This is a genomic window from Coleofasciculus sp. G2-EDA-02, from assembly GCF_040226375.1.
Lineage (GTDB): Bacteria > Cyanobacteriota > Cyanobacteriia > Cyanobacteriales > Coleofasciculaceae > Coleofasciculus.
In genome coordinates this window covers 1-45,436 of the sequence record NZ_JAVKEW010000247.1, presented here as the reverse complement: position 1 = coordinate 45,436, position 45,436 = coordinate 1, and the positions used below count along the sequence as shown (strand labels likewise).

At 45.3% G+C, this 45,436-nt stretch carries 36 protein-coding genes and 2 pseudogenes; 19 read left to right on the top strand and 19 right to left on the bottom strand.

Annotated elements, in window-relative coordinates; all coding sequences use genetic code 11:
* Positions 1 to 128: 128 nt before the first annotated feature.
* On the bottom strand, positions 129 to 1,217 hold the full coding sequence (locus RLO19_RS28725) for a pentapeptide repeat-containing protein (protein WP_446360862.1): 1,089 nt from the start codon (positions 1,215 to 1,217) through the stop codon (positions 129 to 131).
* 92 nt (positions 1,218 to 1,309) lie between these two features.
* Between RLO19_RS28725 and RLO19_RS28720 the strand changes: the two genes are divergently transcribed.
* Positions 1,310 to 4,786: an NACHT domain-containing protein gene (locus tag RLO19_RS28720; protein ID WP_446360860.1), complete on the top strand. Its 3,477-nt coding sequence runs from the start codon at positions 1,310 to 1,312 to the stop codon at positions 4,784 to 4,786.
* A gap of 31 nt (positions 4,787 to 4,817) precedes the next feature.
* Here the strand turns inward: RLO19_RS28720 and RLO19_RS28715 are convergent, their stop codons facing one another.
* The 5 genes and pseudogenes from RLO19_RS28715 to RLO19_RS28695 all read right to left on the bottom strand — a co-directional run.
* A complete protein-coding gene (locus RLO19_RS28715) occupies positions 4,818 to 5,378 on the bottom strand; it encodes a phycobiliprotein lyase (protein ID WP_446360858.1) in 561 nt (186 codons plus the stop codon).
* 112 nt (positions 5,379 to 5,490) lie between these two features.
* Complete coding sequence (locus RLO19_RS28710; protein WP_446360866.1) at positions 5,491 to 6,171, bottom strand: HEAT repeat domain-containing protein; 681 nt, start codon at positions 6,169 to 6,171, stop codon at positions 5,491 to 5,493.
* A 222-nt stretch (positions 6,172 to 6,393) separates the two neighbouring features.
* On the bottom strand, positions 6,394 to 6,819 hold the full coding sequence (locus RLO19_RS28705) for a universal stress protein (protein ID WP_446336751.1): 426 nt from the start codon (positions 6,817 to 6,819) through the stop codon (positions 6,394 to 6,396).
* A gap of 170 nt (positions 6,820 to 6,989) precedes the next feature.
* Positions 6,990 to 8,585 carry an alanine/glycine:cation symporter family protein gene (locus tag RLO19_RS28700; protein WP_446360856.1) on the bottom strand — a complete coding sequence of 532 codons (1,596 nt, stop codon included), beginning with the start codon at positions 8,583 to 8,585 and terminating at the stop codon, positions 6,990 to 6,992.
* Between the two features lie 341 nt (positions 8,586 to 8,926).
* Positions 8,927 to 9,307, bottom strand: a pseudogene (locus tag RLO19_RS28695) (endonuclease domain-containing protein); the annotation flags it as partial.
* Between RLO19_RS28695 and RLO19_RS28690 the strand changes: the two are divergent.
* The gene (locus tag RLO19_RS28690; RefSeq protein WP_446360854.1) at positions 9,306 to 9,617 is read left to right on the top strand and encodes a hypothetical protein; all 312 of its coding nucleotides are present in this window, start codon (positions 9,306 to 9,308) and stop codon (positions 9,615 to 9,617) included. The pseudogene RLO19_RS28695 and the gene RLO19_RS28690 overlap by 2 nt on opposite strands.
* A 51-nt stretch (positions 9,618 to 9,668) precedes the next feature.
* Here the strand turns inward: RLO19_RS28690 and RLO19_RS28685 are convergent, their stop codons facing one another.
* From RLO19_RS28685 to RLO19_RS28665, 5 genes are all read right to left on the bottom strand, one after another.
* Positions 9,669 to 11,141: an MFS transporter gene (locus RLO19_RS28685; protein WP_446360852.1), complete on the bottom strand. Its 1,473-nt coding sequence runs from the start codon at positions 11,139 to 11,141 to the stop codon at positions 9,669 to 9,671.
* A gap of 120 nt (positions 11,142 to 11,261) precedes the next feature.
* Complete coding sequence (locus tag RLO19_RS28680) at positions 11,262 to 11,504, bottom strand: NAD(P)H-binding protein (protein WP_446360850.1); 243 nt, start codon at positions 11,502 to 11,504, stop codon at positions 11,262 to 11,264.
* Positions 11,505 to 11,844: 340 nt separating this feature from the next.
* Positions 11,845 to 13,161 (bottom strand): glycoside hydrolase family 3 N-terminal domain-containing protein, encoded by a 1,317-nt coding sequence (locus RLO19_RS28675; protein WP_446360848.1) that lies wholly within the window; start codon positions 13,159 to 13,161, stop codon positions 11,845 to 11,847.
* A gap of 148 nt (positions 13,162 to 13,309) precedes the next feature.
* Complete coding sequence (locus RLO19_RS28670) at positions 13,310 to 14,827, bottom strand: DEAD/DEAH box helicase family protein (RefSeq protein ID WP_446360846.1); 1,518 nt, start codon at positions 14,825 to 14,827, stop codon at positions 13,310 to 13,312.
* Positions 14,828 to 14,868: 41 nt separating this feature from the next.
* Positions 14,869 to 16,152 (bottom strand): glycosyltransferase, encoded by a 1,284-nt coding sequence (locus tag RLO19_RS28665; RefSeq protein ID WP_446360844.1) that lies wholly within the window; start codon positions 16,150 to 16,152, stop codon positions 14,869 to 14,871.
* A 57-nt stretch (positions 16,153 to 16,209) separates the two neighbouring features.
* On the opposite strand from RLO19_RS28665, the gene RLO19_RS28660 reads away from it, so the two are divergent.
* Together RLO19_RS28660 and RLO19_RS28655 are read left to right on the top strand one after the other, a co-directional pair.
* Positions 16,210 to 16,506, top strand: a complete 297-nt coding sequence (locus RLO19_RS28660) for an interleukin-like EMT inducer domain-containing protein (RefSeq protein WP_446360842.1) — start codon at positions 16,210 to 16,212, stop codon at positions 16,504 to 16,506.
* Between the two features lie 222 nt (positions 16,507 to 16,728).
* Positions 16,729 to 18,087 carry a polyprenyl synthetase family protein gene (locus RLO19_RS28655; protein WP_446360840.1) on the top strand — a complete coding sequence of 453 codons (1,359 nt, stop codon included), beginning with the start codon at positions 16,729 to 16,731 and terminating at the stop codon, positions 18,085 to 18,087.
* A gap of 211 nt (positions 18,088 to 18,298) precedes the next feature.
* Here the strand turns inward: RLO19_RS28655 and RLO19_RS28650 are convergent.
* A pseudogene (locus RLO19_RS28650) lies at positions 18,299 to 18,419 on the bottom strand (phospholipase effector Tle1 domain-containing protein); the annotation flags it as partial.
* 222 nt (positions 18,420 to 18,641) lie between these two features.
* On the opposite strand from RLO19_RS28650, the gene RLO19_RS28645 reads away from it, so the two are divergent.
* The 10 genes from RLO19_RS28645 (at position 18,642) to RLO19_RS28600 (ending at position 31,309) form a co-directional block, all read left to right on the top strand.
* On the top strand, positions 18,642 to 19,622 hold the full coding sequence (locus tag RLO19_RS28645; protein ID WP_446360838.1) for a hypothetical protein: 981 nt from the start codon (positions 18,642 to 18,644) through the stop codon (positions 19,620 to 19,622).
* Between the two features lie 210 nt (positions 19,623 to 19,832).
* Complete coding sequence (locus RLO19_RS28640; protein WP_446360836.1) at positions 19,833 to 21,467, top strand: hypothetical protein; 1,635 nt, start codon at positions 19,833 to 19,835, stop codon at positions 21,465 to 21,467.
* On the top strand, positions 21,464 to 22,534 hold the full coding sequence (locus RLO19_RS28635; protein ID WP_446360834.1) for a hypothetical protein: 1,071 nt from the start codon (positions 21,464 to 21,466) through the stop codon (positions 22,532 to 22,534). Before RLO19_RS28640 ends, RLO19_RS28635 begins: the two co-directional genes overlap by 4 nt.
* Positions 22,535 to 22,906: 372 nt before the next feature.
* A complete protein-coding gene (locus tag RLO19_RS28630) occupies positions 22,907 to 24,991 on the top strand; it encodes an interleukin-like EMT inducer domain-containing protein (RefSeq protein WP_446360832.1) in 2,085 nt (694 codons plus the stop codon).
* 347 nt (positions 24,992 to 25,338) lie between these two features.
* The gene (locus RLO19_RS28625) at positions 25,339 to 25,872 is read left to right on the top strand and encodes a hypothetical protein (protein ID WP_446360830.1); all 534 of its coding nucleotides are present in this window, start codon (positions 25,339 to 25,341) and stop codon (positions 25,870 to 25,872) included.
* 70 nt (positions 25,873 to 25,942) lie between these two features.
* On the top strand, positions 25,943 to 27,025 hold the full coding sequence (locus tag RLO19_RS28620) for a DUF2235 domain-containing protein (RefSeq protein ID WP_446360828.1): 1,083 nt from the start codon (positions 25,943 to 25,945) through the stop codon (positions 27,023 to 27,025).
* A gap of 242 nt (positions 27,026 to 27,267) precedes the next feature.
* Positions 27,268 to 28,431, top strand: coding sequence for an alpha/beta hydrolase (locus tag RLO19_RS28615; RefSeq protein WP_446360826.1), 1,164 nt, complete (start codon positions 27,268 to 27,270; stop codon positions 28,429 to 28,431).
* A 170-nt stretch (positions 28,432 to 28,601) separates the two neighbouring features.
* Positions 28,602 to 29,141 carry an SCP2 sterol-binding domain-containing protein gene (locus RLO19_RS28610; RefSeq protein ID WP_446360824.1) on the top strand — a complete coding sequence of 180 codons (540 nt, stop codon included), beginning with the start codon at positions 28,602 to 28,604 and terminating at the stop codon, positions 29,139 to 29,141.
* A gap of 207 nt (positions 29,142 to 29,348) precedes the next feature.
* Positions 29,349 to 29,642 (top strand): hypothetical protein, encoded by a 294-nt coding sequence (locus RLO19_RS28605; RefSeq protein WP_446360822.1) that lies wholly within the window; start codon positions 29,349 to 29,351, stop codon positions 29,640 to 29,642.
* A 368-nt stretch (positions 29,643 to 30,010) separates the two neighbouring features.
* Entirely contained in the window at positions 30,011 to 31,309 is a 1,299-nt protein-coding gene (locus RLO19_RS28600) for a PEP-CTERM sorting domain-containing protein (protein WP_446360821.1), read from the top strand.
* A 286-nt stretch (positions 31,310 to 31,595) separates the two neighbouring features.
* On the opposite strand, the gene glgB is transcribed toward RLO19_RS28600, so the two are convergent.
* From glgB to RLO19_RS28585, 3 genes are all read right to left on the bottom strand, one after another.
* Positions 31,596 to 33,884, bottom strand: a complete 2,289-nt coding sequence (gene glgB / locus RLO19_RS28595) for a 1,4-alpha-glucan branching enzyme (protein ID WP_446360819.1) — start codon at positions 33,882 to 33,884, stop codon at positions 31,596 to 31,598.
* A 196-nt stretch (positions 33,885 to 34,080) separates the two neighbouring features.
* Complete coding sequence (locus RLO19_RS28590) at positions 34,081 to 34,371, bottom strand: hypothetical protein (RefSeq protein ID WP_446360817.1); 291 nt, start codon at positions 34,369 to 34,371, stop codon at positions 34,081 to 34,083.
* A gap of 288 nt (positions 34,372 to 34,659) precedes the next feature.
* A complete protein-coding gene (locus RLO19_RS28585) occupies positions 34,660 to 35,172 on the bottom strand; it encodes a hypothetical protein (RefSeq protein WP_446360815.1) in 513 nt (170 codons plus the stop codon).
* 225 nt (positions 35,173 to 35,397) lie between these two features.
* Here RLO19_RS28585 and RLO19_RS28580 point away from each other — a divergent pair, with 225 nt between their 5' ends.
* On the top strand, positions 35,398 to 36,252 hold the full coding sequence (locus RLO19_RS28580) for a hypothetical protein (RefSeq protein WP_446360813.1): 855 nt from the start codon (positions 35,398 to 35,400) through the stop codon (positions 36,250 to 36,252).
* Here RLO19_RS28580 and RLO19_RS28575 read toward each other — a convergent pair.
* From RLO19_RS28575 to RLO19_RS28565, 3 genes are all read right to left on the bottom strand, one after another.
* Entirely contained in the window at positions 36,221 to 36,619 is a 399-nt protein-coding gene (locus RLO19_RS28575) for a hypothetical protein (protein WP_446360811.1), read from the bottom strand. The genes RLO19_RS28580 and RLO19_RS28575 overlap by 32 nt on opposite strands.
* Positions 36,620 to 36,624: 5 nt before the next feature.
* Positions 36,625 to 36,840 carry a hypothetical protein gene (locus RLO19_RS28570; RefSeq protein ID WP_446360809.1) on the bottom strand — a complete coding sequence of 72 codons (216 nt, stop codon included), beginning with the start codon at positions 36,838 to 36,840 and terminating at the stop codon, positions 36,625 to 36,627.
* 168 nt (positions 36,841 to 37,008) lie between these two features.
* Entirely contained in the window at positions 37,009 to 37,230 is a 222-nt protein-coding gene (locus RLO19_RS28565; protein ID WP_446360864.1) for a UPF0175 family protein, read from the bottom strand.
* Positions 37,231 to 37,770: 540 nt separating this feature from the next.
* On the opposite strand from RLO19_RS28565, the gene RLO19_RS28560 reads away from it, so the two are divergent.
* Both RLO19_RS28560 and RLO19_RS28555 read left to right on the top strand, forming a co-directional pair.
* Entirely contained in the window at positions 37,771 to 39,645 is a 1,875-nt protein-coding gene (locus RLO19_RS28560) for a tetratricopeptide repeat protein (protein WP_446360807.1), read from the top strand.
* A 315-nt stretch (positions 39,646 to 39,960) separates the two neighbouring features.
* Positions 39,961 to 40,359 carry a pre-16S rRNA-processing nuclease YqgF gene (locus RLO19_RS28555; RefSeq protein WP_446360805.1) on the top strand — a complete coding sequence of 133 codons (399 nt, stop codon included), beginning with the start codon at positions 39,961 to 39,963 and terminating at the stop codon, positions 40,357 to 40,359.
* A gap of 120 nt (positions 40,360 to 40,479) precedes the next feature.
* Here RLO19_RS28555 and RLO19_RS28550 read toward each other — a convergent pair whose 3' ends face one another.
* Positions 40,480 to 40,743, bottom strand: a complete 264-nt coding sequence (locus RLO19_RS28550; RefSeq protein ID WP_446360803.1) for a DUF3146 family protein — start codon at positions 40,741 to 40,743, stop codon at positions 40,480 to 40,482.
* A gap of 449 nt (positions 40,744 to 41,192) precedes the next feature.
* Between RLO19_RS28550 and RLO19_RS28545 the strand changes: the two genes are divergently transcribed.
* Complete coding sequence (locus RLO19_RS28545; RefSeq protein ID WP_446360801.1) at positions 41,193 to 42,686, top strand: CIA30 family protein; 1,494 nt, start codon at positions 41,193 to 41,195, stop codon at positions 42,684 to 42,686.
* A 98-nt stretch (positions 42,687 to 42,784) separates the two neighbouring features.
* Positions 42,785 to 45,190 carry an EF-hand domain-containing protein gene (locus tag RLO19_RS28540; RefSeq protein WP_446360799.1) on the top strand — a complete coding sequence of 802 codons (2,406 nt, stop codon included), beginning with the start codon at positions 42,785 to 42,787 and terminating at the stop codon, positions 45,188 to 45,190.
* Positions 45,191 to 45,436: the final 246 nt, after the last annotated feature.

Here is a 45,436-nt window from a genome sequence, read left to right as displayed (position 1 = left end):
AAATCTTTGACACCATTTATCAAAGCAATTAGGCATCGCTGCCGGATGGGTCTCTTTCATGTCAAGTTCAGAAAACGTGAAAGTATTGCTATAACTAGATTATAACCTGTTTTAGTTCTTTTTTTCGTTCAAGTCCCACTAGCAATATTATCATCATTCTCAATACTGCCACCATTGCCATAAATGGTATATTTTTTAGAGTCTACCATTAGCTGATTACATAAAAAGAATAATCGATTAATTTCCTTATCTTTATCCTCCAGTCTAACCCGATCTTGTGACTCAACCGCTTTCTGTGCAAATTCATAACCTTGCCAGAAATCCTTATAAATTTTTTCTTTATCCGTATTAGGAGGAGCTTGAACACGAATAATAACAGTTCCATCTCCTTTATTTTCAATATTTTGAACCGCTAGTGGAGTATCTTCATTAATAATCAGTGTATGAGTCAAGGAGTAAGCAATGGCTTGCCAATTAACCCCTTCTCGAAAAATTAAATCAACCGTATTGAGGGAAATTTGAAATAATTGAGTGAATTCTCTCGGCGCAAATGTTCCAGTATGAGGACGGCGTTCTTGTCGTATTTTTGTTTCTTTGTTGTATTTTAAGTAAACATATTCACAGCTCACACCATTAAAATTTGTGGAGCTGTTAATGTTCCAATCTTGTATGCAAGCTCCGGTTAATGTAGTGTTTGAGAAGTTGGTGGCTATGGCTTGAGTTGCGTTTAAAAGAGTTTCACTGAGGTCAGCTCCTTGTAGGTTGGCTCCCTCTAGATTGGCTTTCTCTAGGTTAGCTCTCTGTAAGCTGGTTGTGAGCAGGTTGGCTCCCTCTAAGTTGGCTCCCTCTAGGTTGGCTCCCTCTAGGTTGGCTGCTAACAGGATGGCTCCCTTTAAGTTGGCTTGCTGTAGGTTAGCTCCCTGTAGGCGGGTTGTCAGTAGATTGGCTCTGTACAGATTGGCTCTATGTAGGTTGGCTCCCTCCAGAATGGCTCCCTCTAAAATGGCTCCCCGTAGGTTAGTTTTCTGTAGGTTGGCTCTGTGTAGGTTGGCTCTGTGTAGGTTGGCTCCCTCCAGGATGGCTCCCTCTAGGTTGGCTCCCTCTAGGTTATATCCCTCTAGATTAGCTTTCTCTAGGTTAACCCCCTGAAAGTTCCTCTCCCCAGCTTCATGACGCCTTTGAAGCTCAGAACTACTAATTTTTTCTTCGTCTGTCACAATTTATTTTCACAACGGGTTGGGTTATTTATCCCAAAAAAAGGGATTCTTTCTACTATACTCATTGCTGTTCCTGATTGGGTTAAGCGTTGGTGAAAAATGCTGGTTTTGCCGAGAATCTGGAGAAAATTCGGCACAAATGGCAGGAACGAACGGGTCAAACCCTTGTAGAGACGTTGCATGCAACGTCTCTACAGGTAACGGATGAGGGGATTAATTGGCGCGAGATTTGCCACGCCATGCTGGAGAAACGGCGACGCGCTACCAGTAATATTTTGATGCAGGAAGAGTCTGCCAAGTTTGAACGGGAACAGATTTATGTACCTCTGGCGTTGGTGGAAAGGAGAAAACAGGATAAGCGCGATCGCGAATTCTTACCCGAAAAAGGAACCCAACTCTATGAACCCCAGTATCAGGAAACCCAGCGTTTTGAACAGGATGCTTTTTTGAGTCAGATTCTGGAGAAAGGGGAAGGAAAAAGCCAAGGGAAACAGATTGCTTTAATCGGCGAACCGGGGGCGGGAAAGACAACATTGCTACACGCGATCGCGTTTTGGCTATTGCAGAAGAATTTAGGGTTGCCGATTTGGATAAATCTGGCGGATTTGTCGGGTAAGGATATTAGCAAGTATTTATTAGAGGTTTGGTTAAATCAAGCGATTCCGCCAACGCGATTGAATCAACGAATTCGGGATGATTTGGTTAAACAAATTGAACAGGGGCGGGTGTGGCTGCTTTTGGATGGGGTGGATGAGATAGTAGCTTCTACTGTTAAGCTGAACAACGCCAGAAATTGGGGAGATTCTTCGTTCCACTCCGTTCCACTCAGAATGACATCCGAGAATCCCTTACAAGCAATGGCGCATCAATTAATGGGTTGGATTAATCAGGCGCGGGTGGTGTTAACTTGTCGGTTAAATGTTTGGTTGGCGTCTACGAATGCATTAGAAACCTTTGAAACCTATCGCCTATTAGATTTTGATTATCCTCACCAGGTATATCAATTTATTGATAATTGGTTTAATCCCCCCCAACCCCCCTTTGTAAGGGGGGAGCAAGATCCCTCTATTTGTCTTTCTGTTAGTCAAGATACATCTATTTCTCTACCCCTTAATCAAGATACCTCTACTTCTCTCCCCCTTAGTAAGGGGGAGTTGGAGGGGGTTAAAAAAGCGGAACGATTAAAAGCCGAATTAGCCCAACCCGAACGCATCCGCATCCGCGATTTAGTCCAAAATCCCCTAAGGTTAGCGTTATTATGTAGCACCTGGCAAACGTGGGAGGGACATTTACCCGATACCCATGCGGGATTGTATCAGAAGTTTGTCCAGCAGTTTTATATCTGGAAAGCGTCTATTTTTCATACCGATAGGCAAGACGAATTAAATCAAGCCTTGGGACAATTAGCGCGGCGGGATATTGATGAAGGGACATCGCGGTTCCGCTTACGGGAAAGCTTGATTGAACAGGAATTGGGGAAAGTAACGGATAAAAATTCGCTATTTTCCTTAGCGTTGCAGTTGGGCTGGTTGAATGTGGTGGGAGTGGCGGCGGAAAAGCCGGATGAGAAGGTTTATGCCTTTTACCATCCCACGTTTGAGGAATATTTTGCAGCGCTGGCGGTTGAAGATTGGCACTTTTTCTTGAATCATCGAAACCCACCTCTAACCTTATCTGCTCAAGGGCATAAATCAGTTAACTCTCTAAAAGCCCCCCTTTTGAAGGGGGGTTGGGGGGATCTCTCTTACCGCATATTTGAACCGCAATGGAAACAGGTTATTTTGCTGTGGTTGGGGCGTGAGGATGTACCTAAACAACAAAAAGATGAATTTATATATAATTTAATAACTTTTAAGGATGAGTGTTGGGACTTTTACAGGTATCGTTCATTTTGTCTAGCCGCCGCCGGAATTGCTGAATTTAGAGACTGTATCTATAGTAAGTGGATTGTAACCAACCTTGTCGATTGTGCCACAATACATTCTGATACTGATTATATAGTTGGTAAGATTATTAATCCAATTTTCTGGGACACTGTACTAGAAACTAATCACACAATAGCTATTAATGCTTTAATTGACGTGTTAGATAGGGGTTTTCTGGATGATGAAGTTCGCTGGAAAGTATTTAACTGCTTAATACAAATTGGCAGAGGTAACTCCAAAGTTATTGTTGTCCTAACTAAGTTAATGGATACGAGCCTAGAATATCAGGAAATTGCCCAGGAAGCAGCATTCTTTCTAAGGATAATTGACCCATGCAACCGAGAGGCTGTTACCTTTCTGGAGCAGCAGTTAAACAATATGAATCTATCGAATGATCTGCGTGTAGGAGCCGCTTCTTTTTTAGGAAAAATTGACAAAGGTAATTTAGAAGCGATTACTTTTTTGACAGAGTTAATTGAACGTAATCAAGGCTTAGATTTAGATGCCGCATCCACTTTAGGAAAAATTGACCCAGGTAACCCAACTGCTATTAAAAGTTTGACGAAGTTGCTAGAAACCGAACGAGGTGATTGTGTAGTTAATATTTCCTTAATGGCTGCCTGTGACTTGCTCAAGACTGATCCAGAAAATCAAGATGCAATCAGAGTTTTAAGAGAATGTATTAAACCCAGAAATGAACCCTGGGATCGCCTAGAAGCAGCGTCGGCTTTGAGTAAAACTCAGTCGGGTAAGCAGGAAGCTATCACAGTTCTTTATGAATTAAGATACGAATCAGTAAAGATAATTCAAGAAATAAATTTCTTAAAAAAAGTGATTGATAGCTTGAACGAAATTGAACATCGTATCCTACCTTCTCCAGATTGGTCTCCCAGAACTTCTTTGAAAGAGGATGATTTAGAATTTATTACTGGGCAACTTGCATCTATTCACGAACACCTTATAAAACAAAACTCTATTGATATTGATATTGATGACGAATTTTTATATATTGATAACGAAATTTTATATGAATCCATGTGGATTATTGCACAGAACACAGCTTATCCAATCTTCTATAAAGCATGGCATAAAGCATGGCATAAAGTATGGCATCAATTAGAAGCAAAAGAGAATGAACAATCGCCAATAGAAACCCCAAACCCAGCCAACACCTTCACCCTCAAAGAATTACCCCAACGCCTATACACCGCCCTAGAAACCAAAACCCAAATCGGCGAAATTCAAGAATTGCCTCTACTATTATGTATCGACGCCAACAAATTCCTTGATCGCGAAAACCCTTCTGCCAAAATCTACCACGAAATGCGACGCCACGGATTCCCCAAAAGCAGCGATGGCGCACCCCAAACCCTGGCACAATTACAAGCCTATTGGGATGAACAGTTAATCGAAAGCGATAAACCCATCGTTTGGCTATTCTACAACAGCACTCCCCAACCCAACACAGAACCCCCAACCGAAGACTTTAGCCCCACATTTCTAGCCGACTTAAGCAAATTTGATGGGGCAATTGCTATCATCACCCATCAACCCAATAGTTCCTTAAAATCATTCTCCCCCAATCAGCCCAATTTAGTCGCAGATATGGTGGCGTGGATTTTTGACATCCTCACCACGCCGTAGGGGTTTGGTTACCAAACCCCTACAAAAACAATTAAGCCCTCGCCGCCGCATCTTGTGATTCTTGCGCCGATTTAGTCACACCCATGCGAATTTCTGAAGACAGAGACGCCATGCTAAAGCCGCCAAATCGCTTCAAAATGCTAGTTCGCAACCGTAAGTTAGGACTAGCAAACCACAAACGCTCCTCAGAATACATGGTTTCGTAGTCGGTAATTAACGTCAGCGCCTGATCATCCCCCATAATATACCGACCAGCTACCGGGGCTTTCTCCGCATAACCCATTTCCCGCAATAGCTTCCCTTCATTGGGCTTATCAGGATCAGCAACTGGCACCAGCACTGTTGAACCTTGATGCTTCTCTTCATCCCAATCCATTGTGCCATCCCACGTCACTCTGGCACCACAGAGGGCTAAGGCTGGATCAACCTCGTACTGTTGACATAGCTGAACCACTTCTGGCGCATCAGCCGCGATCATTTCAATAGTAATATTGGATTTACCATTTTCAGCTTGCTTAAATGCCAGATGGTGGCTGGTGCGCTGCGAAAACCATCGCCCAGCACTCTGCTCAAAAAACTCTTTTATATCCATGAAGTCAGACGTTTCACGTTAACAAAGCTTTAACTGATTTTATCGTTCTCCTTGGTTATTTATCGTTCATTTTTGCTTTTTCCTGGCTTCAGGGAAAGATATGGGCAGGAGTTTAGGCTGGGTTTGCCGCCTCTTGTAAGCGGTTCAGGGAAATGGATGCGGCTTGTGCAACTTGGGAATGGCTGTCTTTTGCCAAGAATTTTAATGCTGACAGGCTTTTTGGAGTGGGTAGATTACCGAGGGCTTCGGCTAGGCGTTGGCGCACTAACCAATCGGGAGACTGGGCAAAGCGCAGGATATCATCCACGGCTTCGACGGCTTTAATTTCACCCAATGCAGAGATAGCTGCCTGTTGTACCACGATTTCTTCGCTATCGAGTGCCTGAGTTAGAACTTGACGGGCGCGGGGATCTTTTATATTGCCTAATGCTACAGCCGCGCTGAACCGGACTAACCATTGCGTATCTTCATAGAATGTCCGGACTAACAATTCAAAGGCTCTGGCATCTTCTAGATATCCTAATGCTCCGGCGGCATCAGCGCGAATGCCATAGTCGGGGTCAGTTTCAAGTAATTTCACCAAAATGGGGTAGCATTCGTCCGTCTGCTTCACCCCTAAGGCAAAGACTGCCATCGATCGCACCTGTAAACTGGGATCATCTAAAACCTTCTTGATTAAAGGCACAGCATCCTCTGCGGGCACGTTACGGAGGTGGGCTAGCGCCAACATGCGATCGCGGGAGTTGCCACTCTCTAGCTGATCTGAAATTTGCGCTAAGTTAGGATAATCCATCAGCTTCCCTTCGTTGTTAAGAAATGTTACATACATTATAGAAAATTACTCAAGGAAGCGCACTCGCCCAGGATGAGGGAACCTGGTACCTGTGTAGGGGCGGGTTTCACGACTATCTTTTCGGTTGCACCCAGATGTAACTAAACCCGCCCCGAATGCTAGCGGGTGGATTATTTCCGTCAAGCTGTACTCGTCATGGGATCACGAGAGTTAGTATTACCCTCAACGGAGTAACAACACCGGACAAGGAGACAGCCGCACCACTTGCTCAGCCACAGAACCCATCAAAACACGCTTGACACCTGTGTGTCCATGGGTAGGCATGACAATTAATTCAACTCCTTTGTCTTTGGCATAGTCCACAATTTCATGACTGGGAGTTCCAATCGAAACCTGAATCTGTACTCCTGCATATCCCAGTTCACTCAGCTTGTTTTTCAGGACTGATTTGGCGTTGTTTTGCCGAGATTCTGAGGTTACAGTTTTCCATATTGTACCTGGATCAACTGCACTCAGAGGCAGAAGAACGTGAATAACATGCAAATGAGATATGTCCTCGACAAACTCTAAAGCGGGAGCCAGTGCGGTAAAGGATATATCCGAGAAATCAGTCGGTACAAGCACCTCATTCTTTTTTAGCCAGCTCATAATTGTTAATTGTTCATTTCCGTGTAGCTTGTGTGAATGGAAGCCATTACCATGAGATTTTGAATGTTTCTTTGAAGCCAGGGCGGGTTTAGTAACATCTGGATGACAAGAAACGATAATAGTGAAACCCGCCCCTACAACCTACAAAACTCAAACTTTGCCAGAATGTATTAGTTTCCCGCTTGGTGGGAATCTCCCAAAGTGGCTCGCTTTTGGGCATAAGTTGGCATTTGCCCCGAACGCAGCCGCTGCATATAATTACTGATGTCTTCTGCCACTTCGTTGGAGAGGAAATAAGCTCCAACCAAGTTGGGAAGTGCCATCATCAGCAGCGTTAAATCACTAAAATCAATCACCGCGCTGGGTGCTACCACAGCACCGATAAAAACGCAAGCGACAAAAATCAGCTTATAGATAATAATTGTGCGTTGACCAAAGAGATATTGCCAAGAAATCTCGCCGTAATAACTCCAGGAAATAATCGTGGAGAAAGCAAATAGGAAAATCGCGATCGCGAGAACAATCGGGAACCAGGTACTAACCGTGGCGAAGGCATTCAGCGTCATCTGGGAACCGTCGATTGCTTCACCGGTATTTTGATAGACGCCAGTCAGGACAATCATGATGCCGGTCATGTTGCAGATGATGATCGTATCAATAAACGGTTCGAGGAGGGCGACAATCCCTTCCCGCACCGGTTCATCAGTACGAGCCGCCGAGTGAGCGATCGCGGCTGAACCAATTCCCGCTTCATTGGAAAAAGCACTACGCCGCACCCCTTGCACGATAACGCCAATAATACCGCCTTCAATCGCTCCAGGAACAAACGCTTGGCTAATAATGGTTGCGATCGCGCTGGGAACTTGGGGCAAATTTACCACCACAATCCACAGACAACCCATGATATAGAGTACCGCCATCGCTGGCACGAGAAAACCCGTAGTCGAAGCAATTCGCTCAATTCCACCAATAATCACGATCGCGGTTAACACTGCCAAAACCAGACCGACGATCCATCCCTGCATCCCCGGAAATATACCGATAAAAGCCGCAGCTGCTTGGTTAGACTGGAACATATTCGCGCCGCCCATCGAACCAAAAATCGCCAGCACGGAAAAAAGAATTGCCAATCCTTTTCCTAGACGACTCATTCCCATATTGGTTAACCCGCGTGAGAGCATATAAGCCGGTCCCCCCGCGACTGTACCATCAGGGCGTTCGATGCGATATTTTAGTCCCAGGGTACATTCCACCAGTTTAGTCGTCATCCCCAGAAAACCCGCTAACGTCAGCCAGAACATCGCCCCTGGACCTCCGATCTGGATTGCCACAGCCACGCCAGCAATGTTACCCAATCCCACCGTTCCCGACAACGCCGTCGCCAGCGCCTGAAAATGGGAGACTTGTCCCTCTTCCTCTGGATCATCATACTGACCCCGTACCACATCAATCGCATGTTTAAAGGCACGGATATTAATAAAGCCCAGGCGAATCGTAAAGAAAATACCCGCCACAATTAACCACAGCACAATCAACGGGAAACCAACGATGTCGAAGAACAGAATTTTGGCTAAGTCTTCGACGATTGCTGAGAACACCGTATCGATCGCACCCAGGAAACCCCCAGAGGTTTCGGTATCTTGAGCGAGAACTCTAACGGGAAACAATAGCAGCAATAGGAAAGCTAGCACTAACGCCGCTAGCTTTCCCCGTCTTTGACGTTTAAGCTGCACCGGATAAATTGGCTGTTTTCTAGGGTATGTCATTGTGAATTTAATTGCCAACTTGATATCGATCAGGTTATTCCACCCAGTCGAATTAGAGGAAGATTATAGCAAAATGATCACAACTTGAATGATAAATAAACAACTCTCGGTCTATCAATGGACTGAGGTTGAGGGGTGTGGGGTGTGGGGTGTGGGGTGTGGGGAATAGCCGCTAAAGGATAAAGGAGGTGACAAAGGCAGATTTGGTATCAAAGCTCACCCTCACTCCAGTCCCCCCCTTTCAAAGGGGGGCTAGGGGGGATATTTCCGGGGTGGCTAGGGGGGATATTTCCAGGGGGGCTAGGGGGGATATTTCCAGGGGGGCTAGGGGAGATATTTCCAGGGGGGCTAGGGGAGATAAACCCACCAATACACTCACAAACTGCATCAAAACAATTCATCACGTCATTATTGGTAAAACGCACCACCTGCAAACCGTAACCTTCTAAAATATGAGTGCGATTTTGGTCATAAATTATCGCTTCCTCGCTAAAATGAGTATCTCCATCGACTTCGATAACCAACTTCAGTTTGGCACAATAGAAATCAACAATAAAATTATCGATGGGTTTTTGCCGCCACACTTTTAACGGAAATTGTCTTAAATATTCCTGCCATAGTTTACGCTCGGCTGGGGTGGGATTTTGTCGCATTTTCTTGGCTCGTTCAATCAGAAGAGGATTATATGGTAGAAAATAGCGTCCTTTTTTTAATTGTGACATGAGCAATTTGTTGATCAGGTTTATTTCTATCCCCCCAAACCTTTCTCATCCCCCCAAACCCCCCTTTGAAAGGGGGGCTTTATTGTATGGGGGCTTTATTGCATGGGGGCTTTATTGCATGGGGGCTTTATTGCATGGGGGCTTTATTGCATGGGGGCTTTATTGCATGGGGGCTTTATTGCATGGGGGCTTTATTGAATGGGGGCTTTATTGCATGGGGGCTTTATTGAATGGGGGCTTTATTGAATGGGGGCTTTATTGCATGGGGGCTTTATTGAATGGGGGCTTTATTGCATGGGGGCTTTATTGAATGGGGGCTTTATTGAATGGGGGCTTTATTGTATTTTTCTGAGTCACAGCATCACCCATGTTCTAAACCTTCGTCAGCGGAAGTATCAGTATCTATACCTAACTTGCGTTCCTGAAGCTTCAACAGAATTTCTGCATGAACTTCGCGGGTGATGGGATAGAAATATGCCAAAAATAACCCACAGATTAGGAAAACCGTGGGTAATGGACCCACCACTAACCGAATCGCTAGCAGCGCTGAAGCCGGTTGTTCGGGTATGGGTTGACCCGGTTCGCTACTCAAAAACCCAGACCAATCTAGCGCTTGTCCCACGAAAAATAACCCCAATGCTAATCCTATCTTTTGCAGGAGTACCATAAACGAATAGAAAATTCCCTCGCGCCGTTGACCTGTATTCAGTTCATCCAATTCAATTACATCGGGTAACATTGACCAAGGGATGAGATAGGCAATGGCAATACCAAACCCTGCCATGACAAAGAGAAGGTACATTAAACCTATCTGATCCGGTGGTAAAAAGAATAGTCCGCCTTGGGCGACAATCCAGGCACTCATTCCCATAAAATAAACTGCCCGTTTCCCGACACGCTGACTTACCCAATTCCAGACAAACAGCATCACTAATGCTACACATTGAACGACTAAGGCGGCGGTAAAATAGGAATCTTGACCCATCCAGTTAACCAAATAATAGGGAATGATTGCCGCTGTTAACTGAAAGGCTAACCAGGAAAACAGATAAATCCCAATGACATAGAGAAAAGGGCGATTCCTAAAGGCAATTTTTAGCTGTTCTAAAAAAGGGATTTCTGTTTCATTACTCTCCGCCACCGTTTTATGGAAACGCACTTCCCCAGCCGCCGTGGGATCTGTGGTTCCCCACACACACCAGTAGGTGGGTAGAACAGACAGAACTGTACAGATTAATCCTAAGACTAAATATTGTTCTTGATCATTGGGAATAGCTTGAAAGATAAATTGACCCAATGCTAGGGAGAGAATACTCCCGCCAATAGAGAAGGCAAAGCGAAAACTATTTAAGGTGGTGCGTTCGTTGTAATCTTGGGTCAATTCTGGCGTCAGCGCGGTATAGGGCAAATTGACGCCTGTAAACGCCATGTTGAATAAAATACTGACAATCACGTAGTACCAAAACAGCGCCGACTGATTGATGGGGGGTACAACCCATTGCAGGAAAAAGAACACACCAAAGGGAATCCCGGATAGAATCATCCAGGTATGGCGTCGCCCCCAACGGAACCGAGTGCGATCGCTTAATACTCCAACAATGGGATCATTAATAGCATCCCAGATTTTGCCGATTAACAGCACGGTACTGGCTAACCCTGGACTTAATCCAGCCACATTGGTGAGGAAAATCAGTAAGGAGAACGCTAACAGAGTAGCTGTAATCCCCGCCCCCATATCACCCGCCCCGTAAGCCATTTTCGTGGCAAGATTAAGTTTTTCAGGTTGGGGTGGTGTTGGTGGAACTGGAGACTCTGATGGGGCGGTATTACTCATTGCCGTTTTCTATAGCGCTTCGCGCTAGTCTAGTTACACTTTGTTTGTACGAACATATCATCTGGACTCAGCTTCAGGTACGGGAGTTGTAAATACACGCCTAGCGATTTGCTATATTGCTTAAATAGGTAACTGTAACACAATCCCTTGACAACCTACCAAGGCGGGGGCGAGGCTGGCGGGATCTCGGATGTCCCCGAAATAGAATCCCTCTGTTGTCCCGAACAATTGCTCAACCTTCTGTCGCGATCGCGCAAAACCCCGGACAATAAACTGCTCTTTACGTTGTTGTAGTTTCTGGACGACGAGAGAACCAGTGCGTCCAGTTGCACCAGTGACGAGGACTTGCACAGGATTGTTCATCAAAGCAAAGTTAACTAACGATAGAACGAATTGTCACTAATATTAACTATGCCACAGCTTTCCCCCTATTTTCTCAGAAATTCAAATTATTTTCTGGACACCATCCTTGCGCCCAGAAAATTCTCATCCACTGAATTAGGTGTGTCATGGCAATTCTCGTAAAAAACCTCAGCGCGTTTGCAGAACCTGTGTTCTTATTGTCGCTGAGGATCAACTGAAGGATACGTTTGATATGTTTCTCAATTCAGGAATAATTTTAGGCGATCAGGAAAATCTTTTTTAATTTCTTCGTAAACGAAGAGATCTTAGACCCAATTAATCAATTGTCAATTATCAATTATTAATTATCCATTGATAATTTCCTCATAGCTTGCTTTAGTCTGGCATTACTTTTTTTGAGAACGGTAATATCCAAACGATTAACCGATTCAGCCGCAAGTAAGCCCTTCATCGCGTTGTAATACAAATCGGTGTCGTAAGCAATTAAAATTAAATCAACTCCAGCATTCACAGCTTTTACCGTAGCATTAGCTAATCCATCTTGACTGCCATAGACAGCCTGCATACTAAAATCGTCTGTAATTAGAATGCCATCATGGTTCCACTTATTTCTAATAATTTCGCTCACAACTTTTGTCGAAAACGATACAGGATGATCAGGATCAACGGACATTAATTGGGCATGTCCCAACATCGTAAAGGCGTTTGTTTTGCTCATGACTTCCCGAAACGGCACCCAGTCTGCTTGGGTTAATTCCTCTACCGAAGTCTTCAATTGAGCATGGTCAATATGGGTATCAGTATCCAGTCGTCCCAATCCAGGGAAATGCTTAATTGTACAGGTTACGCCATAGTTAGCTAGGGTTTGGCAATACCATAATGCCACCTTAGCGACAACGTCTTTATCGGCAGATATGGCTCTCAGGTAAATTTTAGAATATTTATCATCGGGACTGATAATTCCCTGATTTAAATCCACGACTGGGGCAAAGTTTAAATTAATACCAATCTCAGACAATTCCTTACCCTGGATACTGGCATAACTGATAACATCATCTTTGGCGCGATCAATAGTTTTTTCGTCCTTAATAATCGACGATAAGGGAGGCAATTGAGTTAAAGGCGGAGATAATCGAGAGACGATACCGCCTTCTTGATCCGTGGCTATCCACAAGGGCGATAATCCCTGACTGGTGCGAATTTCTTGTAACGATTGAATTTCTTGATGGATTTCGTCTTGGGTTTTATTTTGGATATTCCGTTTCGTGATAAACAAACCCGCGATCGCGCCTTTTTCGACGAGGATTTTGACCTCCTCAAAATTGCGATAACCCACGATAAAGTGCTGACCTAGTGTTTCCAATTGGCTCGGTTCTCGATTGAGAATCGCTTGTTTGGTTAACTGAAACTTAACTTCCTTCGTCACCGCCAAGGAAAAAGTCAATGACGCGATCGCTAAAATCAAAACGCTGAAAATAACTTGTTTCTGGCTTGAATTTTTCTTCCAGCCGGAAATTTCCGCAATGATTAATCCTAAACTAAGGATAAAGACCAAACCAAATGCCCAACCCCTTACACTTGCCATAAAAGGTGTTCTTAAATAAAATACTGGCAACACCAGACTGATGGCTAAAGCCAGTTTAATGAGTTTTATCATAAATTTAGTTAACGCAATCATTAGTTATTGCATCTCTGGTTTTGATAAACTTTTTTTACAGAGGGAAGTTTTGGCTTAAAAACAAGGTATTTTAAGCACTAAAGTGCTTACTAATAACCTCGCTTATATCAGTGAGTTAAGCTTAAGATCATAGGTCATATTTCCCCGGTTTCTCGGCTGCTCTCGGTGATTGAGGTGGTTTTATTTCGTAGGGTTGAGAGGGTAAAATTTCTAATTGTCGATGCTTTGGCTTCTCCACTTTCTGGGGTTTGTCTTTGGCTTTGGTTTTGGCTTTCCCAGTTGAACCGCGCCGCCGTTGAGATGTTCCTTCTTCACTGGTATTTTCCGCAACCACTTCATACAATATCGCCAACTTATTCTGATCAGTTCCCTTGCGTAACACTCGCCCTAATCGCTGTACATATTCCCGTTCTGAACCCGTACCCGATAAAATAATCGCGACTCGTGCATCAGGAACATCAACCCCTTCATTTAAAACATGGGATGCGGTCAAGATTTTATAGTCTCCTTCGCGAAACCGTTGGAGAATTTCATGGCGTTCTTTAACCGGGGTATGGTGAGTAATGGCGGGAATCAGCAATTCTTGGGAGATCCGATAAACGGTAGCATTATCATTCGTGAACACCAAGATACGTTCCGGATAATGTTTGGCGACTAAATCGGCTAATACTCGTAATTTCCCTTCCGTTCCTAAAGCGATTTCCTTAGATTCACGATGTGCTAGCATGGCGCGACGCCCTTTTTGAGAACCGGCACTGGCTTGCACAAATCGTTGCCATCCGTCTAAACTACTCAGGTAAATATTCGATTCTCTTAAAAAATCATTACGTAGTTTGAGACAGGCATCGTAGCGATCGCGCTCCTGGTGTGATAATTTAACTTTAATCTGCACCACCTTATGTTCAGCCAAGGCTAACCCGGCTAGGTCATCAGGGCTTTTGCGATAGACCTGTTGACCAATTAAGCCATCTAGGTCATGATGACGTCCATCAGTACGATCAGGGGTAGCAGTGAGTCCTAATCGGTAGGGTGCGATCGCGTATTCGGCTATGGATCGATAAAAGTCGGTGGGTAGGTGGTGACATTCGTCAAAAATTAACAACCCATACTGATTTCCTAGGTATTCAGCGTGAATTGTGGCACTATCATAAGTAGCGATCAGGATTGGCGTGCGATCGCGCGAACCTCCCCCCAGTAATCCCACCTCTACATCCGGAAACGCCGCTTCTAACTGCGCGTACCATTGATGCATCAAATCTAAGGTTGGCACCACAATTAATGTACTGCGAGGGGTAGCTTGCATCGCGAGTTGGGCTAGATAGGTTTTTCCGGCGGCTGTGGGTAACACCACCACCCCTCGGCGCCCCGCTAATTTCCAGGCTAATAAGGCTTCCTGTTGATGGGGATAAGGTTCCATCTCAAAGCTGGATACCAACTCCAAGGGTATAAATTCCCTCGCATCATCAATAAAATCGACCCCTTCAGCTTGCAGCACTTCCACCAAGGGGCGGTAGTGCATTCCCGGAATCCGAAACTTCTCCACCCGATCATCCCACGTCGCATAATCCACCCACGCCTTACCCCGTGGGGGTGGATGTAAGAGTAGAGTTCCCCGGTTAAAGGTTAATTTTGGGGTACGAGCCATTCGTTTTTTATGTATTAGTCCCCTAAGCTATTGTATATTGCCTAACCTCTAGATCTTAGATAACGTTCGATCGCATCACTTGCCCCTGCTACCCCATCTTCTTGGTGCACAAGCTTTCCCACCTCCGCCGCTTTGATCCCATACCTAGGCTCAAATAATAATTGCTTGAGTTCAGCCGCCACCGTATTCACACTATACTCATGTCGAGCCAGGGTACGCGCCACCCCCAAACGTACTAACCGCATCGCATTATCCGGCTGATCATGAGCATAAGGTATCACCAACATGGGACGCCCAGCACGCAAGGCTTGTCCGGTTGTCCCAACTCCCCCATGATGCACAATCGCCGCCGCATGGGGGAAGATTTCGGAGTGCGGTGCATAGTCAAGGACAATCACCCCTTGAGGCAACTGTTCTAACCGTAGATTATGGACTCCCTTGCCCACAAGTAAAACAGCACGGTATCCTAACTGTTGAGCTGCGATCGCACCTTCTAAATAGAAATTTCCTGGAGTCCACACCATTAAGGAACCCAAGGTAAATACAATGGGTGGAGAGCCAGCATCGAGAAACCGGGCTAGTTGATCAGATAAATCCTCCTGTTTTGCGCGATCGTAAAAGGGAAACCCCGTAACCTGAGTTTTGGAATGCCAATCTGGTTGCGGCGATGCTAGCACCTGAGAAAATAGCGCCAGTACCAAATCCGGCGAATGTTGACCTTCAAACACTGGATCATCGCCCGGTGGTAAACCCAATTCCCGACGCAATTGGCGCACTGGCGCACTCCATAAACGGGCTTGCCAACGAAATTGGCGCAGGCGGGAATCATTGGCGACAACGGCTAACGCTTGTTCATAAGGGGAGATAGTTGTGTTTGAAAGGGTTTGGGAATCATAAGCCGACATAAATAGGATCGGAGAGAGAACCGTTGACACCCAAGGAATCCCCGTTTTTGCCGCAACCAACGAGCCGACAAAGGTTAAGTGGTGAGTGAGCAATAGATCCGCACCACGTACCGCATCAACTAAAGCATTGTACGTCGCCCTGAGATGGGGCATTAATAGATAACAGATTGTGTATTCACTTTCCCGGCGGAACTCTGAGAGCATTCCGATAAACTCGCCATCCTGCTGCATATCAATCTGACTATCGTATCGAACCGGAGAAAACTCAATCCCCTCGGCTTCAATCTTGTAACGATAAAGCTCACTTGTGGCAATAACAGCGTGATGTCCTCGTGCTTGCAACTCCAGCGCGATCGCCATATAGGGATGAATATCGCCATAAGAGCCGTAGGCTGTTAAAACAATACGTTTATTTGTCATTGATCATTCGTCATAAGTCATTGATCATTCATCATCTGTCAACAGTTTAGTAAGTCTATGAACACGACAAACGTCAACGCCTCCAGAAACGGAGTCACAACAACAGTGAAGGTGTCCTCAGCAGGTTATGATCACGGTAACTGTAACATGGCTAAAGTTACCTGTAATGGGGCACTCATTCCTTTGGCGGGAGGATATCAGCGCGGTTTAAATGTTGTCGTTTTTGATCAGTCCAATGGGCGTCAACTTCAGAGTCAATCTTTTGATCTATATGCTGATCCGGCTAACGCTGATGCCTTTGCCCACTGGATAGACACGCTTACCCCAAGGTTGGGTGGTTGCGATCGCGGCTAAAGATGACGCCAGCCTAAATCTCTGTGATCACGCCATTTTGCTGGCTCTTGTCGTTATCGTTATCATCGGGACTATTTTATTTAGCCGAGACTAAGGCATATAATTAATACTCGTTACCTCAAGGATTCCGAAATCTGCCATCCTCATTTTCCCGCACAAATATATGACGGCTTTTTACGCCTACCTCCTATTCGTGAACCGACACTCTTAAGGAAAAAAATAATGCTAGGACTATTCTTATTTCTCGTATTTTTCACCTTCTTCAGTCTGTTATTATATGACAAAAAACAATTCCCGCGCTTTCGGCTAAAAGGTTCGCCACGACAGGTTCTACCACCTCAACCTCCTATCCCGCAATCTTCACCGCCAACAGTATCCGATATTGACTCAGGAAGTCGTCAGGCAATTTCTACAACCTTATCGGATCTCGCCCAATTACAAGCGGTGCAGGAACCAAATGAGCAACTTATCGCCCAAGAATCCTCTAAGTTTAACCAAACCATTATCAACGAAGCCTTACAGGGTTCACGAGACGCCATTTTTGCCAAAATTGAGGAATTTATTCAAACCCAGCGCCAAGTTTCCGGTGCTTATACTCCCCTCTATGATCTCTTAAGTGATTATCCGTTTCGAGTCGGAAAAATGCTGCGACCAACTATTTGTATGAGTGTAGCCCGGGCTGTGGGAGGAATGGGACATTCGGCATTAACTGCCGCCGCCGCATTAGAATTGTATCACAATGCGTTCTTAATTCACGATGACATTGAAGATGAGTCCGAGTCCAGACGCGGAAAGGGAACATTACACCAAATGATTGGTATTCCTCGGGCGATTAATGTCGGGGATGCGACGAATGTTTTAGCAGTAGGATTGCTGCTGCAAAATTTGTCAGTGCTGGGTGTATCTAAGGCACTGAATATATTACATGAAATTGAGTTTATGGCGCGGCAATCTGTTGAAGGACAGGCAATGGAATTGGACTGGGTGGCGACGAATCCATCCCATCTGAGTGACCAAGATTATTTTACAATGTGCGTGAAAAAGACCTGCTGGTATTCATTTATTACACCCTGTAGAATTGGTCTAATTGTCGGACATCCCGCCTCAAGTGTTCAGGATTTAGTCGAACCTTTAGCCGGATTAACCCGGTTTGGCATGATTTTAGGGATCGCCTTTCAAATCCAAGATGATCTGTTAAATCTCCAGGGGGAAATGGAATCCTATGGCAAAGAGATTGGTGGTGATATCTACGAAGGGAAACGGACATTGATGCTGAACCATGTTTTAGCCCACAGCAAACAGGAATGTGATAAAATGCGGGAAATTCTCGCTCTACCTCGCGCCCAAAAACATCCTGATCATGTTGCTTTTATTCTGGAGCAAATGCAGCGGTGCGGCAGCATTGAACACGGATGGAATGTGGCGCGATCGCTCGCCCAAAAAGCAGCTAAAATCTTTGATTCCTTGGAGTTCTTGTTCCCGGAAACGCCTCTGCGACCTGGAGAACAATGGGTCTCCCCGGTTCATGACCGTCGATTTCTTAAGGAGTTGATTAATTATGTAATTTATCGAAATAAGTAACGAGTCACAAGGGGATGAGTTTGACCCCAGAGAGGATAATTTTTCTCCTGGCAAAAATGGGATCTGATCCGGGATACCTAAAGATCCCACGGTGTCCCAACAAGCCAATACCGTGATACAGGCATGGTATTGGTAACTCTGAGTTTCGTGTTTATGGCAACACTCAACTTGACGATTCGCGATTTTCGGATCAGACGTTGCTAATTTCGCCCTAGATTTCGTCCCCCGGTTCGTAGTTAAGGCATAAAAACCGATAAGCATCTTGAATATTTTTATCGATACCTTTACCAAAGGCACCACCGGAAATACGCCTGAGCGATCTTAACAACGTTTGTAGGAAATGGAGACTCTAAACTTTGCCACGTCCCATCAGAACATACAATCAATGTCTTGTGTTAAGTTTTAAAAACATGAGATTGCTGGGAGTCGAATCAAATGAATCTAGATTAAAATAATAGAATTCTATTCTATTTTTTGGAATAGGCTTGTCAAGTTAATGATTGTGTGTAACACTTTACAATTCAACGAACAAAGCTAAATAATAAGGAGTGAAAATGGCTCACATTAAAGTCGAAACTGTCGATCTCAACGACTGGCAAGAAGAATCCTACGAAAAGGGTGCAGGCAAATGGGATATATCCCGAAATGGACAAGAAGTAATCCAGAAAAAGAATGGCAAGCCCACGCTATTTTACAGCCCATTTAATGTTTTTAATACTAAAGTCTCCGGCAAAATAAGCGTTGGCAATACAGGCGATGATGATTTTATCGGGTTTGCTCTGGGTTTCCACCCTGGAGACACCACCAATAGTTCAGCTAAATATCTGCTCGTCGATTGGAGGAAAGGTCAACAGAAACGGTGGGGGAAACTTGCCAAAACCGGATTAGCGGTATCCTTAGTCGATGGAATTCCTAAAGATGAATCTGAATTCTGGGGTCATACAGGTAAAGTGACTGAACTGGCGCGGGGAAAAACTCTGGGCAACAAGGGATGGCAAAAAAATGTCGAAAATACCTTTGACTTTGTTTATACAAAAACCAATCTGCAAGTCTCAGTTAATGGCAGTTTAGAAATTGATATTGACGGTGATTTTAGTGAAGGACGAATTGCGTTCTATAACTTCTCCCAAAATAATGTCACCTATAAAGCATTTGAGAAAAAAATACTTCCGTCGGGTCAATTGCAAGTCCATGCTAGTTCGGAAGAAGGGGTAGAATTCAAGAATCCAATGGATACCGAGGCAAAAATTAAAGTGACCCCTTCTGGTATCTGGTCAGTGAAAGACGGATTAGACATTACCGCCGCCGGAAAGCCAGGAGCCTATCTGTTGAGTCATGTTACTTATACTCACAATACTCCTTATGCACTGGTTGCTGTGGATAAACGAAGTGGTGAAGTGATTGAAGAAATCAGCAGTGCGAAGACTCTCAGCCTCAAAGCGGGTCAAATTGTCATCTTTAAAATGAATGATGAGCCAGGGTGGTATTGGGATAATAAAGGTTGTATCACTGTGGATTGGATGGTTCTGGATTAACGGGTTATATGTCCTTTTTTTTTGACTTATGATTGATGTAGAGACGTGCCATGGCGCGTCTCTACATGGCGCGTCTCTACTACCTGTTCGTTGTTCCTCAGATTAAGTCAATGTCATTCAACTTAACGAAAATTTGTAAGCAAAAGAGCTTATAAACATAAGATAATGATTAAAATGGACGGAGTAAAACGCCGTCAGACTAGGTATTAAATGAGTCAGCGCTTAGAAACAACCCTTGCCCTGCCCCAAGTAACGTTACAAATTCATTCCGGTACAGACTTGGTTTTACAGCTATTGCTCCGGAATCAGCTTGATGAAGCCGTACTTTTACGTCCGACTCTAGATGATTGGGTTCTCAATGATGGCAATATTTTGCCAATCGTTAGTCGTTTAGATCCCACTTATGTTTATTTGTTTCCAGAGTATGAGTTGACCTGTCAGTTAACTGTTCCAATTCCTGAATATTTGCCGACAGGAACAAGCCTGACAACTTGGTTAAGATTTCCCGGTTGGCTAGAAGACGCCATCCCCATCCAAGTGGAAATCTTAGAAACCACAGAAAACAGCAACAGCACGCCAGTAATACATCCCTTAATGGTGACCTTTCCGCCGCCGAGAGACAGCCGGGAAAACTATTTAGGAACGGCTGAACCAACCACAGCCGGAATCTTTGGTCTCATGTCGGGATTAATGGATCTAGATAAAATTCCTGCGCGTTGGTTGATCGCAGAACTGCTAACACGGCTGTGTCAACATGGAAAAGATTATACCCAAACACCTGTAGGTAATGAGTTACTCAACCAACTGAGTCACACCCAATTCTTTAAAAATGGGGTTTATGCCTTTTCCACCGCCCAAGTTCCGGCTTGGATATCGAGTAGTCTATCCATGGCGAATACTCTCCTCGCCGCCCAAATTGGACAACGCCATCTGCTTTCGGTATGGGAAGAGTGGTTGTGGGATTTAGCCGAAACCGATATTGAAATCGGAGATGGGGAAGCTGGGGGAGTTAACTCAGAATTGAATAAGGGCGGGTTTTGCTCAAACGTTACTATCAATAGCGACAAGAAAGTCCCTAAACCCGCCCCGACAAACCCGGTTCCATATCAGCGAAGTGAAGGGTCAATACTCAACACTCAAAACGCCGAAGAGTGGTTTGCGGGACTGATTTTGGGACTTGCCCAGGTGTCACCTAGAATAGAGGATAGTTTACGCGCGATCGCAACTCACGAATCAATACCTATTGTTGATAATACAATTGCCGCCCAAGCCAGCTACAGTTTAACCACAGGATTACCCGGACTCGATGCGCTTCCGGGGCGTTGGTTGGTTGTGGAACTACTCATCCTGCTGGCACAACAGGGTGATACCTATAGCCGCACTGAATCCGGTTGCCAATTACTCAATCAACTCAGCCGTACCCGTTTCTTCAAAAATGGCGTCCTCGCCTTTGCCTCAGCACAAGCCCCCCGTTGGCTGGTTATCAGTCAATCGGCGGCGGCGGCGTATCATTCCTCTGTCGGTGTGCAGATGGGGCAAGGTGGGTTACTTCATGTTGGCGAAAAATGGCTTTGGACATTAGTCTCGAATCCCTTAAACCTTAAGGGTATGGACAACCCTGTCTGCGTATCCGATGCGGCAACAAAAGCCTTCGTCACGGAACTGGGAATGAATGCCCAACGCTGGTTTGTGGGTATTCTCTTTGGACTGATTCAGGTGTCCCCGAAGATGGCAGCTTGGGTTAATGCCATCGCAAATCTTGCCCCACCCCCTCTCACTCCCACCCCTGTTTCCCCAGTCGTTTTCGACGATGTTCTCAATGAAGGAGGTTCTCTGGCGCGATGAATATCAACGAACAACTCCTCCTTAACCGTGTTGAAGCCCTACGCATTCCCTTGGAAGATCCCGGCTTACCCTTAGATTGGAAGGACTGGTATCACTTTATTTTGCTCGATCTAAAAACGGGAATCCGGCTACTCGTCAATGCTACCCTCATCGGCAAACCGGAACAGGGGCAGATGCAAGTCAGCTTTATTATCAATTTGCCCTCCACCGAAATTCCAAAAGAACTTGAATCTGACACCTCAGTGGCAACCTTTGGCACAACGTTCAGCTTAGACTGGCAACCAGACATGGTATGTCGTCATCCCTTACGCCTGCAAGGGAGGGGGATTAATTTAGAAATCAATGGTATGAACTCATCGGTTCGAGTTCACGATGAGAGGGCGCAGCTTTCCCTAAACTTTCAAGGAGAAGCTGAAGCCATGCCCCTATTAGTAACCGAGGATGCGCCATTCGGTAGCGGTTTTATTGGTTGGGGGTTAATTCCAGGATTAAAAGTTTCGGGAGACGTATCCGTTTGTGGGCGATCCTTTGCCATTGATCACGACTGGTTTTGCTATCACGATCGCAATTTTGGTCGGTTTCGCTGGGGTGAGGATATTGGTTGGGAATGGTTTGTCGCTTATGTTACTGACGAAAAAGGCAGATCCTTCACACTTGTGTTAGATAAACGCACGAATAAAGACCATTCCATTAGTGGCTTACCCTATATTTTTATCTATGCCGGCACTCGCTTGCGGAAGGTATTTTTGGGTTCCACGTTACAGATTGATTGGGATTGGTCTGCCTCTCCCAGTTTACCGTTACGTCTACCCGGAATTATGGCGTCACTCTTTGGCGATCGCACGGTGAGTATGCCTCGACAGTTACAGGTACAAGCGGCGGATGATCAGGATCAATTGTCATTAACCATGGCATTTGACGCCACGAGTGAGTTAATTGTACCCGATAATCAGAGTCGCCAATATACCTTTATTGAAGAAGTGACGGGTTCGGTGGACGTGACTCTGATGCTGCAAGGTGAAACAATACAAGCAAGGGGATTTGCCTATGGTGAATATGTTCATTAGTTCGTAGTAAGCGCTGTCTTCGCTTCTACAGCTATCATCACGGTTGCATCAACTCTAATTAATTTAAATGACTTCTTCAACAGTAACAATAAAGGTTCAATCAGCAGGTGGATTCATGGGTGACTCAGCCTTAATCACCCCTAAATGACCAAGACATTGGGTTTTTTCACTAAAACTTATCAATTAGAATTAACATGGCGCGTCTGGAAGCAGGGGGAGGAGGGGCAAATTGTGTAGGGGCGGGTTTCACTACTATCTTTCCGGTTACACCCAGATGTAAATAAACCCGCCCCGACTTGACAAATGACGAATGACAAATGACAAATGACGAATGACCAACTTTTTAGATGCGGGTGAAGGAAGAAGGAAAGAATGAACCATAACGAAGCCTATCTCCATATCACTGTTCAGTCTGCCGCTGGTAACCAAGGAAATTCGGCTCGGATTACCGTAAATGACGAAGAATTCGGGTTTGAACCCTACAATCGCGGACTGAATGTGGCGGTTATCCATGAAGTAACGGGTCAAAAGCTGGGTGGCGCCACCTTTGATACCTTTGGTGATCCCAGTTGTGCGATCGCCTTTGCTGAATGGATGGAGAGTCTGCCTGTTGGTCGAATTGTCGCGATCGCGCTGAAGGATGAGGGGACTGTCTATCTGGATGAGCGGGCTAAAAATGCCTGTGCTGCTTTGGGTGCCTATTGGGTGTATTATCTACAATTTCGCAGTTCTTGGGCGATGATTGGTCAAAAGGGAGCGACACCGGGAACGGCGACTGAAGCGTTATCGGATGAGCATGGCGTCACCTGTTCTCGTTCCTTTACACTCCCCTCAATTTTCGCGAACACGGCGACGATTTCGGCGACATCGGCGGCTGGAGAGTACGGCGTTTTAACGCATATTAGCCGCAATGGATCTGTGATCCCGATTCCGGGAGGATATCAGCGGGGGTTAAATGTGGTGGTGTTTGAACCTGCTACTGGCAAGCCCCTGTCGAGTGGTTCGTTTGACTTCTTTGCGGATGCGTCTGTTGCTGACGCCTTTGCCCAACAGATTGAAGCGATACCCGATGGGAAGATTGTCGCGATCGCACTTAAAGATGATGCTTTTGTCAATCTCTCCGAAGCTGCCAAAGATGCCTGTCGCGCGATCGGTAGCCGTCTCATTGATGGATTGCAATTTCGAGGGGCTTGGTCAATTGTCGGCTATAAAGGCGCTTCTCCGGATGCAGTGATAGAAAATCTGAATAATTCTGGGTTCACCTCCGTCAAAGCCTGGATGCCTTTAGTCATACCCTGCCCAACCTGGCAGCCCAAACAAAAGCTACAACCCCCAGATTTACCCGAAAAAGGGATCTTTGGCAGTGCTATTGCCATGAGTGGCGAGACAGCGATTATAGGAGCGCGTTTGGCTCAAGTGAATGGTTGTCCGGCTGTGGGCAGTGCCTATATTTTCCAACACACAAACGGCCTGTGGACAGAAATACAGAAACTGCAACCGCCTGGGTTGGGGCGTCAAGATATTTTTGGGAATGCGGTGGCTATTCATGGAAATCTGGCAATTGTCGGTGCCTATTTTACCGATGCGCCCGATCGCCCCAATGCCGGGTGCGCTTATATTTTCCAACAGGAAAACGGGGTGTGGAGGGAAACACAGAAACTTCAACCCGCTGATTTACAGGGAAATGACTGCTTCGGGAGTGCGGTGGCGATTAGTGACAACATGGCGATCATTGGTGCCTATACGGTAGACGCAGAAAGTCGCCCCGATGCAGGGAGTACCTATATTTTTCAGTTAGAAAACGGGGTATGGCAACAAAAACAGAAGCTGCAACCTGATGAGTTAAAGCGCGGTGATGGTTTTGGTGGTGCTGTTGCAATCAGTGGGGAAACCGCGATCATTGGGGCGCGTCTTGCTCAGGCGGATAGCCATCAATATGCGGGGAGTGCCTATATTTTTCAGTTAGAAAAGGGGGTATGGCAACAAAAACAGAAGCTGCAACCGAGTGACTTACAGTATGGCGATAACTTCGGCAACGCGATCGCGATTAGTGGCGAAGTCGCTATTGTGGGTGCTTATGGTGTCGATGCCCAAAGCTATCCCGATACTGGCGCTGCCTACATTTTCCAACGCGAAAACGGGGTGTGGCAACAAAAACAGAAGCTGCAACCTACTGACTTACAGCGTCGCGATGGCTTTGGATGTTCCGTCGCCATTCAGGGACAAATTGCTGTCGTCGGGACTTCCGATGCAGGAAGCGTCTATATTTTCCAGTTAGAAAACGGAGTATGGCAACAAAAACAGAAGTTATACTCCCCTGAGGTGCAACCAAAAGACTGTTTTGGTTATGCCGTTGCCCTGAGTGAAGGAGTCGTGATTACTGGGGCGCATAATGCAGATGCTCAAGGGCGCCCTTATGCGGGTAGTGCTTACATCGCATTTGCCCACGGAACATGATAACTCTATCCCTGCCCTCCCCTGACTCAGGGGAGATTAGGGAGCTGGGGGAGATGTTAGTTGTTTAGTTATTTCTGCCTTCTTTCACTAGGGAAAAATCAGCCGTTCAGCATTTAGACCTTAATCGCAAAGGCTGTATATGTAGGGTGTGTTAGCCTAGCGTAACCCACCATTGCCACTATAAATGGTGTAACTGCCTAAGTCCTGAACTGGTTTCATTAAGAAACACAAACGAATGTTGGCTTAGGGGGAACTCATCAGACATTATAGAAACTTGAGTGTTAGCGATTCATTAAGCTGAACTGTCTTTTTGAGCCATTATTTGCAGAATTTATAGAGGGTGAACTATGACCAGTCAATCTCAATCCGGGCAATCACTTTTGACTCGTTCTCGTGATGTAACAATTATTAATATTGATGCGCGAGTTAACAATAATGACAACCCCGTCATTAACTATTTAAAACCTGGCACCTATGAGGTTCAGTTTATTGGTCAATCTCAAGGCGGGATGTATGATGCCTGGAGTCGTTGGAATTTTGTCTATGAATGTGATAAAAATGGCGAGAATTGTACAACCGGATGGCTTAATGAATACTACATAAAATCCAGTGAATTTATAATTAGCGTACCCACGACAGGTGTATATGCAACATCAGAACTCGCCCTATCTAAAGCCAAAAACACTTCATTTACACTAAAATTTGGCAGTGATATCAGCTTTTATATCAGTGATGATCTACTTGCAGATAATCAAGGGGGAGTGTCTTTAGCTGTCAAACAAAAACACATTCGCCAACCCCCATCATTACTGGGAAATTTAGTGTTATTCGGCTTACTGATTGCTTCAGTCGCACTAACTTGGTTCATTTTAGATCCTTAAATCAGTAAATATAGCCAAGAGAGAATCTACCGTTTATGAAAATTCATTTTTTTAGGAGTAAAAACAATCAATGAAGCGTCTGGTTATTTGTTGTGACGGAACCTGGCAACAGTTAATAAGTCCTTGTCCCACTAATGTGGTTAAGATTGCCCAGGGGGTTAAAGCCACTTGCTCTTTAAATATTCCCCAGCTCGTCTTTTACGATGAGGGAATTGGTACAGAGAACCCAATTGCCAAGATTTTTGGTGGAGCTTTTGGCAAAGGAATTGATCAAAATATAGAAGACTGCTATCGCTTTCTTTGCTTAAACTACGAACCCGGAGACGAAATATATTTGTTCGGTTTCAGTCGCGGCGCTTATACGGTTCGTAGCTTAGCTGGAATGATCTTTAACTCAGGACTATTACCGCGTGACAAGATCCGCAAAGCTCCTGAAGCTTACCAGAGATATCGTTCCCGTAAAAGTGAAGATAAACCCGATGCCTATAAAATGGAACAGTTCCGCCAGGAAAATAAAGCAGAGCAAGTTCCGATTACGCTTCTTGGCTGCTGGGACACAGTCGGTTCCCTAGGAATCCCTAATTTATTGACTTTTTTCTCCTTAGACCAACAGATTAACCAAAAATACGCATTCCACGATACTTCGTTGAGTCCTATTATTAAGAATGCGCTACACGCTGTTGCCATTGATGAGCAGCGTCAGGTTTTCGACGTTACACCCATGGAGATAAGCCGCAGGAACGAATATAAAGGTGAGCCTGTTGATCAATTCCTGCGTCAAGTGTGGTTTCCGGGTGGTCATGGAGCGGTTGGCGGTGGGACTCTGGAACAGAGTGGTTTCTCCGATGGAGCATTGCAGTGGATGATGGACTCCATTGAGCAATTGCGCCAGCAACAGCGTCTTGGGCTGGAACTTGATCCCACGGTTATCGAATATGGCATTCATCCTGACCCAACTATTAACTTTAGCGCTGAACCGCAGACTCTTATTGGTCGGTTAACGTTCAAAACTGGACGCAAGATTCGCGAAGTTAGTGATGAGTTTAATGATCTGCATGAGAGTGTTAAACAACGTTGGCAAAAAGTCTTGGATTACCGACCTTCAAATCTGGCAAAATTTAAATCTCTATTAGATAAAGACGAAGGGATATAGACGCTCCAGTAGCTTCCCTCTGGGTGACATGAATCCATGTATTCCCCAAAAATTGAGAATCGCCATACCCGATCAAACAATTCTCTGGTGAATTCAAAACTCAGTCTGGGCGGGCGCGAGTCACATCTTTTGTGAGGTACAAAACGATAATAGTGAAACCCGCCCCTACACAGTCACGCACCATGCCCTCGAAGGTCGTGAAAGATCAAAATCTCTAAGCTATGACAACAAACTCAAACACCATGATTAATCCAACGGCTGATCAAATCTCTCAAACAAAAAAAGCGATTGAAAACTACTACATTTCCTGGATATGCCACCCAGACAAACGCGAAGGAGTCGCTCCCTTTTATCAGATGCATGAACCGGGAGAATCAATTCGCGGAACAGTCATGATCTTTCATGGCTTCTCAGCTAAACCGATGCAAATGTTTCTTGTGGGTGATTACCTCTTTCGCAACGGGTTCAATATCTATCAAATTCCCTTGGCTGGTCATGGGTTTGTACCACCTGATAGTTATTGGCCCCAAGTTGACCTCAAGCCCGAATTTCGTGACCCCCTGCGTCAAGAAACCCGAAAAGATGCCGTTTTAGACCTTTTCTTGTCTAATCGTGATTATAAATCCCAAGGGCAATTTCAGCGATTGACAACGTTTCAGAAGATGGCGCTGATTGGTCGGATCATAAAAATGGCACCTCAGCTATTAGATATGGCATTGGCAATTGAGCGACCCAATGACCCCGATTTTGATCGCTATTTCACGTCGTCCCATCTGAAGTATTTGACAGATGCACAGGAACGTCTGGCAGAACTGGATGCGATGCCAGGACCGATTTATACGGTGGGACTCTCTGTTGGTGGTGCAGTTGCCCTAGGGCTGGCGGCGTCTCGACCTGACCGGATTAAAAAGGTGGTGGCTTATGCTCCACTTTTGGAAGTGTCTAATGAAATTAATGAGCGTTACATTAACCTCACAGGTCCCTTGGACTTGAGAGAATTTTCTTGGGAACACAATATTAGTTTTCCTGTAGGATGTTTAACGGCTGCTAACCGTTTTGGTGCCTTTGTTCGTAGTGATAAAAATCGAGAAATATTAAAGAAAATTCCCACGTTTTTGGTATTAACGGAGAACGAAGACGCGGCTGATCTTAAAACCAACCAGAGATTCTTTGAACAGTTGGGAGGGAAAGGCAAGGGACACTGCTACTATCTCTATCCTGCGAGTGACCTTGTACCTCATCCTATGGTAGACCCGACAGAAGTCAGTCAGGGGATGACGAATCGTTTCTGGAAGAGTTTATATCAGGAAACCTTCCGCTTCCTAACGACAGGTGAGGTTGATGCGGATAATATGAGCAACCTTGAGGAAGCACCGGATTTACCGCCGATTCCGACTTATTCGTAATGTGGTGAGACACAGCTAGGTTGATGGATTAGTGCAGAAATTGTAGGGGTGCAAGGTTTGCGCCCCTTAACGAAGAGGTCTTAGACCCAATTAATCAATTATCAATTATCAATTATCAATTATCCATTGATAACTAATCCCCAATCAAAACTCAAAACTCAAAACTTTCTATGGTTTATACATCCAGCCAACCTAATGAACAGTTGGCTCAATGGTTATATCGCTTAGTGGACATCCTTCGTAGCCAAGGAGGTTCGACTTGGCGCAGGTTGGTTCAGACTGTTTCTGGCAAAACGGCTGTGATTGAGCTAGATGGAACTCAGTTGCGACTGTGGGCTCAAGAAAATGAGCAGTTACAGGTTCACATCGAATCCCTAGCGGAGCCCCAACCCGTTCATTTTTGCAGTGATGCTGAAACCCTCAGAGATATCATTACTGGTTCTGTGACATTGGATGCGGCTGTAATGAGTGGCAAAATTTATGTGCGGGGTGATTTACCCGACTTACTGGGTATCAATCAGGTAGTCATGGGGATTTTAGCCGACAGTGCGATTAATCTACAGTTGCAACGTCTCTGGAACGAGTTTGATCACCTCTGGTTCCGTCTCCCCTCTCCTCCCCCTTGTCGCTCGCTTGATCAACAAAAACCATCCCGTGGTTATCTGATCAACCAGATACCCGCCGATGTACTTAACATTGAAGTCGATTGACTTCACCCGAAAGGGCGATATATTGTAATTTATTGTCGCCTGCTTGGTAAAATTTACGGAGTTTTACCAAGATTCTTAATGAAGATTTAAGATTTCTGACAATTTTCGTTATTCGTGGCGATCGCGCCTATTGTGATATAGAGAGCGCCGATTAACGGCGACGCTAACTTTCTGTTCACTCAGTTGCCATAACGAGCTAACTATTTTATGACTACTCTACCTACACTGATTCGTTCCCTTGCTTTAACCACCCTGCTCAGCTTTGTTGCTCCCGTTGTCCTCTTCTTGGCATTTTTCGCCTTTCTGTGTACCCTGAGCTGGGTTCCTGGCTTGGGAACTCTCGGTCAAACAGGTGCAAACGATTTGCTGCAGTTTCTGGCGATTTTCGGCAGCGGCTGTGCTGTAGAGGGTTTGGTCGTGATTAGCTTGACCTGTAGCTTTGTGGCAGCCTTATTTGATACCTACGCCTTCTATAGCTATCAGCATCTCAACGACCACTAAGTAATTTCAACGAGTATTCAGCCTAACTTCACGCCGTCTATCTGTCTAGATTAGACATCTCCGAACAAGAATTTCAAATGCTTATGCCGTCTAGGTTGAAATCTAATTTCTGGAGACTTCTATTAAGGGCGGGTCTCACTTGTTTGTGTAATATCGAAGTCCTACGGGTTAAACCTTTCTTTGAGCCACATCCTGATTCACAACCTATTACACAACTTGTTTAGGCTAGCTATAAGCTATATGACTTTGATACAAGTCAATATAGTATGGAAACATTACGAAAGTTGAAGATCTGCGCCTAACCTTGTTCGGTTCAGCCCAAATTGTGGTAAAGTTCACAAATTATTGAACAGAAAAAGGCTATTTCTATGATTGTATCAAGGAAAAATATCCGAGGTTTTTTTGTCTCTGGAATAGCTACCGTAAGTTGGCTTGCTGGCATGGGCATTGGAACTCAATCAACTCTAGCCGCACAGTTTATTCTTGAGGAAGTCGCTTCGGGATTAACTAATCCTCTCTATATCACCCATGCTCCTGGAGAAAGGGATCAGTTATTCGTCGTGGAACTCAATGGCAAAATCAAAGTAATAGATCGCAACACAGGGATAATTAATCCAGAGCCATTTCTAGACCTTAGTTCATCGACTAGTTCTCTACGTAGTATGGCATTTCATCCCGATTTTGCCAAGAATGGCTTCTTTTATGTGGGCTTGACAACCCAAGAAGTTGAGGGTTCAACAACGAGTCAAGTTATACGTTATACAGCTTCTCAGGATCTAAATACAGCAGAGCCAAACAGCGAAGAAATAGTGCTGAGTATTCCTGATGCTTCTGGATTACATCCCATCGGTTGGATAGGTTTCGGACCGGATGACAAACTCTATATTGGTCATGGTGATGCAGTTAGAAGAGCCAACGGGCAAAATCCCAATACATTACCAGGTAGTATATTGCGACTTGATGTAGATAGTGATGACTTCCAATCTGATCCAAATCGCAATTATGCTATTCCCCAGGACAACCCATTCGTTGATTCAGATGAAGGGGCTGATGAAGTTTGGGCTTATGGTCTACGCCAACCTTGGCGAAGTAGTTTTGATAGAGAGACAGGAGATTTCTATATTGGCGATGTGGGGGAAAGTACACGAGAAGAAATTAACTTTCAGCCGGCCTCTAGCAGCGGTGGAGAGAACTATGGGTGGGCAGTACGCGAAGGTTTTATCCCAACCCCTAATTTCACAGGAGGACCCAAGACACCAGATATGGTTGATCCAATCTACGATTACGAGCATGGAGATGGTGCTAATGAGGGTCGTTCTGTCATTGGTGGTTATGTCTATCGGGGTCCGATAACACAACTTCAGGGTTTGTACTTCTTCGCTGACTTTGGTAATTCACGTCTTTGGTCTCTTGATACCAACAACAATTTTGAGTTTCGCGATTGGACTGAAGATTTAAAGGATCCAACTACTCCTTCCGGTGTAGCAAGAGTTAGGTCTTTTGGTGAAGATGCAGACGGCAACTTATACTTGGCTAGTCGAAGCAGTATTCTTCGCCTGAGAGCCACCCCCGTTCCTGAACCGCTCACAATACTAGGATCAGCTACAGCTCTAGGATTTGGAGCGCTACTGAAACGAGAACATTCAAAAAAGCAGAAAAAAGACTGACTCAAAAATTTAATCCTCTATAGGACTTACGCATTGACACAAAAGCGCAACTATGCATAGCCCAAAAAAGCTTTTCTTGAGGTTTATCAGGCATTGAGAAAACGACGTATTTTCGTTATTCACACGACGGGATATTTGTACAGTGCGTAAGTCCTACTCTAGTGCAGCGCGGTAGAAAATCTTGAGTAGCTTAGTTTAAGCAACCGAAAATTTAGCCATGAACTAACAGGCTGGAGTAAAGGAAGTTCTTAAAATCCTTGCTCCACCTGTCAGATCAATCAGATTATCACTGAGGCAATTCTAGGGCGGCGGCTGTCTTCTCCCGGTTGAGCTTGAGAATCAACACACCCAGGGGAGGTAAGCACAAATCCAGAGAATAGGGTTGATTGTGGAACCACCATTCATCCGTCCACTTACCGCCTAAATTCCCCATATTACTCCCACCATACTCGCGAGCATCACTGTTAAACAGTTCTGTGTAGAAGCCCATTTCTGGCACCCCGATCCGATAATGGCTATGGGGCTGGGGTGTGAAATTGCAAACCGTGACAATAAACTCTTCAGAATCCTTAGCACGGCGGATAAATGCCACCACGCTATGGCGGTTGTCACTACAATCAATCCATTCAAACCCCGCTTCGGCATAATCTTGGGTGTATAGAGCAGATTCTCGTCGATAGACTTGATTCAGATCAGCCATAAACAGCTTCAATTGCTGATGGGGTTCGTATTGCAGTAAATGCCATTCTAAATCGCCCCAGACATTCCACTCACTCCACTGACCAAACTCCATGCTCATAAACAGGGTTTTCTTGCCGGGATGAGTGAACATATAGGTAAATAAGCAACGGACATTGGCAAACTTTTGCCACTCATCCCCAGGCATTTTGCCCAGCATGTTGCTCTTACCATGAACAATCTCATCGTGAGACAGCGCCAGCATGTAGTTTTCAGCATGGTGATACCACATACTGAAGGTAATATTATTCTGGTGGAACTGGCGGAACCAGGGGTCCATGTGGAAATAATCCAGCATGTCGTGCATCCAACCCATGTTCCACTTCAAATTAAAACCTAATCCGCCAACATACGTGGGCCAAGACACCATGGGCCAATCCGTTGACTCTTCAGCAATGGAGAGGATACCGGGAAAATAGCTAAAGATGACATGATTCACCTGTCGCAGGAAATCGGCGGCTTCAATATGCTCTCTCCCCCCATACTGGTTGGTTACCCATTCTCCTGGTTTTCGGCAATAGTCCAGGTAAAGCATCGAGGCGACAGCATCCACGCGAATCCCATCAATGTGGTATTTGTCAAACCAGAATAAGGCGTTGGACACCAAGAAGTTACGGACTTCGTTGCGGTTATAGTTGAAAACTAAGGTTCCCCACTCTTTATGTTCACCCTTACGGGGGTCAGCATGTTCATACAGGTGAGTACCATCAAAGAAGGCTAAACCGTGACCATCTTTGGGGAAATGACCCGGTACCCAGTCCACAATCACCCCAATCCCATTCTGGTGACACTGATCCACGAAGTACATGAAATCCTCGGGTGTCCCATAGCGAGAGGTGCAGGCAAAGTATCCTGTAACCTGATAACCCCAAGAGCCGTCAAAGGGATGCTCGGCGACGGGGAGTAGCTCAATATGCGTAAATCCCAGGTCTTTAACATAAGGAATTAAGCGATCCGCCAATTCCCGATAGGTGAGAAATCGCGCTCCGGGTTTAAGCTCAGACACCAGAACCACGGGTTCAGGCTTCCCATCCGCTCCAATGGCGGGTTCGGCTGAAGAACCATGCAGCCACGAGCCTAAATGCATTTCATAGATAGAAATTGGCTGAGTCAGCGTATCGGTATGGCGGCGCTGCTCCATCCAGTCTTGATCATTCCAGGTATAGGCATCAAGATCGGCAACAATCGAGGCGGTTTTGGGGCGGATTTCTTGGTGGAAACCATAGGGGTCAGATTTTTCGTAAATATGCCCATCATAGTTTTTGATTTCATACTTGTAAGGGTCTCCCAATCCCACTTCTGGGATGAATAGTTCCCAAATGCCCGTGTCACCCTTCCGCATTTGGTGCTTGCGCCCATCCCAGTGGTTAAAATCGCCTAAAACCGAAGCGTTGCGAGCATTCGGAGCCCAAACGGCAAAGTAGACACCCTGAACCCCATCTATTTCCGTGGGATGGGCTCCGAGTTTCTCGTAGATGCGATGATGATTCCCTTCGGCAAATAGATGCCGATCAAATTCGGTTAAGCGCGGCGAACGGAAGGCGTAGGGATCGTAGATAACTCGCTCGTGTTCGCCTTCTTTGAGGCGTAACTGGTAGTTTGCCAGTTCTTCGATATCGATTTGACATTCAAAAAAGTGGGGATGATGCACTGATTGCATCGGATAGTCTTGGCGTTGTTCTGGAAGCACAACCCACACCGCGTCAGCATTAGGGAAATACACCCGCACTGTCCAGATGGTCTTTCCATCCTGTTCTAATTGGTGTGGACCCAGTATTTCAAAGGGGTCGTGATGTTGATTCCAGACAATTCGGTCAATCTGTTCAGGAGCAATCATGGGAAACATCAAGCTATCTACTTCAGTGAATGAAAAGTGGGTGTTAAATAATTTTAATATTTATATACTTTTTTGATTTTTTCTACACATTTGGGGCAAGTTGGGGTATAAGCAAGAGTTATGTTTTCTCGGTTTGGTCACCGATCGAGGGCTATCCTTGAGGACAGGGTAAGGCTTCCGGCGTTTTTGGCTTCGGCTAAAACGGTGTGACTGTCCGCCACAGCTCAAGCAGTTGCAGCAGAAAAACATTGTGCTGGATCTCCGGATCGAGTTCCGGGGGGGTTTCTCGCTGGGCTAATTCAGCTTTAAGTTGGGCGTATTCTGCGGCTGTAAGCAGTTCCCCATCGATAGGCGATCGCGCCTCCGTGATAATCTCGGTTCTCAACACCTCTTCGGGTAGGTCATCTGGGGGAGGTAACGCCAAAGTCGGTTGAGCCACCCAACCCATTAATCCCAGCCAGATACTAAAAACTATACCTTTTTCCATGCTTTTAAGTTAAAAATAGTTTTAAGTGTACAGCCCTAACATACTATATCTGTTTTGAGTGCGATCGCTTCTGGCTTGTTGTTCGCGATCGCTTCCCTAACGCTTCACCCATCCGTTATGAATGAAGCAACCCACTCGCGTTAAACCGCCTTGGGTTCAAACCCAAGGCTAAAAGCTCAAGTAAGCTAAAGCTTACTACATTCAACCCTTTGAACCCATTTTCACGGGTTTTAGCTTTTAGCCCAAACTTTAGCGTAAGTTAGCTCCCTCACCAGATACCGTGAGAATTTAGAAAATCTCGTATTCTGGGGTATCTGCTACAAGATTGATTTCTCGTCGTATCCACCGCCAAATAAAGTCTTGTTGTTCAGGCGAGAAGCCACATCGATCCATTTCGGCTTGCACTTTATCATCTGGTACTGGCTGAAAACGGGCAATTAATACCCAGCGGATACCACCGAAAAAATAATAGTCATCATTTTCTCGAAGATCATAAACAGAACAAGGTACATAATTCGGATCTTGTCTTTTATCTTCCTCTAAGGTTGTAGACAATAATGCAAATACTCCAAATATGCTATCAGAATATTGATCCAGTAAATCTTTTAAATATCCTTCCGAAAAATAGGTATTATCTGATACCGTCTCGGCTGCTTTTTGGAGAATTGGCTGTAAGGCAGTTTCATTGAGTTTCCGGCTTTCTATGATTTCTTGACCAATAAGACGCTTTCCTACCCGACGACTAACGGGTTCGAGAAGTAGAGAGAGTCCTTCGGTAATTAGTGTTAAAATTAGTTCCATGGTTGTATGCTATAGGAGTTATGATAGGAATAGTTCTATTGGCGTGGCATACCTAATTTAATGGATTAACCTTGTATTAAGGAACTGTAGGGGCGCAAGGCTTGCGCCCGATTTAACCGTCAAATCTATGCCACCATTTTAGCTGTGTCACACCACTATATTAATCGATGGGTGAGTGTGTCCGGCGCTAAAGCGCAACTACAAACCTTTTTATGACAGGGAATTATGAAGGTTAGTTTTGGACTTGGGTACATCGCCAGCCTGATTCTATTGGCGAGTTATCCTTTGCTGACAATGGTTACTAATCCGACTCCTGCTGTAGCGGATGATACGGGAGTGATTCGGAAAGTCGTACTCTTGGACTTATGGGAAAGGGGTAATGGGTTTCGGTTGTCTCCAGAAGTTACTCAAATTACAGTTGTTGAGAATTATGCGATCGCGCAGTGGTTTTGGGACAATATTGCTGGGGAAACGGTTGTGATCAATCAAAATAATCAATGGCTTGCGATCGCGTCAACCCAAACTCCATTTACTCCTAGCACCCTGGCTAGCTATGGGATTCCCCGTGAGATGGCGCGAACATTAATCAATCGCGATCGCGCTAATCCCAACACACCGCCAGAACAACCTCCCGTAGCTAATATATTCACCCCCGTCTTACCGCAACTCCAGCAACAAACCGATACCTTAATTTTATTACCCAGCCAAATGCCGGCGTTTAAACAGCGGATTTATGTAAATAGCTTTAGGTCACCCAATACCTATAGTATTGCCTTAAGCTTGAAGCAAAACTGCAATGGAATGGCTGATTGTACCGTGGGAGCCTTTAGCGCCACGCCAGTGAATCATAGCTATTCTCCCGAAGATGGATTCATTAAAAAAATTTCCCTCACCAACGATATCTGGGGATACTTTACACCAAGTCGATGCCAGAGTATTTGTACACCATCAGTGATTGAATGGGTGTGGCAAAATACCCATTACCGAATTGCCTTAAAAGGGATGGGTACAGATGTTAATCGAGCTGAAGCAATGATGGTCAACATTGCTAATTCTGCGATTGAAGCTGGTCCACGTTAATGCACTTATAGCAGATTTCACCTTCTTCCCTGTTGTTTAATTTCAAGACAAAACATGTTGCTGATTGCCGGATAATCTCAATAAATTCATCGACTTTATTTACTAAAATTGTTTTATTTTTATATGAAATTTCAGCTCCTGACGACACTAATTTAAGCTTCAAACTATAGGGTTCTTCTGCTATCTCAACAGCCAAATTATTTCCTAATTTCATTGCTTTACCTACTGCGATCAAGGCATCAAACCAAGAATCTAAATAAGTCGCTTCTTCTTGAATTGTTCTCTCGCCATCGCTAATCGAAATATCGCCCACTGGATCTATGGGATCGATGCCGCCTTCTTCATCGAGTTTCCATTCAATTTTCATCGTTTTTACCTATCCCTAATATGTACAGAACGTAACCGACCTAAAGAATTGAGAACAACTCGAACTCTAATTTGCTGTCCTCCTAAATTTACATATTGCTCAAAAATTTGTCTGTCTCCCGGATTGCCAATTAAGTTTTCTGGACGACTCGCAATTTGCTGACCAAGTTGGAGAACATCATCAAGAGTTATAGAGGGTTCATGAACTTGGAAATCTGGCAAATGCTTGCTGATATGTTTTAGATTTTTCTGGCTAATATTTTCTGATGGATTAACAAATTCAACTGAACCTCACTCTCTTGTAATTTAGATATTCAATCTATTCCTTAATTATACTTTAGCATAACAAATAGAGAAATAAGCGGACTGCTATCAGCGATGATTGCGGCGTTAGTCATCCCGTAATTCGTCGGCAATTTGGTCATCGTCTAGGTTGATTACCGGGACTTGCAATCGTCCAAGTTCGTACATAAATTGCAGTTTGTTCATGTTGCAAAAGTCAGCAGCTTTGCCTAGAGATAGCCGACGTAACTCGAACAGTTTAACGGCGAGCAAGAAGATTAGTTCAGCTTCTAAGGCTTGGGGTGATTTACCAGATTTGACACTCCTCAGCCTAAAGGCATGAGGATTCTTCTTTCATCGAGCGCTCTTACTATGAAACAGGGGTCCTATTTCATACCAGAGGAGCATCTCTAAGAGAAGCGTTTTGCTCCATTGCAGAAGCTAGTTACGATATGCCCTACCGTACTATTGAAAACAAGAAAAAATGTGTTTTCTGGTACTTGGTGCTTAGACTTTTTACCTGTACAAGCATTCCTGTACAGAACCCTCTAAGCCTAGTTTTCAAGGTGCGATGCCTCTCGGACCCTGGGTTTTTATAGAGGTTAAACACCCTTTCCTCTGGTGTTAATTTTAACACAAAGTCGTCCTAGAAGAACGAGGCTTTAGACCCAATTATTCGGTAATGAGTAAGTCGTCGGGATAGGGGAGGGACAGGGTATCCATGGTTGTCTCTGTGGTTAAAAGGCGTGTGAGGTGAGCTGTGGCTCAATTCTAGCTTCTACACAACGCTTTGATGTTAGGGGTGTATATTAACAAAAGTAGGTTAGCCCAAGTTTAGGATATTAACGTAAGTTTTGAGAACAAAACACGATGACAGACTCTTTATCATTACGCGATCGCTGTTTTCAACTGATTGATGAAATTGTCGCCGCGACGCTGAAAGGAAAAATCCGATCCAAGCGACAGGTTTACCAAAAGCTGGCGTCAGGTGTCAGTAGTGGAACCGGGGAAATGTTTGAACGCTGTCTGGATGAACGTCACAGCAGCACTCAGGAGGAAATCGATAATCCGGCGAGTGAACTCAAACAGGCTAAAGCGATACGGGCGCAGAGGGCGCTGAATATGATTAGCAGCGAATGGGAACGGGTACAGCAGGAGAATCAGGTGTCTGTTGCGATCGCAACCGCCACCCAAGGGATTACCCAAGCTGATCAGAGCGAACGTTTGACCGCTTTTGTGCGTGCGATCGATCCGAATCGGGAACCTGTCCTGAATCTATCTCAATTGGCTCAATTAGCCAAAACCCTTCAGCAGGAAGCAACAGCTAGTTCCGACAGCGATCGCGCCACGGAACTTGAACAGCTAGCCAAAGGAATTACCGGCGGGTTAGCCGCTTGGGGAAATTTGGAAAACGATTTAGTAAGCTGGATTTATGAGCAAAGTCAGGGTTCCTTGGGTTTTGAAGAACTCTCTCAACAGCGCGGACCTTGGGGACTCTGGGCAAAAAAGGTGAATCGTCCTCTACCCCAGTCTTTGTTCCAAGCCCTAGCCCATAATCGACCCCTCGATGAATGGATTCGTCAACAGCCAACGTTAGAACTGGATGCTTGGGTAGAAATAACAGTTGTTCTCCAATGGTTACAGCGTCGGTTAGTTAGTTGGTTTGATCAACGAGTCTATAACTCCAAAATGGGGGCTAGACTCTCGATTTCCACCTTTATCGTATTTGCAGTAATCTGGTCACAAATTGCCCTTGCCTTAAATCAAGCAACGGTTCCCCAACGAGAACGCTTGATAGATAGCTGTTTTCAGGTGACACTGCAAATTCTCCGCACTTTTGCCCAACGGGAGTATTTTCCGCTTTATGGCGGTGTTTTTGCCTCCTTGAGTGGTAATTATCTGCGGAATGCAATGGATTACCTGAATGAACCCTTGCGGCGCGTCGAGGGAACCCAAGAGAAAGCCCGAATTCTTACGTTATTGGGCTATTCCCAACGGGCGCAAGGTCGATATGATCGAGCAACGCAATTCCATGAGCGAGCCTTAGAGATTGCTCGTTCAGCTAACGATCGCCCTTGTGAGATTGCTAATTATAATCACTTAAGCCGCATCTGTGTGGCACAGAAAAATTATCCTGAGGCGATTAATTATAGCCAACGGGGATTAATTTTAGCACGGCAGGCGGGGGATAAGTTAGGCGAAGCCAATGCCTTAGCGAATTTGGGCTATAGTGAGGTCTTTCAAGCCCAACAGCAAGCCCTTGATCCAGATGTGTACGAAAGCGCCATTACTTACCTACAACAAGGGCGGCAATTATTAGAACGATTAGGCGATCGCCAAAGTCAAGCCCTTTGTTTATGTAGTTTGGGGATTGCTTATGGGGTTATGCAACAACCACAAGAGGCGATTACCTATTTAGAACAAGGTTGGCAAGCCGCACAATTTTCTGGGGATTTGTATTTACAAGGACTCAATTTAGCGTATCTGGCGCAAGCATACTATCAGTTACAAAATTGGAATAAAACGATTTACACAGGAAGCTTAGGCGGATATTTGTTGGAGCAGATTGGCACAGAAGACTGGCGCAAAGCAGTGGGATTACTCACTATTTTACAAGGACAATTGGGAGTAGAAGTGTTCCAAGACCTGTTGCAGCAGCAGCGGTCAAAAATTATTCCCTTAATTGGGGTAGATGGGTATGATTACATTCCCGAATTGTTGGAAAAATATCGAAATTCGATGTAATTGGTCATTGGTCATTGGTCATTCGTCATTCGTCATTCGTCATATTCATGAAAATACCAGACCCCAATTATGTATGTCATTCTGAATGGAGCGAAGCGGAATGAAGAATCTCTACCGATGTTGGGAGCAGACCAATAATAAGACTTTAACTTTACTGATAAGTTTTTATTATCACTATAAGTACGGGAGAGCCAAGACGCTGAACCTTATATGCAGCAGGAAATAGCTCAGGTTATGAACCAAGTTTCCAGTTTGTTCTCCAATATCGTAGGAATTACTAACAGTTAAAATAATAGAATATACATATTTTGAACTATGATATTAGGGTTTGATCCGGGGCGGGATAAATGTGGTTTAGCGGTGAAAGGGAAAGATCAAGAGATTTCCTATCATCAAGTGATACCATCTGAGCAGGCGATTGCAACCCTAAAAAAGTTATGTCAGCAGTTTCCCATTGAAACCATTGTCATGGGGAACCAAACCACCTCTAAGCAATGGCAAGGTAAAATTCGTGAAGTCATTTCTGCCAAGGTTCCCATTGTCTTAGTCGATGAACGCTATAGTACATTAGAAGCCCGCGATCGCTACTGGCAAATGTATCCCCCCAAGGGACTCCAACGCCTGATTCCCCAAGGGATGCGCCAGCCGCCTCGACCAATTGATGATATTGTCGCTATCTTGCTCATTGAGCGCTACTTACAAACTCAGACCTAAAAATTAGGTCAGGGCAGGTTTTGAACAAACGTTATCATCAATAGCGACACCAAAGTCCCTAAACCCGCCCCTACAAACCATGTTTCCTCGAAAGCTGTGAAGGATTAACCCTCAACACTCTTATAATTCCGCCCTAATGGTAAACGCATAATCTCCTCCCGGTTCCAACTGGTAATCGCAACGCTCTAAGAATCGACCCAGTGGTTCTTGGATTAAAGCGCGTCCCAAAGCAGGTCTGACGACCAACTGACCTTGGCGAAAACGCCATTGAAACTGCCACTTATAAGCTGCCGCTTGAACATCTCCTTCAATTTTGCCCTGTTGCCAAGAGTGCTGGGTAATCCGAACGTAGGCGGTGGTTTCCGGTAAATTCTTAGAACTCACAGCTAAACCTCTTCAGCTTAAACATTATTCTGGATGCAGCTTAGGGCGCACAAGTCCAGATTCGAGCATTTTATACTAAACTACCGGCAAATACGTGAAAGGTTATCAAAGTGAAGTAATTCTGGCAGAAGATGCGATAATTTCGCCGTTGCAATTTCCCAGTTGTACGATTACAGTTTCTGAGCTATTACCGCCAGTGATTGAATCGTAGGGGCGCATGGCGTGCGCCCGATTCAATATAGCGTGCGCCCGATTCAATGGGCGAGTTTTGTTAGTCAGCGATCGGTAATCAGCCACATTGAATTCCTAAACCCGCCCCGACAATGATATTGGTATCCCCCTAAACCTAATCTAGGTTGCACCACAAGAAGATCCGCTATAGCGATCGCGGATTCATCCCCGTTGCCAAATTCGGTACACTGAAAAAAATAATAGTATAGGAGGGGATAATGACCCAGAACAATCGCTCCCAATGGGATGCTGGTAGATTTGTCAAAACATTAGCTTACTTTGAGGTTATCCCTTTTATTAGCTGTTTAAAACGCTTATTTTCAGGTAACACAAAACATCACCAACCAAGTCAGAGTGGAGAAAAACGATTGGGCAAGATACTAGTAGCCGGTGCAACGGGTGGCGTCGGGAAGCGAGTCGTGCGGCGTCTGATAGAACGAAATTATCCGGTACGCGCTTTAGTCAGAGATACTCAGCGAGGGCGGGAAATGCTCCCAGATGAGGTGGAACTGTTTGAAGCCGATATCACTATCCCAGAAACCTTAACCCCTGCCATGATGGAGGGTATCTCCGCCGTCTTATGCTGCACAGGTGTTCGGGTGCAACCTGTAGAAGGAGATACACCAAACCGGGAAAAATATTATCAAGGCATCAAATTTTATATGCCAGAAGTTGTCGATAGTCCCGAAATTGTAGAGTATCAAGGGATTAAGAATTTAGTCCAAGTCGCCGCTAACCATTTAGAACCCGGAAAACAACTCATTTTTGATTTCAAAAATCCCTCAGATGACGTAAAAGAAACCTGGGGGGCTGTGGATGATGTAGTGATGGGCGGTGTGAGTGCAAGCTCAATTCGGCTGATTGATAATGCGGCATTATTCAGCGGAACTGTATCTACAGCAAACTCTGGTGGTTTTGTTTCCGTTCGCACTCGCAATTTTGATCCACCCTTAAATTTAGCCGGATATGAGGGGATGGAACTGCGAGTCAAAGGAGATGGACAACGTTATAAGTTTATTCTGCGAACAGAATCAAGGTGGGATGGGATTTCTTATTGCTATTCATTTGATACTGAAAAAGATACCTGGATTGATGTTTGCGTTCCCTTTGAGGCGCTGATTCCGGTATTTCGTGCCAAAACTCTCCAGGATGCTGAACCCTTTGATCCGAGCCATATTTACGCCCTGCAACTGATGCTGAGTAAGTTTGAGTATGACGGCGCACTGAATCCCAACTTTGAGCCAGGAACATTTTCCTTAAAAGTGGAAACAATCAAAGCATACAATGGTGCGACTTTACCTCAATTTATTATGATTAGTTCTGCTGGCGTCACCCGTCCAGGGCGTCCCGGAATTAACTTAGAAGAAGAACCTCCAGCCGTGCGAATGAATGACCAATTAGGCGGAATTCTCACCTGGAAGCTACGAGGAGAAGATGCGGTACGCCAAAGTGGTATTCCTTATACGATTATCCGTCCCTGTGCTTTAACCGAAGAGCCAGGCGGTAAAGGTTTGGTATTTGAGCAAGGCGATAATATTCGAGGCAAAGTCAGTCGAGAGGATATTGCTGAACTTTGCCTTCAGGCGCTAGAACAATCCCAAGCTTGTCATGTCACCTTTGAAGTGAAAGAAGCCGAAACAAGTTCTCCCGATTGGCATCATTTGTTTTCTTCCCTAAATTCGGATAACACAGACTTTTCTGAGTCAACTTGACGGATGACCCGTTTTATAGTTCTGTAGAGGGAAACTGGAATGAAGTTTGAGAACTTGCTTTAAAATTGACAAAAATGAACAGACAAAACCCAAAAACAATGAACGAAGCCGAGGTAGAAAGACTTTGGCAAGCTTTCAGAGTTTTCGATGAAGATGGCAGTGGCGAAATTTCAGCCGAAGAGTTGGGGGCTGTTATGCGATCGCTGGGTCAAAATCCCACCGACGCGCAACTGCACGACATGATTAAAGATGTGGACGTAGATGGTTCCGGTGCCATTGACTTTGAAGAGTTTAAAGCTCTCATGGTGTCCCAACAGGGCGATCGCGAAAGTCGGCTGAGGCTTGCCTTCAGTGTATTTGACGAGGACGGTTCCGGTCATATCTGCGCCAAGGAACTCAAAAACGTCATGAGTAAGTTTGGGCTGACAGACGAGGAACTGCAAGAGATGATCAAAGAAGTTGATCGCGACGGCGACGCTTTCATTAACTTTGAAGAATTTTGCCAACTCGTTCCCGAAGAAAACGAATCTTCAACGGGCTATAAGGATTCCTTCGTTATCGTAACCGAAGGCGATCGCGACGGCAACGCTTTCATCGACGTTGACGAATTTTGCCCGCCTGTTCTTGAAAAAAGTGAATCCTCAACGGGCGATCAGGATTCTGCTGTTGCTGCAACCGCATCTGTGCAAACACCCGCTAGCGACATAGCATCAGAGGTAACACAGCTTCAAGACATCCTCACCCAACAAGTTAAGGACGACTGCGGTAGAAAGCGTGGCACCTCTCGCCTACAAATGCAAATTGGTCTATTTCGATTGATTCAGGGCGCTGCCTATCGCTGCTTCCGCGAAAGTTTTTCGGCGAACCACGAAACCCATTTACGGGTGAGGGATTTACCCTACCGAATTTCTGATTTCACCCAGTTTGTGCGCGTTGCTATCACCTTCTACAAAGGCTTGGGCATTGTCGAAGACGCTTGCTATCCCTTGCTTAATGAAGTGATTCACTCCATCGAAGCCGAATATGCCCGCCTGCAAGATCGGATCAAAAACTGGCAAAACATTGAAAAAAGCCCAGAAATGCAAGCGGAGGCGCAGCGGATGCATGAAACCCGCAGCAAATCTGCCACAGTTCGTGAGAAATTCGCCGCTGGGGTGGAATTCGCCATCACCATGAAGAAAAAGCATCTCCACATCGGAGATATGGTAGAGGGAGTGCTGGCAATCAATGAACTGAATCGGTTGCGCCAACTGGAACTGAAAGCAGAAGTGACACCCACGTCGCCAAAAACCAATGGGGAAGATCCCAAGGCTTACTTGAAGCAATGGAACCGGGTGATTCTCAACGATGATCGGGAAGAAATCGACGGTGCGATGATGCCTGTGGCTTACTGGTACGAAGACTTCATGCCGAAACTTCTGACAGCGTTTAGTGTTTGTACGGCGGATGATATTGAAAGAAACACCAATCCCGACGAAGCCGCCTTGGATCAGTTGTATGAAGAGACTAAAGCCGTCGGAGAGTTTGATCGCTATGGTGGGGACGTTTGCGAAGAATTTCTCAACTGCACTCCTCAGCAAAAACTAGCAATTTTGCAGGCTTGGCGGCTGAGCCACCACTACCTCAACGGTGTGCAGAAGCGCCGGGAGCGTCTGGAGTTTGGTCGCGAATGTGGTGCCCTGTCCCAGTATGTGGCATTCATTGATGTATGGCTCAACTGCAGCTATGTTCGGGATGCCCAAATGCGAGTCAGTTTCCCTTACTACATTGGACCAGCCGTTTGGCGTTTCTTCCACACGTCTGCCGAAATCGTCTGCACCAAATCTCCGGAAGAACAGAAAGCGCTGATCGGGGTTTTCAAGGATTTTATCAAACTGTTCGCCACGATGTACCCTTGCCCCTATTGTCGCCATCACTTGAATGCTTATGTGGTACAAAACAAGGAAGTGAATATGTACCCGATGGAGTACCTGTTGTTGGGACAAGAACTCCATGCAACCCAGTTTAGTATGTCCTTCGACAACAAGCTGGCTACGGTAACCGATGGACCATCGATGCGCCTGTTTTTCTGGAAGTTGCACAACACCGTCAATTCTTCCATCGCCCGTTCGGAAGAGTGGTATCAACGGGATGACAAAGCCTTCTACACCAACCGCTATTGGCCCAGCCTTGATGCTGAGTTGACCCGCGCCCGCGCCCTGCGTCACATCAGTATCACCACCGATCGCATCTACTATATCTACAGTATGCTCAAACCCACCGCCCGCCTGTCGGGATTTCATCTAGGATTGCAAAAGTTTTTGGACAGAGGCGACGAACGGGGTATCCAAGAGTTGTGTAAGCTTGCTGACACCTACATCAAGGAGGTAGAAAACGCCGTTTTAGAAGGAAACTTCCTGCAAGAGTCTTACAGCTTCGACCCAACCCTGGAAGATAACGCCCCTTACTTTACTCCCGAAGAAGAGGAGTTTGCTCGCAGCGGCGTTTTTGTTGAGGTTCACTAAGGGAAGTTGGGGAAGCAATGTAGAGACGTTGCATGCAACGTCTCGCGAGCTGGGGGAGGGAAAGTTATATCTTTGACGATCTCCCTCCTAGAAGAAGGGAGATTTTATGGAAATTTCGTTCCATATATCCCGGTAAACGGGTTCCCAGGCACACGATATTCGCCATCTAGGGCATCGTGTTATCTCCTAACACCCTGTCGATTCAGGGCTGGGCGTTTCAAACCTTTGCGGTTTGGGTTCCGCCGA

Excerpts from the sequence above, each read along its gene's own strand:
- RLO19_RS28655 (WP_446360840.1), top strand. The coding sequence starts at position 16,729 with ATGCTAGGACTATTCTTATTTCTCGTATTTTTCACCTTCTTCAGTCTG.
- RLO19_RS28620 (WP_446360828.1), top strand. The coding sequence starts at position 25,943 with ATGAAGCGTCTGGTTATTTGTTGTGACGGAACCTGGCAACAGTTAATA.
- RLO19_RS28630 (WP_446360832.1), top strand. The coding sequence starts at position 22,907 with ATGAACCATAACGAAGCCTATCTCCATATCACTGTTCAGTCTGCCGCT.
- RLO19_RS28545 (WP_446360801.1), top strand. The coding sequence starts at position 41,193 with ATGACCCAGAACAATCGCTCCCAATGGGATGCTGGTAGATTTGTCAAA.
- RLO19_RS28640 (WP_446360836.1), top strand. The coding sequence starts at position 19,833 with ATGAGTCAGCGCTTAGAAACAACCCTTGCCCTGCCCCAAGTAACGTTA.
- RLO19_RS28700 (WP_446360856.1), bottom strand. The coding sequence starts at position 8,585 with ATGACATACCCTAGAAAACAGCCAATTTATCCGGTGCAGCTTAAACGT.
- RLO19_RS28540 (WP_446360799.1), top strand. The coding sequence starts at position 42,785 with ATGAACGAAGCCGAGGTAGAAAGACTTTGGCAAGCTTTCAGAGTTTTC.
- RLO19_RS28635 (WP_446360834.1), top strand. The coding sequence starts at position 21,464 with ATGAATATCAACGAACAACTCCTCCTTAACCGTGTTGAAGCCCTACGC.
- RLO19_RS28680 (WP_446360850.1), bottom strand. The coding sequence starts at position 11,504 with ATGAACAATCCTGTGCAAGTCCTCGTCACTGGTGCAACTGGACGCACT.
- RLO19_RS28580 (WP_446360813.1), top strand. The coding sequence starts at position 35,398 with ATGAAGGTTAGTTTTGGACTTGGGTACATCGCCAGCCTGATTCTATTG.
- RLO19_RS28560 (WP_446360807.1), top strand. The coding sequence starts at position 37,771 with ATGACAGACTCTTTATCATTACGCGATCGCTGTTTTCAACTGATTGAT.
- RLO19_RS28670 (WP_446360846.1), bottom strand. The coding sequence starts at position 14,827 with ATGGCTCGTACCCCAAAATTAACCTTTAACCGGGGAACTCTACTCTTA.
- RLO19_RS28710 (WP_446360866.1), bottom strand. The coding sequence starts at position 6,171 with ATGGATTATCCTAACTTAGCGCAAATTTCAGATCAGCTAGAGAGTGGC.
- RLO19_RS28645 (WP_446360838.1), top strand. The coding sequence starts at position 18,642 with ATGGCTCACATTAAAGTCGAAACTGTCGATCTCAACGACTGGCAAGAA.
- RLO19_RS28675 (WP_446360848.1), bottom strand. The coding sequence starts at position 13,161 with ATGATAAAACTCATTAAACTGGCTTTAGCCATCAGTCTGGTGTTGCCA.
- RLO19_RS28715 (WP_446360858.1), bottom strand. The coding sequence starts at position 5,378 with ATGGATATAAAAGAGTTTTTTGAGCAGAGTGCTGGGCGATGGTTTTCG.
- RLO19_RS28555 (WP_446360805.1), top strand. The coding sequence starts at position 39,961 with ATGATATTAGGGTTTGATCCGGGGCGGGATAAATGTGGTTTAGCGGTG.
- RLO19_RS28690 (WP_446360854.1), top strand. The coding sequence starts at position 9,306 with ATGAGCAATTTGTTGATCAGGTTTATTTCTATCCCCCCAAACCTTTCT.
- RLO19_RS28665 (WP_446360844.1), bottom strand. The coding sequence starts at position 16,152 with ATGACAAATAAACGTATTGTTTTAACAGCCTACGGCTCTTATGGCGAT.
- RLO19_RS28660 (WP_446360842.1), top strand. The coding sequence starts at position 16,210 with ATGAACACGACAAACGTCAACGCCTCCAGAAACGGAGTCACAACAACA.
- RLO19_RS28625 (WP_446360830.1), top strand. The coding sequence starts at position 25,339 with ATGACCAGTCAATCTCAATCCGGGCAATCACTTTTGACTCGTTCTCGT.
- RLO19_RS28605 (WP_446360822.1), top strand. The coding sequence starts at position 29,349 with ATGACTACTCTACCTACACTGATTCGTTCCCTTGCTTTAACCACCCTG.
- RLO19_RS28615 (WP_446360826.1), top strand. The coding sequence starts at position 27,268 with ATGATTAATCCAACGGCTGATCAAATCTCTCAAACAAAAAAAGCGATT.
- RLO19_RS28705 (WP_446336751.1), bottom strand. The coding sequence starts at position 6,819 with ATGAGCTGGCTAAAAAAGAATGAGGTGCTTGTACCGACTGATTTCTCG.
- RLO19_RS28600 (WP_446360821.1), top strand. The coding sequence starts at position 30,011 with ATGATTGTATCAAGGAAAAATATCCGAGGTTTTTTTGTCTCTGGAATA.
- RLO19_RS28610 (WP_446360824.1), top strand. The coding sequence starts at position 28,602 with ATGGTTTATACATCCAGCCAACCTAATGAACAGTTGGCTCAATGGTTA.
- RLO19_RS28585 (WP_446360815.1), bottom strand. The coding sequence starts at position 35,172 with ATGGAACTAATTTTAACACTAATTACCGAAGGACTCTCTCTACTTCTC.
- RLO19_RS28575 (WP_446360811.1), bottom strand. The coding sequence starts at position 36,619 with ATGAAAATTGAATGGAAACTCGATGAAGAAGGCGGCATCGATCCCATA.
- glgB (WP_446360819.1), bottom strand. The coding sequence starts at position 33,884 with ATGATTGCTCCTGAACAGATTGACCGAATTGTCTGGAATCAACATCAC.
- RLO19_RS28590 (WP_446360817.1), bottom strand. The coding sequence starts at position 34,371 with ATGGAAAAAGGTATAGTTTTTAGTATCTGGCTGGGATTAATGGGTTGG.
- RLO19_RS28685 (WP_446360852.1), bottom strand. The coding sequence starts at position 11,141 with ATGAGTAATACCGCCCCATCAGAGTCTCCAGTTCCACCAACACCACCC.